Here is a 47,489-nt window from a genome sequence, read left to right as displayed (position 1 = left end):
TGTTGAGGGGCCGGTGCATCGCGCCAACTTCGACGCCGTCGACCCCTCCCCGGTGCGCTACATCATCCTCACGCAGGCGCCCCCGCACCTTCGGTGTCAGCTCTACGCCGGCGCGCCGGTACAGCTGCTCCAGCAGCGGCATCTCGTTGCCGTCGAGGTGGTGGAAGCTGATGTCGATGCTGCGTTCGGCCGGAACGAGGTCGCGGTCGCGCACGCACGCGCTGAGCAGCCGGTGCACCCGGTCACTCCAGTAGTCCAGCAGCCAGCCCGGGTCGATGCTGGTGCGGCGCAACCGATCGGAGTAGGCCATCATCGTGATCGCCGACTGCACCACCGCGACCGGGTCTCGATGGGTGAAGGCCACCGTCGCGTCGGGAAAGGTCGCCATCAGGGGGCCGAGCTGCTCGCAGTGCTGCGGGCTCTTCAGCACCCAGGTCTGCGGACCGCGCAAGAATGTCAGCGCCTGCAGAACCTTCTTCAGGTACGCGTAGTGGCGGTTTTGGTCCAGCTCCAGGTAGTAGTCGCGCCAATCGGGCACGCGCGCATGCCATTCCAGGACGTAGGCGGCCAGGTCGAGGTCGAGCAGTTCGACCTCCTCCTCGATCGCCTCGGGAAACCGGTCGTGCATGGCGGCGACCACCGGCGCGCTGGCCATGAGCGCGTCGTGCTCGGACTTCGCGCGCGCGTAGCGGGGGTCGACCCCGAAAATGTCGGGACCCTGGCCGCGCGCGGGGATCGGTTCCTGGCTCTCCCAGTAGGGCAGCGCGCGCCGGCGCGGGTCGGCGGCGATGAGATTCACCAGGTGCGTGGTGCCGGATCGCGGCATGCCGACCACGATGAACGGCTTCTCGACGGCGATCGACTCGATTTCGGGATAGCGCTTGATGAGCTCGACCAGCGACAGCCGGTTGCGCAGCAGGCGGACCACTCGCTGCCGCAGCGACGTGCGGGTGAGCTGGGTCAGGCCTTGGTCGGCCTCGATGGCCGCCACGTGCGCGGCCAGCCGCTCGCCGAACCCGTCGTCGTCGTCCAGGTCGTCGGCGCCGGCCTGCACGACCGCTTCGGCCCGCATCGCCTCGATGTCGAAGTCGACCCGCCTGGCTTCGGTGAATTCCAGGATCTGACGCTGGACATCGGTCAGCCGAGGGGACGTCAGATCGTCGAAGTCGATGTCGTCTACGCCAGAAGCGCCGGGGCCCGCAGAACCCACGCGACCGCCTCCTCGACATTTACAGTGTCGGATATTCGACGTAGTGTTCGAAATATGACACAGACGCTAGACCCGGTGGCGACGGCGCGTCAACCCACTTCCCCGCCGACCGAGCGCGTGGTCGCCATCATGCGCCTGCTCGGCGCCCGGCCCGCGCGCGCGTTCTCGCTCGCCGAGATCTGCCGCGAGCTGGATATCAGCCGGGCCACCGGGCACGCGATCCTGACGACGCTGGTCGCCCATGACTGGGTCGTGCGTGACGTCTCGACGGCCGCGTACTGCTGGGGACCGGGCATCGCGTCGCTGGCTAAGCCAGCCGGCGACCGGGTTTTTCACGGGATCCTGCGGGAGCTCGCCGAAGCCACGGGCACACAAGTGTTCCTGGCTCGCCGCGAGGCCAACACCGTGGTTGTAGTCGACGGCGCCGGCGAGTCCGCATCGGGAATGCGCGTCGACCGCGGAGTGCGCATGCCCCTAGTCGCTCCGTTCGGTCGCGACTACATCGCCTGGAGCTCCGCCGGCGCGCAGCGCGCCTGGCTGCAGGGCATCGGTAAACCGTCGGCGGCGCTCTCGCGGCGGATCACGGCGGTGCTCAACGAGATTCGAGAACGCGGATACGCCGTCGAACGGCTCAGCCGCGAATACCTCCGGGTGTACACGGCGCTGCGCGCGCTGGGGGGAGACGGGGAACCCGACGCCATCACCGCGCGGCTGGCGCGCGCGTTCGCCGACCTCACGGTGATCGACGTCCTGGGCGCGGAGCTGACGGACGGCAGCACCCACAGCATCGCGACCATCTCGGCCCCGATCCGCGATGAAGATGGAGTCGTCGCGATGTCGATCAGCGCCGCGCCGTTCGCCGACCTCGCCGCGACCCATGTCGAGCGGCTGGGCGAGCTGGTCCGGGTCGCGGCGCGACGGATCGAGGCGGGCTCTATAAGTTAGCCAGGTCGTCGGGAACGTCGACCTTGTGCTCCTGCAGCGCCTCCAGGGGGACCACCTCGAGCGTGCGCTCGTGGGTGGACGCCAGCACCACGGGCGCGGCACACCCGTCGTGATGCGCCCGGAGCCAGTTCAGCGCGGTGACACACCAGCGGTCGCCGGGGAGCAGCCCGGGGAACCGGAGCTCGGGCACCGGCGTCAGCAAGTCGTTACCGATGGAACGCTGGTGTTCCAGGAATTCAGCGGTCATCACCGCGCAGATCGTGTGCCGGCCGAGATCCTCCGAACCGGTCGAGCAGCAGCCGTCGCGGTAGTAACCGGTAAGTGGTTCCGTGCCGCACGGTTCCAGCGGACCGCCGAGCACATTGCGATCAGGCACGCGACTAGTATCGCGCTCCCCGGCACGAAGTTTGAAGGATCTTTTGGCATCCGTTCCGGAAATGCCATCCGATACCCGATCGGCCCTGCTACGCGGTACGTTCTGCATGTGATGCTTACCGGTGCTTTCCTGGCGGAAGCGGCCGCGACGGTCGACAACAAACTGAACGTGCAAGGTGGCGTTCTGTCCAAATTCACGGTCGGTCCCGACCGGGTAGCCCGGGTTGTCCTGGTGGTGCTGACGCTGCCCGACGGCGAAGATTCGGAACTCCGGGTCGACGTGGAAATGAAGCCGCCGACGCTCGACGCCTCTCAGCACACTTCGTTCGATGCGCCGCGAGTCTCCGTCGGGGAATTTCCGGGTTTCGCCTTCTTTCCTCTCGAGACGCGGCTGCCGTTTGACGGCCGCTGGGTGATCGAGGTTTCGTGCGGCGATTCGCTGATCTCGTTGCCCCTTGTCATAGACGAGTGGTCGCCGCAGTCACTCGGCATCTGAGCGGGTCCGTTTTCACCAGGCGCACAACGATCTTGACGCCAGTTCGGGCCGTACCTCAAGGGCCACAATGGACCCCGGCCTCCGCGCGCGAATGCCCCTAGGTCACAACAAGATAACAATTACCGAGGCGCCGATAAGCTGCACGGCGACTCGCTGGCCAAATACCGGAGACCTGGGCTCGCGAAATTTATCGTCAGATCGTGCATCGTCGAACGGCCCTCAAGATCCCCTTGCTGCTGGCGGCGGGCACAGCGCTGGCCCACGCGCCCCGCGCCTCGGCGGAACCGGCGCCCCGCTCGTCCGGTGAGGTGATCCGGTGGTCGCCCGACCGCGCCAATCGCTGGTATCAAGCGCAGGGATGGCTCGTCGGCGCCAACTACATCCCGTCCAACGCCATCAATCAGCTCGAGATGTTTCAGCCGGGCACCTACGACCTGCGACGCATCAATACCGAGCTGGGCTGGGCGCGGGCATACGGCTTCAACAGCGTGCGGGTCTTTCTGCACGATCAGCTCTGGGCCCAGGACGCCCGTGGCTTCCACAACCGACTCGCGCAATTCGTCAGCGTTGCCGCCAGCCACGGAATCAGGCCGCTGTTCGTCTTCTTCGACTCGTGCTGGGATCCGTTCCCCAAACTGGGTCCGCAACGGGCGCCGAGACCCGGCGTGCACAACTCGGGTTGGGTGCAGAGCCCCGGCGCCGAGCGCCTCGGCGACCCCGCCTACACCCGCGTCCTGCACGACTACGTGACGAGCGTGTTGACCCAATTCCGCAGTGACAACCGGGTTTTGGGTTGGGACATGTGGAACGAGCCCGACAACCCCGCGCGCGTGTATCAAAAGGTGGAGCGGAAAGACAAGCTGGAGCTCGTCGCCGACCTGCTCCCCCAGGTGTTCCGGTGGGCCCGCGCGGTCGACCCCAGCCAACCGCTGACGAGTGGCGTGTGGCGCGGTGCTGATCAGGGGGAACGCGGAGGGGCCAACGCGATCAGCGACATCCAGTTGAACAACGCCGACGTGATCACCTTCCACTCCTACGCCGAGCCCGCGGGCTTCGAGTCGCGGATCGCCGAACTGGCGCCGCTGGGGCGACCGATCCTCTGCACCGAGTACATGGCCCGGCCCCAGGGCAGCACCATCGAGTCGATCCTGCCCATCGCGAAGCGGCGCAACGTCGGCGCCTACAACTGGGGTCTGGTTGCCGGCAAGACCCAGACCTACTTCCCGTGGGACTCCTGGGACCACCCGTACGCGGCGCCTCCGAAGGTGTGGTTTCACGACCTTCTGCAACCCGACGGCCGGCCCTTCCGGGACAGCGAATTTCAGGCGGCTCGCAACCTGACCAGCGGTGGGCCGACATGAAACGCCCCGCACGCGGGGCGCTGTAACAATTTAGTAATGAGGAAGGCGAAAACGCCGTTTTCGCCTTTGCGGATTCCTATCCGATCGAGCGGGCCTTGCGCCTCTCGAGGAAATCCGACCACGACACGACCTCGGGGTGCTGCTTGAGCAAGGCCCTGCGCTGCCGCTCGGTCATGCCACCCCAGATCCCGAACTCGACATTGTTGTCGAGCGCCTCCGCGCCGCATTCCTGCATCACTGGGCAGTGCCGGCAGATCGCCGCAGCCCGCCGCTGGGCGGCTCCCCGCACAAACAGCTCTTCGGGATCGGTTTCCCTGCACAGCGCCTTCGTGACCCACGCGCGATCGGCCGCGTCCGCTGCGTGTGCAGTGCGGGCTGCGGGCACGAGATTCAGCGGCCGCGGGGCCAGTCCTGTTCCAGACAACGAGCTATCCCTTCGTCTCGGCCGCGAGTCTGCGACCGCCTCCCCGATGCTGGGATTTGCGCCACACGTGCCCGTTTCTGTGACCTGGATCCCCCCAGTGACCAAGGTAGCGGTTCGGTATCGATCGCGCAACGCTTTTTTGGTACAGACGTACCTTTCCTTGCGAGTTGGCACCGAAGCAGCCCACGACTGCGTAAGACGGTGGGTTTGGTATCGACGGCGCAAGGCACCTATCGGCGCGAGGAAGGCTGCGCAAGGCGACCAGCGGTAGATTTTCCGGCGCAACACCGCCGTTCAGCCCGGCGTGAATGACGCCGTCGGTGTGACTCGGCCGGACAGCGGGTCCTTCGGCTTACCTGCGATTTCTCGCGGTAGCTTTGGCGGTGGCGGAGGGATTTGAACCCTCGGACGGTTTTAGCCGTCACACGCTTTCGAGGCGTGCTCCTTAGGCCGCTCGGACACGCCACCGCCAGGCAGCTTACCCAACCGGTGGCCGCTCACCCCAATCGCTGGCGGGCGAAGAAGTCCTCCAGCGGCGCGGCGCATTCTCGCGCGAGAACACCGCCGCGCACCTCGGGGCGGTGGTTGAGCCGCCGGTCGCGGACCACGTCCCACAGCGATCCGACCGCTCCCGTCTTGGGTTCCCACGCCCCGAACACCAGCCGCGCGACGCGGGCCAGGACCAGCGCGCCCGCGCACATGGTGCACGGTTCGACGGTTACCGCGAGCGTGGCGCCCTCCAGCCGCCACCCGTCGCCGAGCACGTGCGCCGCCGCCCGCATCGCCAGGATTTCGGCGTGCGCGGTCGGATCACCAAGGGCCTCACGGGCGTTCACCGCCCGGGCGAGCTCGCTCCCGTCGGCGCCGATGACCACCGCCCCGATCGGAACGTCGCGGGGGCCCGCCGTCGCGGCGACCGACAGCGCGGTGCGGATCAGCTCTTCGTCGGCGATCACCGACCGATCCTGATGGCGGCGACCCGCTGCGCCCGGCTCCGCCGCGCTTGCGATCACCGACCGAGGCGGTCGATCACCGCCGACAGCTCGTCGGCGAAGCCCATCTCGCGGGCGATGCGGCCCAACTGCTCGTCGGCATACAAGTCGCTCTCATCGAGGATGACGCCCAGCACCGCCTCGGGCAGCCCGACATCGGACAGCAGCCCAAGGTCGCCCTCCTCGAACGGCTCCGCGTCCTCAAGGTCCTCGGGATCGATGTCGGCGTCCAGGTTGTCCAGCGCTTCGGCGGCGATGTCGTAGTCCAGCGCGGCGGTCGCATCCGAGAGCAGCAACCTGGTCCCCGACGGTCCCGGGCGAACGATGACGAAGAATTCGTCGTCGACGTCGAGGAGCCCGAAGACCGCGCCGGAGCTGCGCAGCTCACGCAGCTCGGTCTCGGCGGCCTGGAGGCTCGTCAGCGCCTTGGGAGACATGGCATAACAACGCCATTTGCCCTCTTCGCGCACGACCGCGACGCCGAAGCCGTCCGGCGTGTCCGCGGACGGGCCTTGCGCCGAGGCCCGCTGTGCTCCCATGGGCGCCTACGCTAGTCGCCGACCCGGCCCTCTGACCAGACGCAGCGCTGACTGTGCCAACCTGGGACTGTGGCTCACCCTCGGTCTGAAATACCCGTTTGCGTGCTGGGGCTGGGCCTTATCGGCGGCTCGATCATGCGGGCCACCAAGGCGGCCGGCCGCGACGCGTTCGGCTACAACCGCTCGGTGGAGGGCGCGCACGCCGCCGCCGCCGATGGCTTCGATGCCAGCACCGATCTCACCCAGACCCTGACCCGGGCGGCCGACACCGGCGCGCTGATCGTCCTGGCCGTACCGATGCCGGCGCTGGCGAGCATGCTCGCCCACATCAGCCAACTGGCCCCCGAGTGCCCGCTGACCGACGTCACCAGCGTCAAAACCGCTGTGCTCGACGAGGTTGCCGGGGCGGGTCTGGTGGAGCGCTTCGTCGGCGGTCACCCCATGACGGGCACCGCGGATTCGGGTTGGGCGGCTGGCTATGCAGGGTTGTTCACCAGGGCGCCGTGGGTGGTCAGCGTGGACGACCACGTGGACCCCCGGATCTGGTCGATGGTGATGAAGCTCGCACTGGACTGCGGCGCGCTGGTGGTGCCGGCCAAATCGGACGAACACGATGCCGCGGCGGCCGCCATCTCCCATCTCCCGCACCTGCTCGCGGAGGCGCTGGCCGTCACCGCCGGAGAGGTCCCGCTGGCGTTCGCGCTGGCGGCCGGCTCCTTCCGCGACGCCACCCGGGTGGCGGGCACCGCGCCGGAGCTGGTGCGGGCGATGTGCGAAAGCAATTCCGCGCAGCTGCTGCCCGCAGTCGACCAGGTGATCGAGCTACTCGGCCGCGCCCGTGAGTCGCTGGCCTCCCACGACTCGCTGGCCGATCTCATCGACGCGGGCCACGCCGCGCGCACGCGCTACGACAGCTTTCCGCGCTCCGACATCTTCACCGTCGTCATCGGCGCGGAGAACTGGCGCGAAGAACTGGCCGCCGCGGGCCGGGCCGGTGGGGTGATCAGATCCGCTCTGCCAAGCCTGGATAGTCGACGATGAATCCCTCTTCATCGGCGCTCACCGAGGTGTCGGCGACCGGGGAGCGCAACTTGATCCCCTCGCGGCTCCCCTCGCTGGTGTAGCTCACCGTCGCCGCGGTGACGGACATGTCGGGCACGTTCACATAGACCATCGGCAACGTGACCATGTCCGCCCGTTCGTGCAGCCCGAGGCGCCGGATGGGCAACGCATTGAAAAACGGGCTGAACACCACGTCGACGTCGAGCGACCCGTTGTACCCGGCGCGCCGCTCGCCCTGGTGGTCGGTCACCAACCACATGTTTTCCTCGTCCCGGGCGATGGAGAGCACACGTTCGCGCTCGGCCAGTGTCACGGTCAGCCCGAGCCGCTTGGTGGCGCCGGTCTCGTCGGTCTGCACGTCGTAGTAGGCGCCGAACGCCGGGTTGGTCGCGGTGGCGGCGGCCACGATGCGCCCGTTTGCCCGGATCCGCTTGCCGGACACTTGGATTCGCACCGATTCCATGCGGGATACGTCCTGCGCGCGCCAGGTCAACATCGCCTGCCACACGCGCCGGGCTGGATCAGAGGGGGCTGCGTTCACCCTTCTACCGTAGGACGTGTCCATCCTCGGCGGCGGGTTTGCCCCCAAGTGCGGTGGGCGTCACGTGGTTGCGCCGCCGGGCGGCCCAGCCTGACCGGCCGCGCAGCCGCCCGGTGCCCGGCGCCGACGCCCACACGGCAAGCGCGAGCAGGCCGTCGAGGATCAGTGCGAGCGCGGCCACCATCAGCGCGCCGACCAGCGCGAGCTGGAATTGGCGCTCCTTGATCCCGTCGATCAGGTATCGGCCCAGCCCACCGAGGCTGGCATAGGCGGCCACCGTCGCGGTGGCGACCACCTGCAGCGTCGCGTTGCGCAGCCCGCCCAGGATCAGCGGCAGCGCGTTGGGTATCTCCACGCGCAGCAACACCCGGGCCTCCGTCATGCCCATGGCGCGGGCGGCGTCGACGACCGTCGGCTCTACATTGGCGATGCCCGCGTAGGTGCCGGCCAGCAGCGACGGCACGCCGAGCAGCATCAGTGCGACCAGGGGCGGCCCGAGGCCCAGCCCGAACAGCAGCACCCCCAGCAGCAGCACGCCCAGCGTCGGCAGTGCCCGCAGGCCGTTGACCGCGCCCACCACCAGGAGCGTGCCACGACCGGTGTGCCCGATGATCAGCCCGATCGGGACCGCGATCAGCGCGGAGGCGGCCACCGCGACCGCGGTGTATTCCAGATGCTCCACGATGCGTGCCGCCAGCCCGACCGGACCGGTCCAGTTGTCGGCGGTCAGCAGGTAGGACACCGCCTGTTGCACGAAGTTCATCGCGCGCCGCCCACCACCGGGGCCACCACCGAGCGGCGACGGGGGGCGCGCCCGGCGCGGTCCCAGGGGGTGGCCAGCCGGCCGACCACGACGATGAGCGCGTCGATGACGGTCGCCAGCACGAACAGCGCGACGATGCCGGCGACGATCTGGTCGCTCTTGTCGGTTTGATAGCCCTCGGTGAACCAGGTGCCCAGCCCGCCGATGCCGATCACCGAGCCGACCGAGACCATCGCGATGTTGGTCACCACGACCACCCGCAATCCGGCGACCAATACCGGGATGGACAGCGGCAGTTCGACTTTCAGCATCCGCTTGAGCGTCGGGTAGCCGACAGCGGCGGCGGCGTCGCGCACCTGGGCCGGCACCGCGTCCAGCGCCTCGAGTACCGCCCGCACCAGCAACGCGGCGGTGTAGGCGGTCAGCGCGACCATGACGTTGGCCTCGTCGAGGATCCGGGTTCCGATGATCATCGGCAGGACCACGAACAGCGCAAGCGACGGAATGGTGAATACGACGGCGGCGGTTGCCGTCGTCAGTCGCCGGGCGACCGGCGAGCGCTGGATCGCGACGCCGACCGGCACGGCGATCGCCAACCCGATCAGCACCGGCACCAACGACAGCCGCAGGTGCACCACCGTCAGGGCCCAGGCGTCGTCGAGGTGGGTGAGCAGGTAGTGCATCGCCTCTCTCCTTTAGGCCCGCCGCCGTGCGTCGACCACGGCCAGGACGTCGGCGGCCAGCACGCCGCCGATGACCTTGCCCCCGTCGTCCACGGCGACACCGACGCCCGACGGCGACGACAGCGCCGCGTCGAGGGCGTGGCTGAGGTTGCCGTCCGGGCGCAACAGCGAGCCGACGCCACTCATGCTGTCGGCCAACGACGCGCCCGCGCGGTGTTTGCGCAGGCCCTCGGCGTCGATCCATCCCACCGGGGCGCCCGTGTCGTCGACCACCACCGCCCAGCCGTCGGGAAGGCCGGTGTCGCGCAGGCCGCCCGCGGCGACGCGCTCGATGTCGTGCAGGGGCATGCCGGCCGCGTCGATGAGCTGCAGCCATCGGTAGCCGCGGCCCAGGCCGATGAACCTGGCCACGAATTCGTTGGCGGGGCGCGAAAGTAGCTGCGGGGCTTCGTCGTACTGCTGCAGTACCCCGGCTTTGAACACGGCTATCCGCTCGCCCAGCCTGAGCGCCTCGTCGATGTCGTGCGTGACGAAGACGATCGTCTTGTGCAATTCGCTTTGCAGCCGCAATATTTCGTTTTGCAGCTCGTGCCGCACCACCGGGTCGACGGCGGAGAACGGCTCGTCCATCAGCAGGATGGGCGGGTCGGCGGCGAGCGCGCGGGCCACGCCGACGCGTTGTTGTTCACCGCCGGACAGCTGGGCCGGGTAGCGGGTGCCGAACTTGGCGTCCAGGCCGACACGTTCGAGCACCTCGTAGGCGGCCCTACGGGCGGCCCGACGGGGCTGGCCCATCAGGACGGGAACGGTTGCGACATTGTCGATTACGCGTTGATGCGGCATCAGTCCGGCGTGTTGGATGACGTAGCCGATGCCGAGGCGCAGCCGCACCGGGTTGACGCCTCTGACGTCCGCCCCGTCGACGGTGATGGTGCCGGAGGTTGGGTCGATCATCCGGTTGATCATCCGCAGCGCCGTGGTCTTGCCGCTGCCCGACGACCCGACGAAGACGGTCAGTTTGCCGGTGGGGACCACCAGGCTCAGCCGGTCTACGGCGGCGGTGCCGTCGGCGAATACCTTGCTGACATTGTCGAAGACGATCAACGCCGTTGGCCGATCGGATGGGTGAAGCCGTTGAACTGCACCCAGTTTCGTGCCGCCTTGTCCGGGTCGACGCCCGAGTTTCCCGACACCGCGGCGTTAAGGCCGGCCATGCCGGTTGTGGTGAGCTTCGCCGAGACCGCGTCGAGCACGTTTTTGAGCAGGTCCGACTTCTTCTGCGAATTCACCAGCGGCACAATATTGCCGGCCAGAAAGTTGTGTTCCGGATCGTCGAGCGCCACCAGGTGTTCTTGCAGGATGGCCGGTGACGTGCTGAAGATGTTGGCGGCCGCAACCCTGCCCTCCAGCAACGCGCGCACGGTCACCGCGCCGCCGCCGTCGTTGATGGCGACGAAATTGCCCGGGCTGATATTGAGTCCATACTTCTGCCGCAAGCCCGGCAGGCCGGACGGCCGGTTCTCGAACGCCGAGGGCGCCCCGAACCGCACCTCGGGCGAGTGGGCGGCCAAATCGCGGATCGTCTTCAGGTTCCAGTTGCGGGCGGTGCCGGGGGTGACGGTGACCGTGTCGGTGTCGGAAGCCGGTGACGGCGTGAGAATCGACAGGTCACCGGGAAGTTGCTTGTACAACTCCAACTCGACGTCGTCGAGCATGGTCGCCGTGGAGTTGGGCGCGAAGTACAACAGCAGGTTGCCGATGTACTCGGGCACCAGATCGATGGAATGATCCTTCAGCGCAGGGATATAAGTCTCCCGGCTGCCGATGCCCATACGCCGCCCGATCTCAAAGCCGTTGGCCTGCAGCGCTTGTGCATAGATTTCGGCGACGATCTCCGATTCCGGGAAATCGCCGGAGCCGACCACGATGGATTTCGGGCTGCGGGTCTCTGCCCCCAGCGGATCGGAATTGCTGCAGGCCGCGACCAGGCATCCCGTGGCCAGCCACACTGCCACCCCGAAGGTCACGCGGCGGGCGCGCGGCAGCATCCTCATAACGCCGACACTAACGGCAGAACCGCCGCGACGCGGCCGTCCCGAGGGCAGCTCGCGGGTGGTGTTTTGCGGGGATTTGTTTCAATCTGCCCAGGATGGGACAAAGATGACAGTATGAGCGGCCAATCCGATGCCACGCCTCCACCGCCTCCACCGCCCCCGCCTGCTCCGGCAGCCCAGGAACCGGCCGTCGGCTTCACCCGCGCCGGCGCCTTGTGGACGTCCCTGACCGCCGGCTTTCTGACCCTGATCCTGTTGCTGATCTTCATAGCCCAGAACACGAGTTCGGCGTCGTTTGCGTTCTTCGGCTGGCGCTGGAGCCTGCCGCTGGGCGTCGCGATCCTGCTGGCGGCGGTGGTCGGCGGGCTGATCACCGTGGCCGCCGGCACCGCGCGGATCCTTCAGCTACGCCGCGCGGCCAAGAAGCATCACGCGGCGGCCACTCGGCCGGTCTAGCCGGGGAGCTTGGCGAGCTCGGCCAACCCGCGCGAAATCAGCGGCGCGACGACCTCGGGGGTGTGTTCGGTCTCCGTTCCGCCGGCCAGGTCCGACATCCGCCGGCGAAAGTCGATGCCGGCGGCGATGATGGCGAGCTTGAAGTAGGCCAGCGCCATGTAGAACTCCCAATGCGCCAGCGGCAACCCCGCCGCCAGCGAGTAGCGGTCCGCCAGCTCGTCGGCCGTCGGCAGCAGCGGTGACGTCCAGGCCGCTTGCGCGTTGACGATCAGGTCCAGCGCGGGGTCGCGGTAGACGCACATCAGGGCGGCGTCGGACAGCGGGTCGCCCAGGGTCGACAGCTCCCAGTCCACGACGGCGCGCACCACCATCGGATCGTCGGCGTCCAGGATGGTGTTGTCGATCCGGTAGTCGCCGTGCACGATCGAGGTCCGGCTCTGCTGCGGAATTGCTTGCTGCAGGCCCGAATGCAGTCGCTCGACGTCGGCGTCGCGGTGGTCGTCGGGCAGCCGCACCAGCTCCCACTGCGAACCCCACCGCCGCACCTGTCGCTCCAGGTAACCGCTGGGCTTGCCGAAGTCGGCCAGCCCCACGGCGTTCGGGTCGACGCGGTGCAGATCGACGAGTACCCGAATCAGGGAGTCCACGCAGCCGTCGATGACGGTATGGCTGAACGCTTCGAGTTGGGCGCGGCGGCGCACCACTTGGCCGGCAACGAATTCGACGATCTGGAACGGCGCACCCAGCACCGAGTCGTCCTCGCACAGCGCGATCGCGCGCGCCACCGGGACGGGGGTCTCCTGCAGCGCGGCGACCACCTTGTATTCGCGGGCCATGTCGTGTGCCGACGGCGTCAGCCCGTGCAGCGGGGGGCGCCGGACCAGCCAGCTCGACGCGTCGTCGTACACCCGGAACGTCAGGTTCGAGCGGCCACCGGAGATGAACTCGCCCCGCAACTCGCCGTCGCGGCCGAGCCCGAGCGAGCGCAGGTACCGGTCCAGCGAGGCGAGGTCCAGCCCGTCGAGTCGGTCAGTTGAAGTCACTCGAAATTGTTTACCACCGCCGGTGCCGGCCAAGTTCACCACCGCTGGTTTCTCGGCAGCAGATCCCATACGTGCTCGGTGGTGTTGACCGAGGCCACCGTCGCCTCGCCGGACCGCGAGAACAACAGCCGGGTCACCGACGCGTAGTCGACGGGAAAGGACAACAACCGGGCCGTGCCCAGGATCTCGTGCAGCAGCACGTTGATCACGCCGCCATGGCTGAACACCGCGACCGTGTCCTCGGGATCGGCGGCGCTGACCAGGTCGTCGACCGCCGCGCGGACGCGTGCCCGAAACGCGTCCTCGTCGACCGCACTGGGCAGATGCCCCTGGGCCAGGCGCGCCCACTCCTCCGGTCGTTCCGCCCTGATCTGCTCGACGGGGATGTAGACCGGAAGGTCGCGGTCGTATTCGGCGAATCGATGGTCTATTTCGACGCTGAGCTCGCGGGCGGCCGCGACGGGTTCGGCGGTCTGGATGGCGCGCCGCTGCGGGCTGCTCAGCACGCGCGATATCGGAAACCTGGCGAGCGCGTCGGGCAGCCGTTTGACCTGAGCCAACCCGTCCTCGGACAGGTTCGGATCGGAGCCCTCGCCGTGTTCGCTGCGCAGCGGTAACGCGTGGCGGACCAGCAGCACTTGCATGTTTGTTCCCGTCGTCGGATTGTGGGCAGCGCCAGTTTCTCATCGCGCCTCACGAGGAGGAGAGATGACCCAGCCGGGCATGGATTGGGACGCCGCGTATCGGCAGGAGGCACCGCCACCGTGGAGCATCGGCCGGCCGCAGCCCGAGCTGGCGGTGCTGATCGACCAAGGCAAGGTCTGCAGCGATGTCCTGGACTCGGGCTGCGGCCATGCCGAGCTGTCGCTGGCCCTCGCGGCGCGCGGATACACGGTCGTCGGGCTGGACGCCAGCCCCGCCGCGGTGGCGGCCGCGACGGCGGCGGCAGCCGAACGCGGACTGACGACAGCGAGCTTCGCGCAGGCCGACGTCACCAGCTTCCGGGGCTACCCAGCCGGTTCCGAAGGGCGCTTCGCGACGATCCTGGACAGCGGGCTGTTCCACGCGCTGCCGCCCGAGCGACGCCAGGACTACCTGCAGTCGATTTCTCGGGCCGCCGCGCCGGGTGCCGCGCTGTACATCCTGGCGTTTGCCGCCGGCGCGCTCGGCGATAGCGACGGGCCCGGCCCGCGCGGCTTCACCGAAACGGAGTTGCGCGACGCCGTCGCGACGGTGTGGCGAGTCGATGACGTCCGCCCGGCGAAGCTCTACGGCACCGCCGGCGTGCTCCCTCCCCCCGGTGGTCCGTCACCGAACGTCGAGTATGACGGCGAAGGCCACTTCATGGTGCCTGGCTTCCTGCTCAGCGCGCACAAGCCGGAGCAATGACGCGGCACTTCCCGCCCACCTCGGAGAATGCTATTCTCTGCGCGGAGAGCGGGGTGTGCAGCCGATGACTGGTGTCAGCGAAACCCAAGTGGACCCGGGCGTTCTTGCCCGTTGGCTCGATGCGAACGACGCACCCGGCGGCGGCGAGCAACCGGTGCTGGAACCGCTGAAGGGCGGTTCGCAGAACACGCTCTACCTGGTCGAGCGGGGCGGGCAGCGGATGGTGCTCCGGATGCCCGGCGCCCGCGCCGACGCGGCCCGCATCGACGGCTTGCTGCGGGAAATCCGGCTGGTCCGCGCGCTGGCCGGCACCGACGTCCCGCACGCGGCGCTGGTCGCCGCCGACGACACCGGCGACGTGCTGGGCATGCCGTTCTACGTGATGCAGGCGATCGACGGGTGGAGCCCGATGGACGGCGGGTGGCAGGCGCCGTTCGACACCGACCTGAACGCCCGACGCGGCCTTGCGTTCGAGCTCGTCGAGGGCGCCGCCAAGCTCGGCCGGGTGGACTGGCGCGCACAGGGGCTCGAGGGCTTCGGCCGCCCGGACGGATTCCACGAACGCCAGGTCGACCGCTGGCTGCAGTTCCTCGACGCCTACCAGGTGCGCGAGCTGCCCGGGCTGGGCGAGGCCGCCGACTGGCTGCGCAACAACCGGCCTGCGAGCTACCGGCCGGGCATCATGCACGGCGACTACCAGTTCGCCAACGTGATGTTCGCGCACGGGGAGCCGGCGCGGCTGGCCGCGATCGTGGACTGGGAGATGACGACTGTCGGCGACCCGGTGCTGGATCTCGCGTGGGCGCTGCTGGGCTACGACGGCGAGGAGCCGAGCACCGACGGGTTCTATCTCGATATGCGGGGCATGCCGACACGCAGCGAATTGCTCGAGCACTACGAAAAAATCAGTGGGCTTTCCACCGAGAACATCGACTACTACCTGGTGCTGGCCAATTGGAAACTGGGCATCGTGCTGGAGAAGACCTACGCGGCGGGCGTGCGCACCGGGAAAGTGGACCCCCAGATCCAAGACACCTTCGGGGCGATGATCCCGCGGCTGATCGCCACGGCGGCCGAGCTGGCGAGGGCCCTCTGAAATGGGTTACGCGGAGCAGCTTTTCGACCTCACCGACCGGGTGGTGCTGATCACCGGCGGCAGCCGTGGCCTGGGCCGCGAGATGGCGTTCGGCGTCGCGCACTGCGGCGCCGACGTGGTGGTCGCCAGCCGCAACATGGACAACTGCGTGGCCACCGCGAAGGAGATCGAGGCCCAGACCGGCCGTTCCGCCATGCCCTACCAGGTGCACGTCGGGCGCTGGGAACAGCTCGACGGCCTGGTCGATGCGGCGTATGAGCGGTTCGGCAAGGTGGACACATTGATCAACAACGCCGGCATGTCACCGTTGTACGACAAGCTGACCGATGTCACCGAGAAGCTGTTCGACGCGGTGCTCAACCTGAACCTCAAGGGGCCGTTCCGGTTGTCGGCGTTGGTGGGCGAACGGATGGTGGCGGCCGGTCGCGGATCCATCATCAATGTGAGTACCGCCGGATCGCTGCGGCCGGCCCCTGACATCGTTCCCTATGCCGCGGCCAAAGCCGGGCTCAACGCCATGACCGAAGCCCTGGCGAAGGCGTTCGGACCGGCCGTCCGGGTGAACACTTTGATGGCGGGGCCGTTTCTCACCGACGTCAGCAAGGCCTGGAATCTCGACGGCGTCGAGGGCAAGCCGTTCCGCCATCTGGCGTTGCAGCGCGCCGGCGACCCGCGGGAAATCGTTGGCGCCGCGCTGTTTCTGGCGTCCGACGCGTCCAGTTTCACCACCGGCTCGATCCTGCGCACCGACGGCGGGATCCCCTGACACCTAGGAGTATCGAATGCCTTGGGACTTTTCCACCGAACCTGAGTTCGAGAAGAAGCTGGACTGGATCCGTGAATTCGTGCGCGAGGAGGTGGAACCCCTCGAGGTGCTGTTTCCGGGCTGCGAGTTCCTTCCGCTCAACGACGAGCGGCGCCGGATCGTCGATCCGCTGAAGCAGCAGGTACGCGACAACGGCTTGTGGGCACCGCATTTGGGCCCCGAGCTGGGCGGGCAGGGCTTCGGGGCGGTCAAGCTGACGTTGATCAACGAAATACTGGGGCGCAGCCCGTGGGCGCCGATCGTGTTCGGAACGCAGGCGCCCGACACCGGCAACGCGGAGATCATCGCGCGCTTCGGAACCCAGGAGCAGAAGGACCGCTACCTGGCCGGGCTGCTGTCCGGGGAAATCTTTTCGTGTTTCTCGATGACCGAGCCGCAGGGCGGGGCCGATCCCCGGGTCTTCACCACCCGAGCTGAACGGGACGGTGACGACTGGATCATCACCGGGCGAAAGTACTTCTCCTCCAACGCCTCCGTCGCTTCGTTCTTCATCGTCGTGGCGATCACCGACCCGGACGTGCCCGTGCATCAGGGCGCCTCGACGTTCCTCGTCCCGGCCGGAACCCCGGGCCTGAACGTGGAAGCCAACCACCACCTCGTCGGCGCCGACCCGCACGAGCCCGGGCATTCCCTCGTCCGCTATGACGGGGTGCGGGTGCCTTCCGACGGGCTGCTCGGCGAACCCGGTCAGGGGTTCCTGATCCTGCAGACCCGCCTCGCCGGCGGGCGGCTGCATCACGCGATGCGCTCGATCGGCATGGCGCAGCGCGCCGTCGACATGATGTCGCGACGCGCGAAAAGCCGCTTCACTCAGGGCAGCTCGCTGGCCGACAAGCAGCTGGTGCAGGAGTTCGTCGCCGACTCCTATACCGAATTGATCCCGTTCCGGCTGACCGTCCTGCACACCGCCTGGCTGATCGACAGCGGCGACGAGCGCGCCGCGCGCGCCGAGATCGCCGCCTGCAAGATCCTGGCGTCGCAGGTGCTGAAATCGATCGCGCTGCGCGCGATTCAGGTCCACGGCGCCATCGGACTCACGGACCAACTGCCGCTTGTCAACGTGCTGCTCGGCGGCATCGCGCTCGGACTGGCCGACGGGCCGACCGAGGCGCACAAGGTCAACCTGGCGCGGATGCTCCTCAAGGGCTACGACGCCGAAGACGGGGACTGGCCGAGCGAGATGCTGGACGCCCGGCGCAAGGCGCTCCGCGCCAAATACGGTGAGCTCGTTGACCAATAGCCGGGTCGTCGCGGCGGTCGAGCGCGCTCTCGACGACCGCCAGCGGGAGGCGACCGAGGAGGTCGAACGCATCCTTGCCGCCGCGGTGCGCGTCATGGAACGCGTCGCGCCCGAGGCGCCCCGGGTCAGCGACATCGTCGCGGAAGCCGGCTCGTCGAACAAGGCGTTCTACCGGTATTTCGCCGGCAAGGACGACCTCATCCTCGCGGTGATGGAACGCGGAGTGGCCATCGTCGTGTCCTACCTGCAGCACCAGATGGCCAAGGACTCCCGGCCGCAGGACAAAGTGGCGCGCTGGATCGAGGGCACGCTGGCGCAGGTCGCCGACCCGCACCTGATCAGCATGAGCCGCGCCGCGGCCGGACAGATGTCTCCCACCAGTCGGCCCGCGACCGACCGGGAGATGCTGCGGCCGCTGCGGGATCTGCTCACCGAACCCGTTGCGGCGCTGGGCAGCACCGACGTCGACCGCGACGTCGAGGCGGTGTTCTGCTGCACCGCCGCGGCGATGCGGCGCTACGTCGGTTCCGCCGACCGGCCCGAACCGGACGACATCGCACACCTGGTGGGATTCTGCCTGCGCGGCCTGGGGGTCGGGTGATGCGCGCCGCAGTCTGCCGCGCCTATGGCTCGCCGGAGGACCTGGTCATCGCCGACGTCCCCGATCCCGTGCCCGGCCCCGGGCAGCTGGTGGTTCGCGTGCACGCCGCGGCGGTCAACTTTCCGGATGTGCTGTTGATAGCCGGCAAGTATCAGGTCAAGATCCCGGTGCCGTTCATCCCGGGTAGCGAGCTGGCCGGCGAAGTGGTAGCCGTCGGTGATGGCACGCCGTTTCGTCGGGGCCAGCGGGTCTTCGCGAGCACGCCGACCGGGGCGTTCGCGGAGCAGGCGCTGCTCGATGCGGGGTCGGTGGCGCTCGTCCCGGACGGCGCCGACTTCGCGTCGGCCGCGGCGTTCGGCGTCACGTACCGCACCGCCTATCACGCGCTGCGGTCGATTGCCGAAGTCGCGCAGGGCGATTGGGTGGTGATCCTGGGCGCCGCCGGCGGCGTCGGGCTGGCCGCGGTCGACCTGGCGGTGGCGATGAAGGCCCGCGTGCTGGCCGCGGCGTCCAGCCCGGAAAAGCTCGAGCTGTGCCGGCGCCGTGGCGCGGAGGCCACCGTCGACTACGACCGCGAAGACCTGAAAACGCGCATCCGCGAGCTCACCGGCGACGCCGCCCGCGTGGTCCTCGATCCCGTCGGTGGATCCTACGCGGAGCCCGCGCTGCGGGGCCTGGCCCGGGGTGGCACCTTCATCACCCTCGGCTACGCCTCGGGCGCCATCCCGTCCATCCCGCTGAACCTGGTCCTGCTCAAGGGAATCACCGTCCGCGGCATGGAGATCCGTACCTTCGTGGGCGACCGGCCCGACGACGCCGCGCGCGACATGGCCGAGCTTTCCCAGATGTTCGCCGCCGGCACCATCCGGCCCTACATCGGCGCGCGGTTCCCGCTGTCCGGAACCGCGGCCGCGTTGCGGCATGTTTCCGACCGCAAGGTGCTCGGCAAGGTCGTCATCGACGTGGCGCCTTAGTCCGCAAGGGATGGCTACGGCGTGACGATGTTGAAGTCCTGGTCCGGCTCGTCGAGCACACCCAGAAACGCCTGCAGAGCCGACTGGTCGCCGGAAATTTCGAGCCCCGGCGAGGCGAAGTCGCCCATCGCCGCCGTCAGCAATCGAAACTTCTTGTCCAGCTTGACCGTAACGGCCGCCGTCGCCGCGTCGGCGGCCACCTTCCGATAGACGAGCACCCCGTTGCGCAGGGCGAGCCGATAGTTGGCGGCCAGGTCGGCGAACGAGATGTCCAGCGCGATGTCGAGGTCCCAGCTGCGCGGCCCGTCGACCCGCAGCGCGAAGCTGTCGAAGATCTGCTCGGGAGTCAACTGGTTGAGCATCGAGGCCGAGGCCGCGGTCACGGCGGTGCCGAAATTGCCGTCCCGCAATTCGGTGGCGCCACTCATGAAGAAGTTGCGCCACGTGGCGTTCTCGGCGCCGTAGGCCAGTTGCTCCAGCGTGTCGGCGTACAGCGCACGGGCCGCGGCGTGCTCGCTGTCGGTGAAGATCGCGTGATCGAGCAGCGTTGCCGCCCAGCGGAAGTCACCGGCGTCGAAGGCGGTGCGGGCGAGCTCCACAACCCGGTCGATGCCGCCCATCGCGTCGACGTAACGCGGGGCGAGGGCCTCGGGCGGATGGGGCCACAGCCGCCCGGGATTGCCGTCGAACCAACCCATGTAGCGCTGATAAACGGCCTTCACGTTGTGGCTGACCGATCCGTAGTAGCCGTGGGTGTGCCAGGCCCGCTCCAGCGCGGGTGGCATCTGGAACATCTCGGCGATCTCGACACCGGTGTAGCCCTTGTTGAGCAGCCGCAGGGTCTGGTCGTGCAGATAGGCGTACATATCCCGTTGCAGGGAAAGGAATTCGATGATGCGATCGCGTCCCCAGGTCGGCCAGTGGTGGGAGGCGAACACCACATCGGCGCGGCCGGCGAAGGTGTCGATCGCCTCGGTGAGGTAGCCCGACCAGGCGTGCGGGTCACGCACCAACGCGCCGCGCAGCGTCAGCAGGTTGTGCAGGTTGTGGGTGGCGTTCTCGGCCATGCACAACGCGCGGAAACGCGGGAAATAGAAATGCATTTCGGCGGGCGCCTCGGTGCCGGGTGCCATCTGGAATTGGATCTCCACGCCGTCGATGGTGCGCGTCTCCCCGGTCTCGCGGATGTCGACGGTCGGCACTATGACGGCCACCTCGCCGGTGGACGGGGCCTGGCCGAGCCCGCAGCCCACCTGACCCAACGGCCCGCGCGCCAGCAGGGTGCCGTACATGTAGGTCGCCCTGCGCGTCATCGCCGGGCCGGCGTAAACGTTCTCTTGGACGGCATGCTCGACGAAGCCGTCCGGGGCCAGCACCGCGACCGCTCCGCTGTCCACGTCGGCCTGTGAGGTGACGCCGAGGACACCGCCGAAATGGTCGACGTGGCTGTGGGTGTAGATCACCGCGACGACGGGACGGTCGCCACCGCGGTGGGTGCGGTACAGGGCCAGCGCCGCCGCGGCAACCTCGGTGGATATCAGCGGATCGATGACGATGACACCGGTGTCGCCCTCGACGAAGGTGACGTTCGAGATGTCGAAGCCGCGGACCTGATAGATGCCCGGGACCACTTCGTAGAGACCTTGCTTGGCGGCCAGGCTCGACTGCCGCCAGAGGCTGGGGTGCACGGACGGCGGGGCGGCCCCGTCGAGGAACGAGTAGGCGTCGTTGTCCCACACCACGCGGCCGTCGGCCGCCTTGATGACGCAGGGCGACAACGCGGCGATGAACCCCCGATCGGCGTCGTCGAAGTCCCTTGTGTCATCGAGCGGCAGGGCGTGTCCACCGTGGGCCGACTCGATGACGGCGGTTGGGGGTTTGTGTTCCACCTGCAATACATTGCCATTAATGCGCCGTCCCGGGAACGAAGGCAAAGAATACATCTGGCCCGTCAAAAGAATTTTCCCTGAACCTCTTCTATGCGGCACGGCAAACCCGCATACTGCCTTGACGGTTTTCGATGCCGAGAACCGCAACGATCGGGCAAAGGAGAACAGGTGAAGCGTGGACTGACTGTCGCGGCGGCTGGAGCCGCAATTCTGGCCGCAAGTATTGCGGGATGTTCGAGCAACAAGGGAACTACGGTCAGTGGTGGCGGCGTCACGGCGAGCACCGGCGGCACGACAAAGGTCATCATCGATGGCAAGGACCAGAACGTCCAGGGCAGCACTGTCTGCACCAAGGCCGCCGGCAACGTGAACATCGCGGTCGGTGGCAGCAACACCGGAATCAGCGTCGTGCTCACCGACGCCAACCCGCCCGGTGTGAAGGCAGTCCAGCTCGGCAACGTCAACGGTGTCACCCTCCAGTACGCGCAGGGCGGTCAGGGCAACGCCTCGGCGACCAAGGACGGCAACACCTACAAGATCACCGGCACCGCCACGGGCGTGGACATGGCCAACCCGATGCAACCGGTGAACAAGCCGTTCGAAATCGACGCGAACTGCTCCTAACTCGGTGACTGTGCGGGCGGTTGCCACCCGTTGAGTGGCAACCGCACCGTGAACTCGGTGTGGCCCGGACCGCTGTCGACCGTGATCGTCCCGTTGTGCGCCTTGACGACGGCCGAGACGATCGCCAGGCCCAGCCCGGTGCTGCCCCCCTTTCGGGAGCGCGACGAGTCGCCGCGAGCGAACCGCTCGAAGACCTCGGTCTGAAGCGCCGCCGGGATGCCGGGGCCGTTGTCGATGACCTGCAGCAGGGTGTGCGTCGGCTCGGTGGTCAATTTCGTCGTCACGACGGTGCCCGCGGCGGTGTGGACGCGGGCGTTGGCGAGCAGGTTCGTCAAGACCTGGTGCAGCCGCGCCGCATCGCCGGTGACGACGACGGGTTCCTCGGGCAGGTCGAGCTCCCACTGATGATCCGGCCCTGCGACGTGCGCGTCGCTGACCGCGTCGACCGCCAACCGCGACAGGTCCACCGGTTCGCGTTCCAGCGGACGGCCGGAGTCCAGGCGGGCCAGCAGCAGCAGGTCCTCGACCAGGCGTGTGATCCGCTCCGTCTCGGATGCCACCCGGCTCATCGCGTGCGCCACCGCCTCGCGGTCGTCGCCCATGCGCTGGGTGAGCTCGGTGTAGCCGCGGATCGCGGCGAGCGGAGTGCGCAATTCGTGGCTGGCGTCCGCGACGAACTGGCGAACCCGGGTTTCGCTGGCCTGCCGCGCCGACAGCGCGGCAGCGATGTGGTCGAGCATCCGGTTCAGCGCGAACCCGAGCTGGCCGACTTCGGTAGCCGGGTTCGCGTCGGACTCGGCCACGCGCACCGGCAGCTCGACCTCGCCGCGGTCCAACGGCAAGTCCGCCACCTTGCTCGCGGTTTGCGCGACGCGGCGCAGCGGCGCCAGCGCCCGCCTGATGATGACGACGCCGGCGGTGGTCGCGGCCACCAGCGCGATCACCGTGACCATTCCGAGGATGACCAGCATCCGCATCATGGTGGCGTCGACGTTCGACATCGACAGGCCCGTGACGATGACGTCCGCGCCGCTGCGGCTCGGGGCGGCGACCACGCGGTAGCGACCGAGCCCGTCGAGGTCGAGCGTCACCGCGTTGCGGCTGTCGGCGATGTGTTCGAGTTGCGTTTGCGCGTCCGGAGTCAGCGCGGCCCGCGAACCGGCGCTGGTGAGGTATCCGGCGTCGACGGCCTTGCCGTTGCTGATCACCGCGGCGACCATGCCGGCGGGCTGGCCCGGGGCGTCGAGGAACCGCGGACCGGGGCCCGGGCGCGGATAGTAGAAGTGCGACTCATGGCGCCAGCCCGGACGTTTCGGCTCGGGGTACATCAGTGCCGACCGATAGGAAGCGCCCGCGAGTTGCCCGTCGAGCTGCGCCACCAGGTGGTGCAGCAAGGCCAGTTCGGTGGCCGCGGTGATGCCGACGCAGACGACGGCGAGAACGACGATCTGCCCGACCAACAGCCGGAGCCGAAGCGACCAGACCCGCCGTGTCCTAGCGGGCTGGCTTGAGGACATAGCCCGCGCCGCGCAGCGTATGGATCATGGGTTCACGACCGTTGTCAATCTTCTTGCGCAGGTAGGAAATGTAGAGTTCGACGATGTTGGAGCGGCCGCCGAAGTCGTAGCTCCAGACCCGGTCCAGGATCTGGGCCTTGCTCAGCACGCGCTTGGAGTTGCGCATCATGAAGCGCAGCAGCTCGAACTCGGTGGAGGTCAACGAGATCGGCTCGCCGGCCCGCGTGACCTCGTGACTGTCCTCGTCCAGCACCAAGTCGCCGACCACCAGCTGCGCCCCGCTGTCGACCGTCGTGACGCCGGTACGCCGCAGCAGCGCCCGCAACCGCAGCACCACCTCTTCGATGCTGAACGGTTTGGTCACGTAGTCGTCGCCGCCCGCGGTCAGCCCGGCAATGCGGTCTTCCACCGCATCCTTGGCCGTCAGCAGCAGCACCGGCAGCTGCGGGTTCTCTTCGCGGAGCTTGTGCAGCACGTCGAGCCCGCTCATGTCGGGGAGCATGACGTCGAGAACGACCACATCGGGCCGTTGCGCCCGGGCCGAGGCAATGGCCGACGACCCGTCGCCGGCGGTCGAGATGCTCCAGCCCTCGTACCGCAGTGCCATGGACACCATTTCGGCCAAAACCGCTTCGTCGTCGACGACCAGGACATTGATCGGATTGCCGTCGGCACGACACATGACTACCCGCTCTACCGACGCTCGCGACTGTGTCACAGGGTCCAGTATCCGCGGCGGACTGAGCCGGCGCTATGCCGTTCCTATGGGTGTCCTGTGAAAAGATCGCGTGACCGCCGGGCGGTCACGCGATCCGGTTTCCAGGCGGTGCTTAATACCAATACCGCCTGCCGGCGACCGGCCGGCCGACCGATCCCATGATCCACAGGACCGCGCCGATGACGAGCAGGATGATGCCGAGCACCCATAACAAATGGATGCCGAAGATAAATCCCAGAACAAGCAAGACGATGCCGAGAAGGATCATGACAATTTCCTTTACATGAGGGGTACTAGGCTGCTGGACATTGAGCTGGGCTGCGGTACTTTGCAATCCTTGACTTTCGGATTGACACCCGCGTAGTTCAACGGCCCGGCAATTACTGTCAATGCGATATTTCCCGCAGTGACACAGTTTGTTGAATCACCCTTGAAGTAGTCACGCTGGAACGCCGCGAAAACTCCGATGAGCAGCCACACCAGGACAATCGCGCCGATCACTCCGCGTCCACGCATGGTGACCTCCGTTGTGTTCGAGAAAATTCCCGTGCGCCTAGCGTTACCCGTTCGACTTATGTCTAAACCTGGCCGGTGTTGACTTCCGCGAGCCAGGCATCGGCCCGCTTCTTCGACGCACGGGAAAGCCACGCGTCTTGAATCAACTCGGCCAGTTCCGTCGTCGTAATCTCGCCAAGTCGGCTGGCCCGCACCAGCACCGAGGGGTGCCCGTCGAAATGGCTGGTGGTGAAGAACGGCGACGCGGGATCCTGGGTGAGCGCGAGCTTGTCGCTTTCCGATTCGACCCAGAGCATGATCACGTCGGCATAGCGTTCGCCGGTGTCCGGGTCCGTCGCGTCGGGCTGGGGAGTGCGAAAGAAGACGAACGACTTTCCGCCCACCTGGTAGATCGGGTTGCCCTTCGGGCCCTCCAAGCGCCTGACGTGGGGCATCGACGCAGCGATCCGATGCACGTCGCTTACCCGGGCGGGCCGATCACCCATGGCAGCGACACTACCGTCCGGATCTGTAGCATGACGAGTGGCGTTGCGGTAAAGGGGGATTGATGTGCGGTGACCGACACACTGTTCGCTGACGTTTCCGAATTTCAAGTCCCCGTGAATGATTCGTATCCCTACCGGGTACTTTCGATCCGCGCCTGTGATGGCACCTATCACGATCACAACTTCGCGGCCAACTATGCGTGGCTGCGGACAGCCCTGGACAGCGGACGCCTGACATTCGGGATCGTCTACACCTACGTCCGCCCGAATTGGTTGGACAACGCCAACACGGTGCGCTCGATGATCGACGCCGGCGGTGGCCTGCATCCGCGGGTCGCCTTGATGCTCGACGTGGAATCGGGCGGCAACCCGCCCGGTGACGGTTCAAGCTGGATCAACAATTTGTACTGGAACCTGGCAGACTACGCCGGTGATCCCGCGCGAATCATCGGTTACGCCAACGCCTATGACTTCTCCAACATGTGGCGGACGCGGCCCGACGGTTTGCGGGTCATCGCGGCGGGTTACGGGTCCAATCCGGACCTGCCGGGCCAGGTCGCACATCAGTACACCGACGGCACGGGCTTCGGTCCCAACCTGCCGCAGGGGTGTCCGCCCTTTGGGAACTGCGACATGAACTCGGCCGACGGGCTGACACCGGAAGAGTTTGCCGCCGCGTGCGGCATCAGTGCGAACGGAGGATGGTTGATGGCACTCACCGACGCCGAGCAATCCGAGCTGTTGAGCAAGGTCCGTGACATCTGGGACCAACTGCGCGGGCCGGACGGCGCGGGCTGGCCGCAGCTCGGTCAAAACAGCGAAGGCCAGGACCTCACGCCGGTCGACGCGATCGCGGCGATCAAGCAGGACGTGCAGGCGATGCGAGCGACCACGTCGGGCTAGTCGCTTGCGCCGCGGCGTATTTCACGCCCTCCGCTGCGCCGAAACGTACAGCGTCGGCGGCATCACGTGCCCGGTGCCTTCCGGAATGCTGCGGCCATAGCGAGCCATCAGCTCGGCGAAGGTCGCCGTCGACACGTCCCAGCCGTGCTCGCGCAGCCAACCGTCGACGGGTGTGCGTTCCTCGGGATACCAGAGGTCGTCGAAGTCGGTGATCTCGGTGTCGACCAGCCTGGCGGCCGCCGCCCGCATGCGCCGCATGTCCTCGCGCTGGCGGCGGACGAGCTCGGGGTCGGTGAATCCGGCGCCGGGCACATTCGACGCCAGCCAACTGCCCGCGACGCTCAGCGAGTGGACGCGCTCGAACAGTAGGTCCTGGGCCTGCGCCGGCAGGTAACGGACCAGCCCCTCCGCCGACCAGACCGCCGGCCGTGAGTCGTCAAAGCCTGCTTCCCGCAGCACTTTCGGCCAATCCTGGCGCAGATCGATCGGCACGTTCACCAGCCGCGCCTTCGGGTCCGCGCCGTGCTCGCGCAGCGTGTTGGATTTGAATTCCAGCACCTTGGGCTGGTCCAGCTCGTAGACGACCGTGCCGTCGGGCCACTGCAGCCGCCAGGTGCGCGCGTCCAGGCCGGCGGCCAGAATCACCACCTGCCGAACCCCGGCGTCGGCCGCGCCGAGAAAGAATTCGTCGAAAAACGCTGTGCGCGTTGCCATGAAGTCGATCATCAGTTGGATCCGAGCCCGCACGTCCGGCTCCAGCTCGACCGCCTTGGCCAGCAGCTTGGGATCCGCGTAGATGCTCCACATCCCCTCGCCCGCCGCATCCACGAACACGCGCGCGAACGGGTCGCTGATGAGCGGGTTCGCGCTCTCGGTCTCGGCGGCACGCGCCGCGGCGACACCCAGCGCGGTGGCTCCCACGCTCTGAGTGATGTCCCAGGAATCATTGTCGGTACGCGGCATCGCCATCCCCTTCAGGCCCGGAGTCCGTTAGTTCCGCACACTATTGTTCCAGCCTCCCGCGCGACCCGCCGCTCGTGCCTGTTGACCTAGGCTTCTTCCATGACCGTCGACCTCGAGGCCGTAGCGGGATGGATGTCCGACCAGGGGCTCGGCGAGGGACCGCTCGAGGACGTCGCCGCCGTCACCGGCGGAACACAGAACGTCATGCTGCGCTTCACCCGGGCCGGCCGGCCCTACGTGCTGCGGCGCGGGCCCCGGCATCTGCGGCCGCGCAGCAACAGCGTGATCCTGCGGGAAACCAAAGTCCTTGCGGCGTTGGCCGGCTCCGACGTACCACATCCGCACCTGATCGCCACCTGCGACGACCCCGCCGTGCTCGGCGACGCGGCCTTCTACCTGATGGAACCGGTCGACGGGTTCAACGCCGGCGAGGGGTTGCCGCCATTGCACGCGGGCGACCCGGGCGTGCGATTCGGGATGGGGCTGTCGATGGCCGACGCCCTGGCCAGGTTGGGTGCCGTCGACCACGTCGCGGTGGGTCTCGCGGATTTCGGCAAACCGGAGGGCTTCCTGGAGCGCCAAGTGCCGCGCTGGCTTTCGGAACTGGACTCCTACAGCGAGTACGCCGGCTACCCCGGGCCGGAGATCCCGGGGATCGAGGAAGTGTCGGCCTGGCTGGAGCGTCGCCGGCCGACGAGGTGGACGCCCGGGATCATGCACGGCGACTACCACGCGGCCAACGTCATGTTTTCCCGCACCGGGCCGGACGTCGTCGCGATCGTCGACTGGGAGATGTGCACGATCGGTGATCCCCTGCTGGACCTGGGCTGGCTGCTGGCCACCTGGCGCCAACCCGACGGGTCGAGCGTGTTCAGCCACGCCCTCGGCGGCCAGGACGGGCTGGCCAGCACCGACGACCTGTTCCAGCGGTACGCGGCCAACACCACCCGCGACCTGTCGAACATCACCTGGTACACGGTGCTGGCCTGCTTCAAGCTCGGCATCGTGATCGAGGGCACGCTGGCCCGGGCCTGCGCGGGCAAGGCCGAGAAAGAGGTCGGCAACCAACTCCACGCCGCCACGGTGCATCTGTTCGAGCGGGCGCTGACGCTTATCGACACGCAACCCTGACGCACTAGCATCTCCCCCCGTGCCGTCCTACCCCGAGAATCCCGACTTTTACTCCGAGCCGACCCAGGCCGCCGGATACGGCGGTTACTACGACGAGCCGGCACCGCAGCCGCCCGAGCCGCCGACGCCCTGGTATCGCCGCCCGGCGGCGCTGGTCGCGGCCGGCGCCCTCGGGGTGATCGCGCTCGGTCTCGCGGTGTACGCGGTGGTCAACCTGGTGGCCGGCCCCCCCGCGCCGAAGGCTCCGAGCACCACCACGACCACGACGCCCGTTCCCACCACGACCGTGCCGACGACGTCGGCGGCGGAGTCACCTCGGCACCACGGGGGCGGCGGAGGCGCGCCGACGCAGACCGTCACCGAGACGGCGCCGCCGCCGAGCACCGATACGCCTACCGACGCCCCCACGGACACGCCTACGACGACCGTCCCGCCGAGCACGGTCACGGTTTCGCCGAGCACCGAAACGAGCACGGTCACCCAGACCGTGACCGTCCCCCCACGGCGACCCTTCCAACCGCGCCCATAGTGCAGACATGGCGGCTGCCGGGCGGATAGCATCCGATGCGTGGAAGTCGGGGACTCCGTCAGGCACGCACTCGACCATTGGGAACGTGGCGAGTGGGATGCGGCCATGGTCCATGCCGGCAACGCCGTCGATGAAACCGCGAAGAAGCGCTATCCGCAGCTGGGAGTGGCCACCCGCTTCAAGCGGACCATCCGCGACTCGCTGGACATCTTCCGGGTGATGGCGGCACCTGACATCGAATTGGAGCAGAGCCGGTTTCCCATCGCGGTGAAGTCGGACATGCCGGACGGCCGTCCCGACATCGCCGATGTCCTGCACGGCGTGCACCGGTGGAGCCACGGCCACGACGACGAGCTGCCCCAGGGATTCGAACTGACTCCCCACGGACCCCGCCCCCTGGGAATCCACCTCTGGAAAACCGGGAAGATCCAGCTTCCCGCGGCGGCCGCGATCGGCCTATTGGCGATCGCCGTGTTCGCACCGGAGAACAAGGGGCAGGCCATCCCGGACGGCTACCAGCTGAGCTGGTACCAGTACGTGTTCATCATCTGCCTGTGGTGGGGGTGGCAGGACCACTTCCGCGACATCATCCGCACCGCCCCGATCCCCCAAACGACTCTCGACTTCTCCGAGCTCTGGGATGACTGGACGCCGGTTTAACGGCTAAGACTGCCGGCATGCACGAGAGCATCGGCCGGGTCCGTCCGGCCGCCCCAGAGGATGCGCCGGCCTGCGTGGCGATATACCGCCCCTACGTCCTGGACACGGCGATCAGCTGGGAAATCGAAGTCCCGACCGTCGCCGAGATGGCCGCGCGTATCACCGCGGCTCGCGAGACCCACGAATGGCTCGTCCTCGAACATGCCGACCGGGTCATCGGCTACGCGTACGGGCACGGGCTCTATCGAGTGGCCTCCTACCAATGGTCGGCTCAGACCGGCATCTACGTCGACGGCGCCCACCACCGCGCCGGCGGCGGCCGCGAGCTCTACACGCGACTGCTGCGCCGGCTCGCCGAGCGCGGCTACCGGCGGGCCATCGCCGGCATCACCCAACCCAACGCCGCCAGCAACGCTTTTCACCGATCCTTCGGGTTCACCGACGCCGGCCTGTACCGGCGGGTCGAATGGAAACACGGCAGCTGGCACGACGTCGCGTGGATGCAACTCGATCTGCTCGGCGACGCCGATCAGGAAGCGCCGGCCGGCCCGATCACCTAGGGCGGACACACTTCAGCTCGGGACGGGCAGCGCCTCAGACGCGCCCGTCCCGAGCCGGGAGGTTGTAAGAGGCTAGCGACCGCCGCCGGCGCCACCACCGAAACGGCCACCGCCCGCGCCGCCGCCCATCCGGCCACCGCCCGCGCCGCCGCCGAAGCGGCCACCGCCCGCGCCGCCACCGATACCCATTGTTTCCACACTGCTGATCGTCATCATGGGCCGGAGGTTATAGCCGAATATCCGCGGCCACAACAAACTCCGTCTTAACGATTCGAACTACACCGAGATGCGCGCCCGAAGGGATTCGAACCCCCAACCTTCTGATCCGTAGTCAGATGCTCTATCCGTTGAGCTACGGGCGCCTGTCTTCAATTGTCGTGCGTGGCGGAGGCGAGAGGATTTGAACCTCCGGTCCCCTTTGAGGGGGACAACTCATTAGCAGTGAGCCCCATTCGGCCGCTCTGGCACGCCTCCATCGAACTTCCTGAGGGTACCCGAACCCCTTCGGGTGTCCCCGAACCGCCGGAGGCATAGCGTACACAGCGCCGACATATGCTGTCGAAGTGACCGCTCGCCTGCGACCCGAGTTGGCAGGGCTTCCGGTCTACGTTCCCGGTAAGACCGTGCCGGGTTCGGTCAAGCTGGCCAGCAACGAGACGGTGCACGGCCCGTTGCCCAGCGTCCGTGCGGCCATCGAGCGGGCCACCGACACGATCCACCGCTACCCCGACAGCGCCAACGTGGCGCTGAAGGCGGCGCTAACGAAGCACCTCGGTTCGGACTTCGCGCCCGAGCAGGTCGCGGCGAGCTGCGGTTCGGTCAGTTTGTGCCAGCAGCTCATCCAGATCACCGCGTCCGCCGGCGACGAGGTGGTGATGGGATGGCGCAGCTTCGAGCTCTACCCGCCCATGGTGCAGGTGGCCGGCGCCGTCGCCGTCAAGGTGCCCTTGACCGACCACACCTTCGATCTATACGCGATGCTGGCCGCGGTCACCGACCGCACGCGGTTGATCTTCGTCTGCAACCCCAACAATCCGACGTCCACCGTCGTCGACCCCGACGCCTTGGCCCGGTTCGTCGAGGCGGTCCCGCCGCACATCCTCATCGCCATCGACGAGGCCTACGTCGAGTACATCCGCGACGGCATGGCGCCCGACAGCCTGGAGCTGGCCCGCACCCGCGGCAATGTCGTTGTGCTGCGGACCTTTTCGAAGGCATACGGGCTGGCGGGCCTGCGCGTCGGCTATGCCGTCGGCCACCCCGACCTGATCACCGCGCTGGACCAGGTCTACGTGCCGTTCGCGGTGACGAGCATCTCCCAGGCCGCTGCCATCGCGTCGCTGGATGCGGCCGAGGAGCTGTTGGCCCGCACCGACGCTGTAGTCGCCGAGCGCTCCCGGGTCACCGCCGGTTTACACGAGGCCGGGTACACCCTGGCGCCGTCGCAGGCCAACTTCGTCTGGCTACCCCTGGGCACCCGCACATCCGAGTTCGTGGCGCGGGCCGCCGACGCGCGGATCGTGGTCCGCCCTTTCGCGCCGGACGGCGTCCGGATCACCGTCGGGGCGCCCGAGGAAAACGACGCCCTGCTGCGGTTTGCCCGCGACTGGATCAAGGAGAACCAATGAGCCTGGCCCGCAAGACGTTCACCGAGTTCAAGGAACGGAGCGGCAGCATTGCCGACGCCGAGCTGGACGACTTTTGGGCGACGCTTCAGCCCGCGACCATCGAGGGCATGATCGGCGAGTGGAAGGGCGGCGAGTTCCTTACCGGCCACAAGATGAACGGCCAGCTGGAGAAGGCGGGCTGGTTCGGCAAGACCTTCAGCTCGGCCGCCGACGTGCAGCCGCTGGTCTGCCTGGACGCCCACGGGAACAAGTTCTCCAACAAGGCGATGGGCAAGGGCGAGGCGAGCCTGTGGCTGGAGGACTTCCGCGGTGAGGTCACCGCCACGATGGTCTACGACGGCCAGCCCGTGCACGATCACTTCAAGAAGATCGACGACGACACCGTGATGGGCATCATGAACGGCAAGGGCGTCCTGGACAACGGCCGGTATTACTACTTCTACCTCGAGCGGGTGTAGGGACCATCGCTGTCGCCGAGCGTGACGTGACGGCGGAAATTCGTGCGGATTCCCGCCCTGAGAACACGCTCGGCGAACGCGCCTAGCGCGCCGGGTTGCGGCCGGTGAACGCGACCAGCTGCTCGAGGGCGCCGGCGTCGGCGGCCACCTCCACCGGGTCGTCGAACCCGGCGCTGCCACGCAGTTCCGGCCTGATGATCTGGCGCGCCAACCCGAGCACGTATTCGGACAGCGGTTCGGGGGCGTCGACCTCGTGTCCCACCGCCGCGGCGTAATCCCAAGCGTGCACCAGGAATTCGATCGAGAAGATGCCGCACGCGCTCTTGGCCGGCATCTCGCCCTTGCCGAACGGCACGGTGCCGTCCAGGCCACGGCGGTGCCAGGCGTCCAGGGCCGGCCGGGCCGCGGCGATGACCTGCCGCTCCACCGAGTCGCCGTCGTCGCGCTCCGGCATCTGGGCGCCCATCATGCCGCCAAGGCCGGCGATCGACTTGAGCAGGTGCGCGGTCAGCTGCGTGACGTCGAACTCGCTGCACGGCGTCCGCTTGGTCAGATCGTCGGCGGCGATCGGGTGCAGGACGCGCTGCAACACCCCCAGGGTGTCCTCGGCGCTGTGCAGCTCGTCGGTGGGCGGGGAATGAGGTCCAGGTCGCAAGTCGGGAGCCATATTTGCCACGCTACGGTCTGCTGATGGGCGAAACATACGAATCCGTCACCGTCGAAACCAAGGACCAGGTGGCGCAGGTGACGCTGATCGGACCGGGCAAGGGCAACGCGATGGGGCCCGCGTTCTGGTCGGAGATGCCCGACGTGTTCGCAGCGCTGGACGCCGACCGCGACGTGCGGGCGATCGTCATCACCGGATCGGGCAAGAACTTCAGCTACGGCCTGGACGTGCCCGCGATGGGCGGGTCGTTCACCCCGCTGCTGTCCGGTGACGCGCTGGCCGGCCCGCGCGCGGATTTCCACCGCGAGGTCAAGCGCATGCAGGGCGCGATCACGGCCATCGCCGACTGCCGGACGCCGACCATCGCCTCGGTGCACGGCTGGTGCATCGGCGGCGGCGTCGACCTGATCTCCGCGGTGGACATCCGCTACGCCAGCGCCGACGCCAAGTTCTCCGTCCGGGAGGTCAAGCTCGCCATCGTCGCCGACGTCGGCAGCCTCGCCCGCCTGCCGATGATCGTGAACGACGGGCACCTGCGGGAACTGGCGCTGACCGGCAAGGACATCGATGCGGCCCGCGCCGAGAAGATCGGTCTGGTCAACGACGTCTACGCCGACGCCGACGCGACGCTGGCCGCCGCCCACGCCACCGCCGCCGAGATCGCGGCCAATCCGCCGCTGACGGTTAACGGCATCAAGGACGTCCTCGACCAGCAGCGCATCGCGGCGGTGTCGGAGAGCCTGCGTTACGTCGCCGCCTGGAACGCGGCCTTCCTGCCGTCCAAGGATCTGACCGAGGGCATCTCGGCGACGTTCGCCAAGCGCCCGCCCCAGTTCACCGGGGAGTAGCGCGCCCCTCGGCTACTCTCGCTGAAGTGACTCCCGACGGCAGAATCCGCGTCCCGGCCGACCTGGACGCCGTGACGACCATCGGCGACGAGGACCACTCCCAGATCGACAGCGCGGCGGTCGAACGCGTCTGGCAGGCAGCCCGGCACTGGTATCAGGCGGGCTTTCACCCCGCCATCCAGGTGGCCATCCGGCACCGCGGCCGCGTCGTGCTGAACCGCGCGATCGGCCACGGCTGGGGCAACGCGCCCACCGATCCGCCCGACGCCGAGAAGAAGCCCGTCACCACCGACACACCGTTCTGCGTGTACTCGGCGGCCAAGGGCATCACCGCGACCGTCGTGCACATGCTCGTCGAACAGGGGCACTTCTCGCTCGACGACCGGGTGTGCGAGTACATCCCCAGCTACACCAGCCACGGCAAGCACCGCACCACGATCCGGCACGTGCTGACCCACAGCGCCGGCGTCCCGTTCCCCACCGGACCCAAGCCGGACCTGCGCCGGGCGGACGACCACGAGTACGCGCAGGAACAGCTCGGCAAGCTGCGGCCGCTGTACCGGCCGGGCCTGGTGCACATCTACCACGCGCTCACCTGGGGCCCGCTGATGCGCGAAATCGTCTACGCCGCCACCGGTAAGGACATCCGCGAAATCCTGGCCACCGAGATCCTCGACCCGCTGGGCTTCCGCTGGACCAACTTCGGCGTCGCCAAGGAGGACATCCCGTTGGTGGCGCCCAGCCACGCGACCGGGAAGCCCCTGCCGCCCGTGATCGCGGCGATCTTCCGCAAGGCGATCGGCGGAACCGTGCACGAGATCATCCCGTACACCAACACCCCGGCTTTCCTGTCCACCGTGGTGCCCTCGTCCAACACCATCTCGACCGCCAACGAGCTGTCGCGCTTCGCCGAAATGTGGCGTCGCGGTGGCGAACTCGACGGGGTGCGGATCATCAGCCCGGAGCGGATGTACGGCGCGGTCCAGGAATGCCGGCGACTGCGCCCGGATTTCGCCCTCGGCCTGCAGCCGGCCCGCTGGGGCACCGGATACATGCTGGGAACAAAGCGTTTCGGGCCGTTCGGGCGCAACGCGCCGAAGGCGTTCGGCAACCTGGGCCTGGCCAACATCGCGATCTGGGCCGACCCCGAGCGCAGCCTGGCCGCCGGCGTGATCAGCAGCGGCAAGCCGGGCCGAGATCCCGAAATCCGCCGCTACACCGCCCTGATGGACGCGATCGCCGCCGAGATTCCGACCGGTTGAGCCCTCCCGGCGGTGGGAACACTGCCGGCATGGCTACCTACCGAGTGCTCAACCCGAAGGGCGACGTCGTCGCGACCAAGGACATCGACAGCGCCGACAAGGCCCACGCGTGGTTCGCCGACGAGGCGGTCGAGGGCAACGAACTTGGCTGGCGCATGGAGGTCGAGCAGGACGGCGACTGGCACTTCTTCGACAGCAGCGAGGGCGATCGAAGCTACTAGCGTTTGCCTCCCGACTGGCCGGGCAGCCAACGTGCGGCGGTGGCGGAGGGATTTGAACCCCCGGACGGTTTTAGCCGTCTCTCGCTTTCAAGGCGAGTGCATTAGGCCGCTCTGCCACGCCACCGCTGATAAGGGTAACGGTGACTAGTAACGTCGCCGTCATGCGCGCGATCGTCGCCGAATCTTCCGATCAACTGTCCTGGCAAGAAGTGCCCGACGCCGCGGCGGGACCCGGCGAGGTACTGATCAAGGTCGCCGCTGCCGGCGTCAACCGCGCCGATGTTCTGCAGGCCGCCGGCAAGTACCCGCCGCCGCCGGGGGCCAGCGACATCATCGGCATGGAGGTGTCGGGGGTCCTCGCCGATGCCGGCGAGGGCGTCGCGGATTGGTCTGCGGGACAAGAGGTTTGCGCCTTGCTGGCCGGCGGCGGCTACGCCGAGTACGTCGCCGTGCCCGCCGGTCAGGTGCTGCCCGTTCCCGACGGCGTGGACCTGCTCGACGCGGCCGGCTTGCCGGAGGTGGCGTGCACGGTGTGGTCGAACCTGGTGATGGTCGCCCACCTCGGCAAGGGCCAGGTGTTGCTGGTGCACGGCGGAGGCAGCGGCATCGGCAGCCACGCGATCCAGGTGGCGCGGGCGCTGGGCGCGCGGGTGGCCGTCACCGCCGGGTCGGCGGAGAAGCTGGAGTTCTGCCGCGAGCTGGGCGCCCAGATCACCATCAACTACCGCGACGAGGACTTCGTCGCGCGGCTGCTTGAGGAAACCGACGGCGCCGACGTGATCCTCGACATCATGGGCGCCGCCTACCTGGACCGCAACATCGATGCCCTGGCGACCGACGGCCAGCTCGTCATCATCGGCATGCAGGGCGGGCTGAAGGCCGAACTCAACATCGGCAAGCTGCTGGCCAAGCGGGCGCGGGTCATCGGCACCACGCTGCGGGCCCGGCCGGTGACCGGGCCGAACAGCAAGACCGAGATCGTGCAGGCGGTGCGGGCGTCGGTGTGGCCGATGATCGCCGAGGGCCGGGTGCGGCCGATCATCGGCGCGCGCCTGCCCATCCAGCAGGCCGGTGACGCGCACCGACAGCTGGTGGACAGCAAGGTGACCGGGAAGATCGTGCTGACCGTCTAGCGCCGGCTCAGCCCAGCGACGCCAGCGCACGCACCAGCTGGTCGACCTCGGCCGTCGTCGAGTAATGCGCCAGCCCGACGGTGACGGCGCCGCCCACGTCGTTGACGCCCAGCACGTCGAGCGCGCGTGAGCTCTCGTTGGTGATGGCCAGGATTCCGTTGTCCGCCAGGCGCTGCACCACGCGTTCGGCCGGAACGTCCTGCAGGGCGAAGCTGACGACCGGTATCCGCGCCTCGGGGCGGCCGATGACCATCACCAGCGGCAGGGACCGCAGCGACACCATCAGGTAGTCGAACACCCGGTTCAGGTACGCGGTGGCGGACTGCGTCGAGACCGACAGGCGTTCGCGGCGGCTCCCGCGGGCCGACTCGTCGAGCGCCGCCAGGTACTCAATGCTGGCGACCACGCCGGCCAGCAGACCGAATTGGTGGGCACCCAGCTCCAGGCGCGCCGGGCCGGTGGCGTTGGGGTCGGTCGAGACGGTGCCGAAGGTACCGATCATTCCCGGGTCGCGGAACACCAGCGCCCCGACCGGCGGGCCGCCCCAGGCGAGCGCGTTTACCGCCACCACGTCGGCGTCGGTCTCCTTGACGTCGAGCAACCGGTACGGCGCGGCCGCGGAGTGATCGACCACCACCAGGCCGCCGACGTCGTGCACCAGCTTGGTCATCGCCCGCAGGTCGGTGACGGTGCCCAGCGTCGCCGACGCCGTCGAGACGGCGACCAGCCGGGTCGACTTCCCGATCAGGCTCTCCCACTGCCACGTCGGCAGCTCGCCGGTCTCGATGTCGATCTCGGCCCACTTCACCTTGGCGCCGTAGCGGTGGGCGGCCCGCAGCCACGGGGCGATATTGGCCTCGTCGTCGAGCCGGCTGACGACCACCTCGTAGCCGAGGCCGGCCCGCGAGGACGACGCCTCGGCCAGCGACGACAACAGGATGGCGCGATCGGCGCCCAGCACGACGCCCGCCGGGTCGGCGTTGACCAGGTCGGCCACCGCGGCCCGCGCCGCGTCGAGCACCGCAGCGCTGCGCCGAGCCGACGGGTGCGCTCCCACGGTGCTGGCGCTCGACCGGCGAAACGCCGTGGACACCGTGGTAGCAACGGAATCCGGGATGAGCATGCCGGTAGGCGCGTCGAAGTGCACCCACCCGTCACCCAATGAGGGATGCAGTCCGCGCACCCGGGCGACGTCGTAAGCCATGCCAGCCACCTTAGAGCTTCGCAATTCCGCGAAAATTGTGACGGTAGCGGGTGCCCCTCAGGCATTGGCAAGCCGGGTCACCCGGGCAGCCATACTAGTCGAGTGGGCCTATGGACCGGAACGCTGATCGCACTGTTCCTGCTGATCGCACCGGGTGTGATAGTCGCGCGCATCAACCAGCAAACGTGGCCGGTCGCCATTGCGGTTGGCCCGGCGCTGACCTATGGCGTTGTGGCGCTGGCGATCATCCCCTTCGGTGCGCTCGGAATCCCTTGGAACGGTTGGACTGCGCTGGCCACGCTCGCGGTGGTGTGCCTGGCCGCGACGGGTTTGCAGCTGCTGCTGGCCCGCTACCGGAACGCCGACGCGGAAGCCCGCGGGATCGGCGGCTGGCCGGCGGCGCTGGTCGCCGCCGGCGTGCTGTTGGGCGCGGCGCTGATCATGTGGGCGGGCTACCGCGGGCTCACGCACTGGCAGTCGATTCCCAGCACCTGGGACGCGGCCTGGCACGCCAACGAGGTGCGCTACATCCTCGACACCGGCCAGGCGTCGTCCACCCACATGGGCGAGCTGCGCAACGTCGAGACCCACCAGCCGCTGTACTACCCGTCGGTCTTTCACGCCCTGACCGCGATTTACTGTCAGCTCACCGGGGCGGCGCCCACCACCGGCTACACCCTGACTTCGCTGGCCGCGTCCGTGTGGCTGTTTCCCTCCAGCGCCGCCACGCTCACCTGGTTCCTGCTGCGCCCGATCAGCACCCAATGGCGCACCGCCGCCGTCTCGGCCACCGCGGCGACGCTGTCGGCGTCGTTCACCTCGGTCCCCTACGTCGAGTTCGGCGTCGCGGCGATGCCCAACCTGGCCGCCTACGGGGTCGCGATCCCGACGTTCGTCCTCATCGCCTCGACGTTGCGGCACCGCGATCGCATTCCGTCGGCGGTGCTGGCGCTGGTGGGCGTTCTGTCGGTGCACCTGACCGGCGGGTTCATCGTCATCCTCTTCCTGTTGGCCTGGTGGCTGCTGGACGCCTTGTGGCATCCGGTGCGTGGCCGCCTCGCCGACGCGCTGACCCTAGCCGCCGTGGCCGTGCCGACGGGCCTGGTGCTGGCCCCGCAGTTCCTCGGGGTGCTCCGGCAGGCCGACATCATCGCCGGGCACGCGTTCCCCAGCTTCAAGAGCGCGAAGCAGAGCGTCATCGACGCGCTGCTGCTGCACACCCGCCACCTCAACGACTTCCCCACCCAATACGGCTTGCTCGTGCTGATCTACCTCGGCATGGCGATCCTGCTGTACAAGCGGATCTGGTGGCCACCGGCCGTCTGGCTGTTGCTGACCGTGGCGACGATCTACTCGGCGGCGCCGTTTCGCAATCCCGTCGGCCGTGCCATCGAGGAGTTCAGCCAGTTCTTCTACAACGATCCGCGGCGCCTGGCGGCCGTGGTGACGATGCTGGTGACGCCGATGGCGGCCATCGCACTGTTCGCGATCGTCGCCGTCGTGGTGGGCGCGGCCAGGTACGTCACCGGCCGGTTCAAACAGCAGCGCTCCCCGGTCTGGACCGCTGCCACGGCGGTCCTTCTTCTGCTGGCCACCGTGCTCACCGCCCGGCACTACCTCTACCGGCACATCGTTCTGTTAGGCGACAAGTACGACTCGGTGATCGTCGACCAGCGCGACCTCATGGCCATGGCCTACCTGGCCACGCTGCCCGGCGCTCGCGACACCCTGATCGGCGACTCGAACATCGACGGCACCACGTGGATGTACGCGGTCGCCGACCTGCACCCGTTGTGGACGCACTACGACTTCCCGCAGCAGACCGGCCCCGGCTACTACCGCTACATCTTCTGGACCTCGGCGCGCAAAGGCGAATCCGATCCGAAGGTGGTCGAGGCGATCAAAGCGCTCAATATCAGGTACATCTTGACCAGCACGCCCAACGTCAGAGGGTTTGCCACGCCCGACGGGCTAGTGTCTCTGGAAAAGTCGACGTCGTGGACGATGATCTACGACAACGGTGGGGCTCGAATCTACGAGTGGCGCCCAGACGCCGCGGCGCCGCACCCTTAAAGTCCCCAAAGAGGATGGTGAATGGATTGACTAACGGCAACGACGGCCCTGACGCCGACGGCATCGAGGTCATCGGCGGCGTCGACCCGCGGATCATGGCGCTCCGCGACGCGGAGGACGACTCCGACGAACGCTCCCTGACCGACCTCGTCGAGCAGCCGGCGAAGGTGATGCGCATCGGCACCATGATCAAGCAACTGCTCGAGGAGGTGCGCGCCGCGCCGCTGGACGAAGCCAGCCGCAACCGGCTGCGCGACATCCACGCCACCAGCATCCGCGAGCTCGAAGAGGGCCTCGCACCCGAACTGCGCGAGGAGCTCGATCGGCTCACCCTGCCGTTCAGTGAGGACGTCGCGCCGTCGGACGCCGAATTGCGCATCGCTCAGGCGCAGCTGGTCGGCTGGCTGGAAGGGCTGTTCCACGGCATTCAGACCGCGCTGTTCGCACAGCAGATGGCCGCCCGCGCGCAGCTGGAGCAGATGCGCCAGGGCGCGCTGCCCCCGGGCATCGGAAAGCCGGCCGGCGGCACCGGACACGGTCAATACCTGTAGGTAGCCAACGGTGCCGGGTCCCCATATCGAGACGCGCGACGCGTGGGTGGAATTTCCCATCTTCGACGCCAAGTCGCGGTCGTTGAAGAAGGCTTTCCTGGGCAAGGCCGGCGGCACCATCGGTCGCAACAGCTCGAACGTCATCGTCATCGAGGCGCTGCGTGACATCACCATGACGCTCGAGCTGGGCGACCGGGTCGGGCTCGTCGGTCACAACGGGGCCGGGAAATCGACTCTGCTGCGGCTGCTTTCGGGCATCTACGAGCCCACCCGCGGCTGGGCGAAGGTCACCGGCCGGGTCGCGCCGGTCTTCGACCTCGGGGTCGGCATGGACCCCGAGATCTCCGGCTACGAGAACATCATCATCCGCGGGCTGTTCCTGGGGCAGACGCGCAAGCAGATGATGTCGAAGGTCGACGAGATCGCCGAGTTCACGGAGCTGGGCGACTACCTGTCGATGCCGCTGCGCACCTACTCCACCGGGATGCGGGTGCGGCTGGCGATGGGCGTGGTCACCAGCATCGACCCCGAGATCCTGCTGCTGGACGAGGGCATCGGCGCGGTCGACGCCGATTTCCTGAAGAAGGCCCAGTCCCGGTTGCAGAGGCTGGTGGAGCGCTCCGGAATCCTGGTGTTCGCCAGCCATTCCAACGAGTTCCTGGCCCGGCTTTGCAAGACCGCGATGTGGATCGACCACGGCGTCATCCGCATGACCGGCGGCATCGAGGACGTGGTGCGCGCGTACGAGGGCGAGGACGCGGCCCGGCACGTGCGCGAGGTGCTGGCCGAGACCGCCGGACAGCCGTGAGCGACAACGTCTTTGCCGTGGTGGTCACACACCGGCGCCCCGATGAGCTGGCCAAGTCGCTGGACGTGCTCAGCACGCAAAGCCGGCTGCCCGATCACCTGATCGTGGTCGACAACGACGGGCTTTCGGACGGTGGCCGGATCCGTGATCTGGTGGCCGGACAGCCGATTCCGACGACCTACCTCGGCTCACGCCGAAACCTCGGTGGCGCAGGCGGTTTCGCGCTCGGCATGTTGCACGCGCTGGCGCAGGGGGCCGATTGGGTCTGGCTCGCCGACGACGACGGGCGCCCGCAGGACTCGCGCGTGCTGGCGACGCTGCTGGCCTGCGCCGAGAAGTACGGCCTGGCCGAGGTGTCGCCGATGGTCTGCAATATGGACGACCCGCAGCGGCTCGCGTTTCCGCTACGGCGAGGCTTGGTATGGCGCAGGCGCACAAGCGAATTGCGCACCGAAGCGGGCCAGGATCTGCTGCGTGGCATCGCGTCGTTGTTCAACGGCGCGCTGTTCCGGGCGTCGACGCTGGAATCGATCGGCGTGCCGGACCTGCGGCTGTTCATTCGCGGCGACGAGGTGGAGATGCACCGCCGGCTGGTTCGGTCCGGCCTGGCGTTCGGCACCTGCCTGGACGCGGTCTACCTACACCCGTGCGGATCCGAGGAGTTCAAGCCGATCCTGGGCGGCCGGATGCACACCCAGTACCCGGACGACTCGGCCAAGCGGTTCTTCACCTACCGCAACCGCGGCTACCTGATGGCCCAACCCGGCCTGCGCAAGCTGCTGTTCCAGGAGTGGGTCCGATTCGGCTGGTTCTTCCTGGTGACCCGCCGCGACCCCAAGGGCCTGGTTGAGTGGATTCGGTTGCGCCGCTTGGGCCGTCGCGAGCGCTTCGGGACGCCTGGAGGGTCGGCATGACGTTCATCGATGCGGCCGCGCAATCGCGGACCTTCGCCCGCGCGCGCGGCGACCTGCTCGCCGGCTTCCGCCGTCACGAGCTGTGGCTGCACCTGGGCTGGCAGGACATCAAGCAGCGCTACCGCCGCTCGGTGCTCGGGCCGTTCTGGATCACCATCGCCACCGGCACCACCGCCGTCGCGATGGGCGGGTTGTATTCCAAGCTGTTCCACCTGGACCTGTCGGTGCACCTGCCCTACGTCACGCTCGGGTTGATCATCTGGAACATGATCAACGCCGCCATCCTGGAGGGCGCCGACGTGTTCGTCGCCAACGAGGGGCTGATCAAGCAGCTGCCGACGCCGCTGAGCGTGCACGTCTACCGGCTGGTGTGGCGGCAGATGATCCTGTTCGCGCACAACATCGCCATCTACGTCGTCGTCGCGATCATCTTTCCCAAACCGTGGTCGTGGGCCGACCTCTCGGTGATCCCGGCCCTGGCGCTGATCGTGCTCAATTCCATCTGGGTGGCACTGTGCTTCGGCATCCTGGCGACCCGCTACCGCGACATCGGCCCCCTGCTGTTCTCGGTCGTGCAGTTGCTGTTCTTCATGACGCCGATCATCTGGAACGACGACACGCTGCGGCAGCAGGGCGCCGGGCGCTGGTCGAGCATCGTCGAGCTCAACCCGCTGCTGCACTACCTCGATATCGTCCGGTCCCCCTTGCTGGGCGCCCACCAGGAACTGCGGCACTGGGTGGTGGTCTTGGTGCTCACGGCCGTCGGCTGGCTGCTGGCCGCGTTCGCGATGCGGCAATACCGCGCCCGGGTGCCGTACTGGGTTTAGCGTGTGGCCGACGCCGCATTGTTGGGATTGGTAGGCCTGGCAGATAGATAGGAATCGGGGCATGAACACCAAAGCTCACCTCATCAAGCGGGCACTCGCCGGCACGCTGCTGTCGGGTGCCACCGCCCTCGCGGCCCTCGGATTCACCGCGGGGACGGCCAACGCATTCACCTATCCGATAGCGATCTGCAACTACCACGCCTGCAGCTATGTCTGGTGTCCCGGAATGCCTTTCCCGCAGCCCAGCGGTGGGACGCCGGATTGGGACATGGGCGCTTGCCACCACTTCATGATCGGGATCATGAGCCCGCAATCCCAGCCCTGGGTGAGTAACGGCGGAGCAAACCGGCAAGTCGCCCCGGAGATCATCGAGGGGGATCCGGGTCCCTAACCCCGTCGGTGGCCGCGCATATACTCGAACATATGTTCGATACTATGGCCGACGCCGGGGTGGTGGAGGCGATCTCCGACGCGGGGCGCGCGCAGAACGTGGCGTGTGCCCGGGAGTTGGCGGCCATCGGTGAGTTGTACGCGCGACGGGCGCCCGACGACGACGCCGAACGGTTCAGCTGGGCCGTCGACGGACACGAGAACGTGGTGGCCGAGGTCGCCGCGGCGCTGCGGATCAGCCGTGGTCGCGCCCACGGGCGGCTGCGGCATGCGATCGCCCTGCGTGAGCGGCTGCCCCGGGTGGCGGAGGTGTTTGCGCGCGGCGATATCGATTTCCGGCTGGTAGCGGCCCTGGTGACGCGCACCGAGGTGGTCGACGATGCGGAGTTGATCGCCAAGGTCGACGCCGCGGTGGCCCGCCACGCCCCGAAGTGGATGCGCCTGTCCGGACCCAAGGCCGCCGAGCGCATCGACATGTGGGTGGCGCGCTTTGACCCCGCCGGCGTGCGAGTGCCCGGTCCGCGCAACGAGAACCGCTACGTCCAGATCGCGTCCACCGATGCGGGGTTGGCCGGGGTGTGGGCCCAGCTCCACGCCACCGACGGGGCTGCGCTCGAGCACAGGCTCGACGCGCTGGCGGCCACGGTCTGCCGCGACGATCCGCGCACCAAAGCCCAACGTCTCGCTGATGCCCTGGGGGCGCTGGCCTTCGGTGCCGAGGCGCTGGGCTGCCAGTGTGGCGGGCCGGATTGCGCCGCGGTGCCGCGTCCTGCGACCACGAATGTCGTCGTTCACGTGCTCGCCGAGCAGGCCGCGGTCGACGGCAAGTCGCAGGCTCCCGGGTACCTGTCCGGTTTCGGGCCGCTGCCGGCCGAGCTGGTGCGCGAGGTGGCCGGGCTCGCCAAGGTCAAGCCGCTGTGGCTCCCGCCGGCCAAGGCGGAGTCGGGGTACCGGCCGTCGGCGGCGTTGGCCGAGTTTGTCCGATTCCGGGATTTGACCTGCCGCTTCCCCGGTTGCGACGAGCCGGCCGAAGTCTGCGACATCGACCACACGGTGCCGTTTCCGCTGGGCCCCACCCACCCGTCCAATCTGAAACTGCTCTGCCGCTACCACCATCTGCTCAAGACCTTCTATGTCCAGTGGCGGGACCGGCAGGAGCCCGACGGCACTGTGGTGTGGACCTCGCCGACGGGGCATGAGTATGTCACCAAATCCGGTGGGAGCCTGCTCTTTCCAGCGTTAGCCGTCCCGACCGGAGCGCTGGTGCTCCCGGCTGACCCGCACCCGCCTCCTGAAGGCCGCGGGCTCATGATGCCGGCCCGTCGGCAAACCCGCGCCCAGGAGCAAGCGGCACGGATCAGGTGGGAGCGCGGCAGGAACGAAGTGCGCATCGCCGCGGAGGCGGCTCGACGCGCCGAGCGTATCGCCGCCAGCTACGAGCCACCACCCTTCTAGCGGTGCCAAGGATCTTTCAAGGATCCATTAAGGCGCCGACCCGACGCTGCACCCATGAGTCACATTGCTTTCGACGATGACGTGTACGTCGCGACCATGCACCGCGCCGACCCCCCGAGCGGCCGCACCGCGCGTTTCCACATGCGCAAGCTCTTCGAGGAACTTCCGTGCTGCCATCGCTCGTGGGCCAATCCGGGGAAGCGGTTCTTTCTGCACGGCTACGAGCGCGCGTTCGAGGTCGAGTTCGCCTGCGCCGAAACCGAACTCGGCACCGGCCTGGTGGTGGACGGCGGCGCCGTCGGTGAGGTGCGCTCCGCACTGCGCTACCAGTTCGACCACACCACGCTGATCGCGGAGGACGACCCGCAGCGCGACCTGTTCGAACTGCTCGCCGAGCGTGGCGTCATCGACCTGCGGATCATGGAGAACACCGGCATGGAGGGCTCGGCGGCCTGGGCCTTCGAGACCGCCGAACGCATCGTGGCGCTGGCGACCGGCGGCCGGGTGTGGGTGTCTCGGATCGAGGCGCGCGAAAGCCGCAACAACGTGGTCACCCTCACCGCGGGTCCGGTGACGGCCGCAGGCTGGGCGTAGCGGGCGAACCCGATTCGAGAGCCCGCCAGCAAACCGTGGGTAGATTCGCGCCCTACTGGGTATGTGTCAAACAACGAGTTTGCGCGCGCGTAAGGTGGCGGCTGCCTGGTGGTGGTGCAACACTGTAGCGCTACAGGTCAGCAAGCGATGGCAGAGGGGATCGGCTCGCGTGAGCAGCAAAAAAGCCAAGTCGGCGGTGGACGTGGCACGGGAAACCCTCGCCGCGGAGCTGGACCGGCTCAAGCAGCGGCGCGATCGCCTCGAGGTCGAGGTCAAAAACGACCGCGGCATGGTCGGTGACCATGGCGACGCGGCCGAGGCGATACAACGCGCGGACGAGCTTGTCGTCCTCGCCGAGCGGATCAACGAGCTGGACCGGCGCCTGCGCAGCGGGCCGACGCCGTCGGACGACTCGGAAGCGCTGCCCGGCGGGACCGAGGTGACGCTGCGATTCCCCGACGGGGAGGTCGTCACCATGCACGTGATCTCCATCGTCGAAGAGACCCCCATCGGCCGCGAGGCCGAGACCCTGACCGTCCGCAGCCCCTTGGGGCAGGCCCTCGCCGGGCACAAGGCGGGCGACACGGTGACCTACACGACGCCGCAGGGCGAAAACCAGGTCGAGCTCATCTCGGTGAAGTTGCCCCGCTAACTCACCGTCGTCGGCGCCGGCCCCGATAGACTCGCCGCAATGATCCCCCCAGAACCTGGCGCCGCTTCCGCGCGTCCACACCTGGGTCTGAGGACACAGGTGATGCGTTTCGTCGTCGCCGGCGGTCTGGCTGGGACCGTCGACTTCAGCCTCTACCTGGTGCTCTACAAGGTGGTGGGCCTGCAGGTCGACCTGTCCAAGGCAACCAGTTTCATCGTCGGCACCATCACCGCCTACCTGATCAACCGTCGATGGACCTTTCAGGCGGCGCCAAGCACCGCGCGCTTCGTCGCGGTCATGATCCTCTACGCCATCACCTTCTCGGTGCAGGTCGGCCTCAACCACCTCAGCCTCGCGCTTCTGCACTACCGGGCCTGGGCCATCCCCGTCGCGTTCGTGATCGCACAGGGCACCGCGACGGTGATCAACTTCTTCGTGCAGCGAGCCGTTATCTTCCGCATCCGCTGACCGACCTGGCCAAGCGGTACCCTCTTTGACGATGTTCACCACCAAACGGCTCGCGGGCTGGGGGCGTACCGCGCCGTCGGCGGCGACGGTGCTTTCCACGCCGGACCCGGAGCAGATCGCCAAAGCCGTGGCCAACACGGCCGACGCGGGCGGGCGCGGCGTGATCGCGCGCGGGCTGGGCCGTTCCTACGGCGACAACGCGCAAAACGGCGGCGGTCTGGTGATCGACATGACCGAGCTGAACACCATTCACTCGATCAGCGCCGACACCAAGCTGGCCGACCTCGATGCCGGGGTCAACCTCGACCAGCTGATGAAGGCCGCGTTGCCGTTCGGCCTGTGGGTGCCCGTGCTGCCCGGCACCCGCCAGGTCACCATCGGCGGCGCGATCGCCTGCGACATCCACGGCAAGAACCATCACAGCGCGGGCAGCTTCGGGAACCACGTGCGGTCGATGGAACTGCTGACCGCCGACGGCCAGGTCCGCCACCTCACTCCCACCGGCGCGGACTCCGAGCTGTTCTGGGCCACGGTCGGCGGCAACGGCCTCACCGGGATCATCCTGCGGGCCACCGTCGAGATGACGCCGACGGAGACCGCCTATTTCATCGCCGACGGCGACGTCACCGCCGGCCTCGACGAAACCGTCGCGTTTCACAGCGACGGCAGCGAGGCGAACTACACCTATTCCAGCGCGTGGTTCGACGCGATCAGCGCGCCGCCGAAACTGGGCCGCGCGGCGATTTCGCGTGGCTCGCTGGCCAGGCTGGATCAGCTTCCTAAGAAGCTTCAGCGGAATCCGCTGAAGTTCGATGCGCCGCAACTGCTTACGATTCCGGACGTTTTCCCAAACGGGCTGGCCAACAAGTACACGTTCGGACCGATCGGCGAACTGTGGTACCGCAAGTCCGGGAGCTACCGCGGCAAGATCCAGAACCTGACGCAGTTCTACCACCCGCTCGACATGTTGGGCGAATGGAACCGGGCCTATGGCCCGGCCGGTTTCGGCCAGTACCAGTTCGTCGTGCCCACCACCGCCGTCGAGGAATTCAAGGGCATCATCCGCGACATCCAAAAGTCCGGGCACTACTCGTTTCTCAATGTGTTCAAGCTGTTCGGCTCGGGCAATCAGGCCCCGCTGAGCTTTCCCATTCCGGGCTGGAACGTGTGCGTCGACTTCCCCATCAAGCCGGGCCTCAACGAGTTCCTCAACGAACTCGACCGCCGTGTGCTGGAATTCGGCGGCCGGGTCTACACCGCAAAGGATTCGCGCACCACCGCCGAAACCTTCCACGCCATGTATCCGCGCATCGACGAGTGGATCGCCGTGCGCCGCAAGGTCGATCCCCTTCGGGTGTTCGCCTCCGACATGGCCCGACGCTTGGAGCTGCTCTAGATGGTGCTTGACGCCGTGGGAAATCCGCAGACCATCCTGTTGCTCGGGGGTACCTCTGAGATAGGTCTGGCCATCTGCGAGCGCTACCTGCAGAACGCGCACGCACGAATCGTGTTGGCGGACTTACCCGACCATCCACGAAAGGCCGGCGCCGTCGCCGCGATGACGGCTGCCGGCGCCAAGTCGGTCGAGTGGATCGACTTCGACGGCACCGAGAGCGACACCCATCCGGCGGTCATCGACCAGGCCTTCGCCGGAGGCGATGTCGACGTCGCAATCGTGGCGTTCGGCATACTCGGGGACGCCGAGGAGCTGTGGCAGGACCAGCACAAGGCCGTGCTGGCCGCCGAGATCAATTACACCGCAGCCGTTTCC

56 protein-coding genes, 4 tRNA genes and 1 pseudogene (1 of these 61 only partly in view) are annotated in these 47,489 nt (G+C 67.9%); 35 read left to right on the top strand and 26 right to left on the bottom strand.

The features are described from left to right. On the bottom strand, positions 1-1,210 hold a 1,210-nt coding region (locus A5787_RS13605), incomplete at its 3' end, for a sulfotransferase (RefSeq protein WP_082977205.1). 54 nt (positions 1,211-1,264) lie between these two features. Here A5787_RS13605 and A5787_RS13600 point away from each other — a divergent pair. After that, complete coding sequence (locus tag A5787_RS13600) at positions 1,265-2,155, top strand: IclR family transcriptional regulator (RefSeq protein ID WP_066967390.1); 891 nt, start codon at positions 1,265-1,267, stop codon at positions 2,153-2,155. On the opposite strand, the gene A5787_RS13595 is transcribed toward A5787_RS13600, so the two are convergent. After that, positions 2,145-2,531 (bottom strand): DUF2237 family protein, encoded by a 387-nt coding sequence (locus A5787_RS13595; RefSeq protein ID WP_066967387.1) that lies wholly within the window; start codon positions 2,529-2,531, stop codon positions 2,145-2,147. The two genes, A5787_RS13600 and A5787_RS13595, sit on opposite strands and share 11 nt — an antisense overlap. Positions 2,532-2,642: 111 nt before the next feature. Here A5787_RS13595 and A5787_RS13590 point away from each other — a divergent pair, with 111 nt between their 5' ends. After that, the gene (locus A5787_RS13590; protein WP_066967384.1) at positions 2,643-3,026 is read left to right on the top strand and encodes a hypothetical protein; all 384 of its coding nucleotides are present in this window, start codon (positions 2,643-2,645) and stop codon (positions 3,024-3,026) included. Between the two features lie 200 nt (positions 3,027-3,226). Then, on the top strand, positions 3,227-4,387 hold the full coding sequence (locus A5787_RS13585) for a 1,4-beta-xylanase (RefSeq protein WP_066967381.1): 1,161 nt from the start codon (positions 3,227-3,229) through the stop codon (positions 4,385-4,387). Between the two features lie 76 nt (positions 4,388-4,463). Here the strand turns inward: A5787_RS13585 and A5787_RS13580 are convergent, their stop codons facing one another. The 4 genes from A5787_RS13580 to A5787_RS13565 all read right to left on the bottom strand — a co-directional run bounded on the left by A5787_RS13580 (position 4,464) and on the right by A5787_RS13565 (position 6,342). Next, the gene (locus A5787_RS13580) at positions 4,464-4,781 is read right to left on the bottom strand and encodes a WhiB family transcriptional regulator (RefSeq protein ID WP_369829115.1); all 318 of its coding nucleotides are present in this window, start codon (positions 4,779-4,781) and stop codon (positions 4,464-4,466) included. Between the two features lie 408 nt (positions 4,782-5,189). After that, positions 5,190-5,279: transfer RNA gene (locus tag A5787_RS13575), tRNA-Ser, on the bottom strand. Positions 5,280-5,308: 29 nt separating this feature from the next. Continuing rightward, positions 5,309-5,767: a nucleoside deaminase gene (locus A5787_RS13570; RefSeq protein ID WP_066967415.1), complete on the bottom strand. Its 459-nt coding sequence runs from the start codon at positions 5,765-5,767 to the stop codon at positions 5,309-5,311. Between the two features lie 53 nt (positions 5,768-5,820). After that, positions 5,821-6,342 (bottom strand): tRNA adenosine deaminase-associated protein, encoded by a 522-nt coding sequence (locus tag A5787_RS13565; RefSeq protein WP_066967377.1) that lies wholly within the window; start codon positions 6,340-6,342, stop codon positions 5,821-5,823. 102 nt (positions 6,343-6,444) lie between these two features. On the opposite strand from A5787_RS13565, the gene A5787_RS13560 reads away from it, so the two are divergent. After that, positions 6,445-7,383, top strand: a complete 939-nt coding sequence (locus A5787_RS13560; RefSeq protein WP_066967375.1) for a prephenate dehydrogenase — start codon at positions 6,445-6,447, stop codon at positions 7,381-7,383. Here the strand turns inward: A5787_RS13560 and A5787_RS13555 are convergent. The 5 genes and pseudogenes from A5787_RS13555 to A5787_RS13535 all read right to left on the bottom strand — a co-directional run bounded on the left by A5787_RS13555 (position 7,346) and on the right by A5787_RS13535 (position 11,445). After that, positions 7,346-7,945 (bottom strand): putative glycolipid-binding domain-containing protein, encoded by a 600-nt coding sequence (locus A5787_RS13555; protein WP_066967372.1) that lies wholly within the window; start codon positions 7,943-7,945, stop codon positions 7,346-7,348. The genes A5787_RS13560 and A5787_RS13555 overlap by 38 nt on opposite strands. 4 nt (positions 7,946-7,949) lie before the next feature. Further along, positions 7,950-8,708: an ABC transporter permease gene (locus A5787_RS13550; protein ID WP_082977204.1), complete on the bottom strand. Its 759-nt coding sequence runs from the start codon at positions 8,706-8,708 to the stop codon at positions 7,950-7,952. Then, positions 8,705-9,391 (bottom strand): ABC transporter permease, encoded by a 687-nt coding sequence (locus A5787_RS13545; RefSeq protein WP_066967369.1) that lies wholly within the window; start codon positions 9,389-9,391, stop codon positions 8,705-8,707. Before A5787_RS13545 ends, A5787_RS13550 begins: the two co-directional genes overlap by 4 nt. Then, positions 9,349-10,495, bottom strand: a pseudogene (locus A5787_RS13540) (ABC transporter ATP-binding protein). Before A5787_RS13540 ends, A5787_RS13545 begins: the two are co-directional and overlap by 43 nt. Next, the gene (locus tag A5787_RS13535; protein WP_066967364.1) at positions 10,492-11,445 is read right to left on the bottom strand and encodes an ABC transporter substrate-binding protein; all 954 of its coding nucleotides are present in this window, start codon (positions 11,443-11,445) and stop codon (positions 10,492-10,494) included. The pseudogene A5787_RS13540 and the gene A5787_RS13535 overlap by 4 nt, the downstream one beginning before the upstream one ends. Positions 11,446-11,559: 114 nt before the next feature. Between A5787_RS13535 and A5787_RS13530 the strand changes: the two genes are divergently transcribed. After that, on the top strand, positions 11,560-11,901 hold the full coding sequence (locus tag A5787_RS13530; protein WP_066967361.1) for a lipopolysaccharide assembly LapA domain-containing protein: 342 nt from the start codon (positions 11,560-11,562) through the stop codon (positions 11,899-11,901). On the opposite strand, the gene A5787_RS13525 is transcribed toward A5787_RS13530, so the two are convergent. Further along, complete coding sequence (locus A5787_RS13525; protein ID WP_066967413.1) at positions 11,898-12,944, bottom strand: phosphotransferase family protein; 1,047 nt, start codon at positions 12,942-12,944, stop codon at positions 11,898-11,900. The two genes, A5787_RS13530 and A5787_RS13525, sit on opposite strands and share 4 nt — an antisense overlap. A gap of 35 nt (positions 12,945-12,979) precedes the next feature. Next, positions 12,980-13,588: a histidine phosphatase family protein gene (locus A5787_RS13520; protein WP_066967358.1), complete on the bottom strand. Its 609-nt coding sequence runs from the start codon at positions 13,586-13,588 to the stop codon at positions 12,980-12,982. Between the two features lie 64 nt (positions 13,589-13,652). On the opposite strand from A5787_RS13520, the gene A5787_RS13515 reads away from it, so the two are divergent. The 6 genes from A5787_RS13515 to A5787_RS13490 all read left to right on the top strand — a co-directional run bounded on the left by A5787_RS13515 (position 13,653) and on the right by A5787_RS13490 (position 19,070). Further along, entirely contained in the window at positions 13,653-14,333 is a 681-nt protein-coding gene (locus A5787_RS13515) for a class I SAM-dependent methyltransferase (RefSeq protein ID WP_066967355.1), read from the top strand. 64 nt (positions 14,334-14,397) lie between these two features. Next, entirely contained in the window at positions 14,398-15,429 is a 1,032-nt protein-coding gene (locus A5787_RS13510; RefSeq protein WP_066967352.1) for a phosphotransferase family protein, read from the top strand. Between the two features lies 1 nt (position 15,430). Next, on the top strand, positions 15,431-16,195 hold the full coding sequence (locus A5787_RS13505; protein WP_066967349.1) for an SDR family NAD(P)-dependent oxidoreductase: 765 nt from the start codon (positions 15,431-15,433) through the stop codon (positions 16,193-16,195). Between the two features lie 16 nt (positions 16,196-16,211). Then, positions 16,212-17,495 carry an acyl-CoA dehydrogenase family protein gene (locus A5787_RS13500; RefSeq protein WP_066967346.1) on the top strand — a complete coding sequence of 428 codons (1,284 nt, stop codon included), beginning with the start codon at positions 16,212-16,214 and terminating at the stop codon, positions 17,493-17,495. Then, positions 17,476-18,096 (top strand): TetR/AcrR family transcriptional regulator, encoded by a 621-nt coding sequence (locus A5787_RS13495; protein ID WP_066967343.1) that lies wholly within the window; start codon positions 17,476-17,478, stop codon positions 18,094-18,096. Before A5787_RS13500 ends, A5787_RS13495 begins: the two co-directional genes overlap by 20 nt. Beyond that, complete coding sequence (locus A5787_RS13490; protein ID WP_066967339.1) at positions 18,096-19,070, top strand: NADPH:quinone oxidoreductase family protein; 975 nt, start codon at positions 18,096-18,098, stop codon at positions 19,068-19,070. Before A5787_RS13495 ends, A5787_RS13490 begins: the two co-directional genes overlap by 1 nt. Before the next feature lie 14 nt (positions 19,071-19,084). On the opposite strand, the gene A5787_RS13485 is transcribed toward A5787_RS13490, so the two are convergent. After that, positions 19,085-20,965: an alkyl/aryl-sulfatase gene (locus tag A5787_RS13485; protein WP_197507117.1), complete on the bottom strand. Its 1,881-nt coding sequence runs from the start codon at positions 20,963-20,965 to the stop codon at positions 19,085-19,087. A 162-nt stretch (positions 20,966-21,127) separates the two neighbouring features. Between A5787_RS13485 and A5787_RS13480 the strand changes: the two genes are divergently transcribed. After that, entirely contained in the window at positions 21,128-21,583 is a 456-nt protein-coding gene (locus A5787_RS13480; protein ID WP_066967333.1) for a lipoprotein LpqH, read from the top strand. Here the strand turns inward: A5787_RS13480 and A5787_RS13475 are convergent. The 5 genes from A5787_RS13475 to A5787_RS13465 all read right to left on the bottom strand — a co-directional run bounded on the left by A5787_RS13475 (position 21,580) and on the right by A5787_RS13465 (position 24,819). Continuing rightward, positions 21,580-23,100 carry a cell wall metabolism sensor histidine kinase WalK gene (locus A5787_RS13475; RefSeq protein ID WP_066967330.1) on the bottom strand — a complete coding sequence of 507 codons (1,521 nt, stop codon included), beginning with the start codon at positions 23,098-23,100 and terminating at the stop codon, positions 21,580-21,582. The genes A5787_RS13480 and A5787_RS13475 overlap by 4 nt on opposite strands. Continuing rightward, entirely contained in the window at positions 23,078-23,782 is a 705-nt protein-coding gene (tcrX, locus tag A5787_RS13470) for a two-component system response regulator TcrX (RefSeq protein ID WP_066967327.1), read from the bottom strand. The genes A5787_RS13475 and tcrX overlap by 23 nt, the downstream gene beginning before the upstream one ends. A gap of 148 nt (positions 23,783-23,930) precedes the next feature. After that, on the bottom strand, positions 23,931-24,086 hold the full coding sequence (locus A5787_RS27735) for a DUF6131 family protein (RefSeq protein WP_197507108.1): 156 nt from the start codon (positions 24,084-24,086) through the stop codon (positions 23,931-23,933). Between the two features lie 11 nt (positions 24,087-24,097). After that, complete coding sequence (locus A5787_RS28155) at positions 24,098-24,334, bottom strand: hypothetical protein (RefSeq protein WP_082977203.1); 237 nt, start codon at positions 24,332-24,334, stop codon at positions 24,098-24,100. Positions 24,335-24,396: 62 nt separating this feature from the next. Beyond that, the gene (locus tag A5787_RS13465; protein ID WP_066967324.1) at positions 24,397-24,819 is read right to left on the bottom strand and encodes an MmcQ/YjbR family DNA-binding protein; all 423 of its coding nucleotides are present in this window, start codon (positions 24,817-24,819) and stop codon (positions 24,397-24,399) included. Positions 24,820-24,888: 69 nt separating this feature from the next. On the opposite strand from A5787_RS13465, the gene A5787_RS13460 reads away from it, so the two are divergent. Then, the gene (locus A5787_RS13460; RefSeq protein ID WP_066967322.1) at positions 24,889-25,722 is read left to right on the top strand and encodes a hypothetical protein; all 834 of its coding nucleotides are present in this window, start codon (positions 24,889-24,891) and stop codon (positions 25,720-25,722) included. Positions 25,723-25,743: 21 nt separating this feature from the next. Here the strand turns inward: A5787_RS13460 and A5787_RS13455 are convergent, their stop codons facing one another. Continuing rightward, positions 25,744-26,685 carry a class I SAM-dependent methyltransferase gene (locus A5787_RS13455; RefSeq protein WP_066967411.1) on the bottom strand — a complete coding sequence of 314 codons (942 nt, stop codon included), beginning with the start codon at positions 26,683-26,685 and terminating at the stop codon, positions 25,744-25,746. Positions 26,686-26,784: 99 nt separating this feature from the next. Here A5787_RS13455 and A5787_RS13450 point away from each other — a divergent pair, with 99 nt between their 5' ends. The 4 genes from A5787_RS13450 to A5787_RS13435 are packed head-to-tail and all read left to right on the top strand — an operon-like array spanning position 26,785 to position 29,565. Then, positions 26,785-27,816 carry a phosphotransferase family protein gene (locus A5787_RS13450; protein ID WP_156763927.1) on the top strand — a complete coding sequence of 344 codons (1,032 nt, stop codon included), beginning with the start codon at positions 26,785-26,787 and terminating at the stop codon, positions 27,814-27,816. A 19-nt stretch (positions 27,817-27,835) separates the two neighbouring features. Continuing rightward, positions 27,836-28,345, top strand: coding sequence for a hypothetical protein (locus tag A5787_RS13445; protein ID WP_066967319.1), 510 nt, complete (start codon positions 27,836-27,838; stop codon positions 28,343-28,345). Positions 28,346-28,384: 39 nt separating this feature from the next. Further along, entirely contained in the window at positions 28,385-29,005 is a 621-nt protein-coding gene (locus tag A5787_RS13440) for a hypothetical protein (RefSeq protein WP_066967316.1), read from the top strand. 17 nt (positions 29,006-29,022) lie between these two features. Further along, positions 29,023-29,565, top strand: coding sequence for a GNAT family N-acetyltransferase (locus tag A5787_RS13435; RefSeq protein ID WP_066967313.1), 543 nt, complete (start codon positions 29,023-29,025; stop codon positions 29,563-29,565). A 72-nt stretch (positions 29,566-29,637) separates the two neighbouring features. Here A5787_RS13435 and A5787_RS27350 read toward each other — a convergent pair whose 3' ends face one another. The 3 genes from A5787_RS27350 to A5787_RS13425 form a co-directional block, all read right to left on the bottom strand. Next, entirely contained in the window at positions 29,638-29,778 is a 141-nt protein-coding gene (locus A5787_RS27350; protein WP_156763926.1) for a hypothetical protein, read from the bottom strand. A 76-nt stretch (positions 29,779-29,854) separates the two neighbouring features. Next, a tRNA-Arg gene (locus tag A5787_RS13430) sits at positions 29,855-29,927 on the bottom strand. 20 nt (positions 29,928-29,947) lie between these two features. Continuing rightward, positions 29,948-30,039 (bottom strand) — tRNA-Ser (locus tag A5787_RS13425). 89 nt (positions 30,040-30,128) lie between these two features. Here A5787_RS13425 and hisC point away from each other — a divergent pair. Then, positions 30,129-31,193, top strand: a complete 1,065-nt coding sequence (hisC, locus tag A5787_RS13420) for a histidinol-phosphate transaminase (RefSeq protein WP_066967310.1) — start codon at positions 30,129-30,131, stop codon at positions 31,191-31,193. Then, on the top strand, positions 31,190-31,651 hold the full coding sequence (locus tag A5787_RS13415) for a DUF4334 domain-containing protein (protein WP_066967307.1): 462 nt from the start codon (positions 31,190-31,192) through the stop codon (positions 31,649-31,651). Before hisC ends, A5787_RS13415 begins: the two co-directional genes overlap by 4 nt. Positions 31,652-31,733: 82 nt before the next feature. Here the strand turns inward: A5787_RS13415 and A5787_RS13410 are convergent, their stop codons facing one another. Then, the gene (locus A5787_RS13410) at positions 31,734-32,318 is read right to left on the bottom strand and encodes a TIGR03086 family metal-binding protein (protein ID WP_197507106.1); all 585 of its coding nucleotides are present in this window, start codon (positions 32,316-32,318) and stop codon (positions 31,734-31,736) included. A 23-nt stretch (positions 32,319-32,341) separates the two neighbouring features. Between A5787_RS13410 and A5787_RS13405 the strand changes: the two genes are divergently transcribed. Genes A5787_RS13405 through A5787_RS13395 form a run of 3 tightly spaced genes read left to right on the top strand, consistent with a single transcriptional unit; the run spans position 32,342 to position 34,649 of the window. Continuing rightward, positions 32,342-33,166, top strand: a complete 825-nt coding sequence (locus A5787_RS13405) for a crotonase/enoyl-CoA hydratase family protein (RefSeq protein WP_066967301.1) — start codon at positions 32,342-32,344, stop codon at positions 33,164-33,166. 26 nt (positions 33,167-33,192) lie between these two features. Then, positions 33,193-34,428 carry a lipase LipE gene (lipE, locus tag A5787_RS13400; protein ID WP_066967298.1) on the top strand — a complete coding sequence of 412 codons (1,236 nt, stop codon included), beginning with the start codon at positions 33,193-33,195 and terminating at the stop codon, positions 34,426-34,428. Positions 34,429-34,457: 29 nt separating this feature from the next. Then, positions 34,458-34,649: a hypothetical protein gene (locus A5787_RS13395; protein WP_066967295.1), complete on the top strand. Its 192-nt coding sequence runs from the start codon at positions 34,458-34,460 to the stop codon at positions 34,647-34,649. Between the two features lie 37 nt (positions 34,650-34,686). Here the strand turns inward: A5787_RS13395 and A5787_RS13390 are convergent. Continuing rightward, positions 34,687-34,773, bottom strand: a tRNA-Ser gene (locus A5787_RS13390). A 37-nt stretch (positions 34,774-34,810) separates the two neighbouring features. Between A5787_RS13390 and A5787_RS13385 the strand changes: the two genes are divergently transcribed. After that, complete coding sequence (locus A5787_RS13385; RefSeq protein WP_066967292.1) at positions 34,811-35,782, top strand: NAD(P)H-quinone oxidoreductase; 972 nt, start codon at positions 34,811-34,813, stop codon at positions 35,780-35,782. 7 nt (positions 35,783-35,789) lie between these two features. Here A5787_RS13385 and A5787_RS13380 read toward each other — a convergent pair whose 3' ends face one another. Then, positions 35,790-36,986: a cysteine desulfurase-like protein gene (locus A5787_RS13380; protein ID WP_066967289.1), complete on the bottom strand. Its 1,197-nt coding sequence runs from the start codon at positions 36,984-36,986 to the stop codon at positions 35,790-35,792. A gap of 102 nt (positions 36,987-37,088) precedes the next feature. Between A5787_RS13380 and A5787_RS13375 the strand changes: the two genes are divergently transcribed. The 12 genes from A5787_RS13375 to A5787_RS13320 all read left to right on the top strand — a co-directional run. Further along, complete coding sequence (locus tag A5787_RS13375) at positions 37,089-39,059, top strand: DUF6541 family protein (protein ID WP_066967286.1); 1,971 nt, start codon at positions 37,089-37,091, stop codon at positions 39,057-39,059. 14 nt (positions 39,060-39,073) lie between these two features. Further along, positions 39,074-39,610 carry a bacterial proteasome activator family protein gene (locus A5787_RS13370; RefSeq protein WP_156763925.1) on the top strand — a complete coding sequence of 179 codons (537 nt, stop codon included), beginning with the start codon at positions 39,074-39,076 and terminating at the stop codon, positions 39,608-39,610. A 10-nt stretch (positions 39,611-39,620) separates the two neighbouring features. Further along, positions 39,621-40,418, top strand: a complete 798-nt coding sequence (locus A5787_RS13365; RefSeq protein ID WP_066967283.1) for an ABC transporter ATP-binding protein — start codon at positions 39,621-39,623, stop codon at positions 40,416-40,418. Beyond that, a complete protein-coding gene (locus A5787_RS13360; protein ID WP_066967278.1) occupies positions 40,415-41,332 on the top strand; it encodes a glycosyltransferase in 918 nt (305 codons plus the stop codon). The genes A5787_RS13365 and A5787_RS13360 overlap by 4 nt, the downstream gene beginning before the upstream one ends. Next, complete coding sequence (locus A5787_RS13355) at positions 41,329-42,159, top strand: ABC transporter permease (RefSeq protein ID WP_066967276.1); 831 nt, start codon at positions 41,329-41,331, stop codon at positions 42,157-42,159. Before A5787_RS13360 ends, A5787_RS13355 begins: the two co-directional genes overlap by 4 nt. A 61-nt stretch (positions 42,160-42,220) precedes the next feature. Then, positions 42,221-42,550, top strand: coding sequence for a hypothetical protein (locus A5787_RS13350; protein ID WP_066967273.1), 330 nt, complete (start codon positions 42,221-42,223; stop codon positions 42,548-42,550). A 32-nt stretch (positions 42,551-42,582) separates the two neighbouring features. After that, entirely contained in the window at positions 42,583-44,004 is a 1,422-nt protein-coding gene (locus A5787_RS13345; RefSeq protein WP_066967271.1) for an HNH endonuclease signature motif containing protein, read from the top strand. Between the two features lie 54 nt (positions 44,005-44,058). Next, complete coding sequence (locus tag A5787_RS13340; protein WP_082977202.1) at positions 44,059-44,598, top strand: 6-carboxytetrahydropterin synthase; 540 nt, start codon at positions 44,059-44,061, stop codon at positions 44,596-44,598. Between the two features lie 169 nt (positions 44,599-44,767). Then, positions 44,768-45,250: a GreA/GreB family elongation factor gene (locus A5787_RS13335; RefSeq protein ID WP_066967268.1), complete on the top strand. Its 483-nt coding sequence runs from the start codon at positions 44,768-44,770 to the stop codon at positions 45,248-45,250. Positions 45,251-45,352: 102 nt separating this feature from the next. Beyond that, the gene (locus A5787_RS13330) at positions 45,353-45,718 is read left to right on the top strand and encodes a GtrA family protein (protein WP_156763924.1); all 366 of its coding nucleotides are present in this window, start codon (positions 45,353-45,355) and stop codon (positions 45,716-45,718) included. A gap of 31 nt (positions 45,719-45,749) precedes the next feature. Beyond that, entirely contained in the window at positions 45,750-47,114 is a 1,365-nt protein-coding gene (locus A5787_RS13325) for an FAD-binding oxidoreductase (RefSeq protein ID WP_066967263.1), read from the top strand. Then, positions 47,115-47,489: the 5' portion of a decaprenylphospho-beta-D-erythro-pentofuranosid-2-ulose 2-reductase gene (locus A5787_RS13320; protein WP_066967258.1), read on the top strand. 408 nt of this gene lie beyond the right edge of the window; the window shows 375 of its 783 coding nt (coding positions 1-375); the start codon lies at positions 47,115-47,117; its stop codon lies off the right edge, out of view. It abuts the gene before it with no gap.

This window comes from Mycobacterium sp. 852002-50816_SCH5313054-b, assembly GCF_001667185.1.
Lineage (GTDB): Bacteria > Actinomycetota > Actinomycetes > Mycobacteriales > Mycobacteriaceae > Mycobacterium.
This window is presented reverse-complemented; position numbering and strand designations above follow the sequence as displayed.

Bases quoted from the DNA above. Each gene is read 5' to 3' on its own strand.
- A5787_RS13395 (WP_066967295.1), top strand. From the start codon at position 34,458: ATGGCTACCTACCGAGTGCTCAACCCGAAGGGCGACGTCGTCGCGACC.
- A5787_RS13500 (WP_066967346.1), top strand. From the start codon at position 16,212: ATGCCTTGGGACTTTTCCACCGAACCTGAGTTCGAGAAGAAGCTGGAC.
- A5787_RS13380 (WP_066967289.1), bottom strand. From the start codon at position 36,986: ATGGCTTACGACGTCGCCCGGGTGCGCGGACTGCATCCCTCATTGGGT.
- A5787_RS13435 (WP_066967313.1), top strand. From the start codon at position 29,023: ATGCACGAGAGCATCGGCCGGGTCCGTCCGGCCGCCCCAGAGGATGCG.
- A5787_RS13490 (WP_066967339.1), top strand. From the start codon at position 18,096: ATGCGCGCCGCAGTCTGCCGCGCCTATGGCTCGCCGGAGGACCTGGTC.
- A5787_RS13515 (WP_066967355.1), top strand. From the start codon at position 13,653: ATGACCCAGCCGGGCATGGATTGGGACGCCGCGTATCGGCAGGAGGCA.
- A5787_RS13510 (WP_066967352.1), top strand. From the start codon at position 14,398: ATGACTGGTGTCAGCGAAACCCAAGTGGACCCGGGCGTTCTTGCCCGT.
- A5787_RS13535 (WP_066967364.1), bottom strand. From the start codon at position 11,445: ATGAGGATGCTGCCGCGCGCCCGCCGCGTGACCTTCGGGGTGGCAGTG.
- A5787_RS13530 (WP_066967361.1), top strand. From the start codon at position 11,560: ATGAGCGGCCAATCCGATGCCACGCCTCCACCGCCTCCACCGCCCCCG.
- tcrX (WP_066967327.1), bottom strand. From the start codon at position 23,782: ATGTGTCGTGCCGACGGCAATCCGATCAATGTCCTGGTCGTCGACGAC.
- A5787_RS13450 (WP_156763927.1), top strand. From the start codon at position 26,785: ATGACCGTCGACCTCGAGGCCGTAGCGGGATGGATGTCCGACCAGGGG.
- A5787_RS13415 (WP_066967307.1), top strand. From the start codon at position 31,190: ATGAGCCTGGCCCGCAAGACGTTCACCGAGTTCAAGGAACGGAGCGGC.
- A5787_RS13350 (WP_066967273.1), top strand. From the start codon at position 42,221: ATGAACACCAAAGCTCACCTCATCAAGCGGGCACTCGCCGGCACGCTG.
- A5787_RS13410 (WP_197507106.1), bottom strand. From the start codon at position 32,318: ATGGCTCCCGACTTGCGACCTGGACCTCATTCCCCGCCCACCGACGAG.
- A5787_RS13340 (WP_082977202.1), top strand. From the start codon at position 44,059: ATGAGTCACATTGCTTTCGACGATGACGTGTACGTCGCGACCATGCAC.
- A5787_RS28155 (WP_082977203.1), bottom strand. From the start codon at position 24,334: ATGCGTGGACGCGGAGTGATCGGCGCGATTGTCCTGGTGTGGCTGCTC.
- A5787_RS13565 (WP_066967377.1), bottom strand. From the start codon at position 6,342: ATGGGAGCACAGCGGGCCTCGGCGCAAGGCCCGTCCGCGGACACGCCG.
- A5787_RS13590 (WP_066967384.1), top strand. From the start codon at position 2,643: ATGCTTACCGGTGCTTTCCTGGCGGAAGCGGCCGCGACGGTCGACAAC.
- A5787_RS13545 (WP_066967369.1), bottom strand. From the start codon at position 9,391: ATGCACTACCTGCTCACCCACCTCGACGACGCCTGGGCCCTGACGGTG.
- A5787_RS13475 (WP_066967330.1), bottom strand. From the start codon at position 23,100: ATGTCCTCAAGCCAGCCCGCTAGGACACGGCGGGTCTGGTCGCTTCGG.
- A5787_RS13385 (WP_066967292.1), top strand. From the start codon at position 34,811: ATGCGCGCGATCGTCGCCGAATCTTCCGATCAACTGTCCTGGCAAGAA.
- A5787_RS13345 (WP_066967271.1), top strand. From the start codon at position 42,583: ATGTTCGATACTATGGCCGACGCCGGGGTGGTGGAGGCGATCTCCGAC.
- A5787_RS13405 (WP_066967301.1), top strand. From the start codon at position 32,342: ATGGGCGAAACATACGAATCCGTCACCGTCGAAACCAAGGACCAGGTG.
- A5787_RS13550 (WP_082977204.1), bottom strand. From the start codon at position 8,708: ATGAACTTCGTGCAACAGGCGGTGTCCTACCTGCTGACCGCCGACAAC.
- A5787_RS13455 (WP_066967411.1), bottom strand. From the start codon at position 26,685: ATGCCGCGTACCGACAATGATTCCTGGGACATCACTCAGAGCGTGGGA.
- A5787_RS13370 (WP_156763925.1), top strand. From the start codon at position 39,074: ATGGTGAATGGATTGACTAACGGCAACGACGGCCCTGACGCCGACGGC.
- A5787_RS13355 (WP_066967276.1), top strand. From the start codon at position 41,329: ATGACGTTCATCGATGCGGCCGCGCAATCGCGGACCTTCGCCCGCGCG.
- A5787_RS13505 (WP_066967349.1), top strand. From the start codon at position 15,431: ATGGGTTACGCGGAGCAGCTTTTCGACCTCACCGACCGGGTGGTGCTG.
- A5787_RS13465 (WP_066967324.1), bottom strand. From the start codon at position 24,819: ATGGGTGATCGGCCCGCCCGGGTAAGCGACGTGCATCGGATCGCTGCG.
- A5787_RS13600 (WP_066967390.1), top strand. From the start codon at position 1,265: ATGACACAGACGCTAGACCCGGTGGCGACGGCGCGTCAACCCACTTCC.
- A5787_RS13325 (WP_066967263.1), top strand. From the start codon at position 45,750: ATGTTCACCACCAAACGGCTCGCGGGCTGGGGGCGTACCGCGCCGTCG.
- A5787_RS27735 (WP_197507108.1), bottom strand. From the start codon at position 24,086: ATGATCCTTCTCGGCATCGTCTTGCTTGTTCTGGGATTTATCTTCGGC.
- A5787_RS13330 (WP_156763924.1), top strand. From the start codon at position 45,353: ATGCGTTTCGTCGTCGCCGGCGGTCTGGCTGGGACCGTCGACTTCAGC.
- A5787_RS27350 (WP_156763926.1), bottom strand. From the start codon at position 29,778: ATGACGATCAGCAGTGTGGAAACAATGGGTATCGGTGGCGGCGCGGGC.
- A5787_RS13520 (WP_066967358.1), bottom strand. From the start codon at position 13,588: ATGCAAGTGCTGCTGGTCCGCCACGCGTTACCGCTGCGCAGCGAACAC.